Source organism: Propionicimonas sp., from assembly GCF_034927565.1.
In the GTDB taxonomy this organism is placed as follows: Bacteria; Actinomycetota; Actinomycetes; order Propionibacteriales; family Propionibacteriaceae; genus Propionicimonas.
Genome location: NZ_JAYFPT010000012.1, coordinates 1 through 57,671, shown reverse-complemented (window position 1 = coordinate 57,671; position 57,671 = coordinate 1). Strand labels below are relative to the sequence as shown.

Annotated in this window: 48 protein-coding genes (1 of these 48 running past the window's edge); 27 read left to right on the top strand and 21 right to left on the bottom strand. The window is 70.6% G+C overall.

The window, feature by feature from the left end; all coding sequences use genetic code 11:
- Window positions 1–580 carry the 5' end (the start) of a C1 family peptidase gene (locus VB080_RS03720; RefSeq protein ID WP_323417078.1) on the bottom strand. It extends 1,211 nt beyond the left edge of the window, so 580 of the gene's 1,791 nt are visible here — the first part of the coding sequence; the start codon lies at window positions 578–580; the stop codon falls past the left edge of the window.
- 243 nt (window positions 581–823) lie between these two features.
- Here VB080_RS03720 and VB080_RS03715 point away from each other — a divergent pair, with 243 nt between their 5' ends.
- Entirely contained in the window at window positions 824–1,387 is a 564-nt protein-coding gene (locus VB080_RS03715) for a cysteine hydrolase family protein (protein WP_323417077.1), read from the top strand.
- A 2-nt stretch (window positions 1,388–1,389) separates the two neighbouring features.
- Here the strand turns inward: VB080_RS03715 and VB080_RS03710 are convergent, their stop codons facing one another.
- From VB080_RS03710 to pflB, 3 genes are all read right to left on the bottom strand, one after another.
- Window positions 1,390–2,460 (bottom strand): winged helix DNA-binding domain-containing protein, encoded by a 1,071-nt coding sequence (locus VB080_RS03710; RefSeq protein ID WP_323417076.1) that lies wholly within the window; start codon window positions 2,458–2,460, stop codon window positions 1,390–1,392.
- Between the two features lie 264 nt (window positions 2,461–2,724).
- On the bottom strand, window positions 2,725–3,621 hold the full coding sequence (pflA, locus tag VB080_RS03705; RefSeq protein ID WP_416339593.1) for a pyruvate formate-lyase-activating protein: 897 nt from the start codon (window positions 3,619–3,621) through the stop codon (window positions 2,725–2,727).
- Window positions 3,618–5,888 carry a formate C-acetyltransferase gene (gene pflB, locus VB080_RS03700; protein WP_323417075.1) on the bottom strand — a complete coding sequence of 757 codons (2,271 nt, stop codon included), beginning with the start codon at window positions 5,886–5,888 and terminating at the stop codon, window positions 3,618–3,620. Before pflB ends, pflA begins: the two co-directional genes overlap by 4 nt.
- A 434-nt stretch (window positions 5,889–6,322) precedes the next feature.
- Here pflB and VB080_RS03695 point away from each other — a divergent pair, with 434 nt between their 5' ends.
- The 6 genes from VB080_RS03695 to pulA all read left to right on the top strand — a co-directional run bounded on the left by VB080_RS03695 (window position 6,323) and on the right by pulA (window position 13,996).
- Window positions 6,323–7,609: a DUF6716 putative glycosyltransferase gene (locus VB080_RS03695; RefSeq protein ID WP_323417074.1), complete on the top strand. Its 1,287-nt coding sequence runs from the start codon at window positions 6,323–6,325 to the stop codon at window positions 7,607–7,609.
- A complete protein-coding gene (locus tag VB080_RS03690; RefSeq protein WP_323417073.1) occupies window positions 7,606–8,805 on the top strand; it encodes an acylneuraminate cytidylyltransferase in 1,200 nt (399 codons plus the stop codon). The genes VB080_RS03695 and VB080_RS03690 overlap by 4 nt, the downstream gene beginning before the upstream one ends.
- Complete coding sequence (locus tag VB080_RS03685) at window positions 8,802–9,728, top strand: N-acetylneuraminate synthase family protein (RefSeq protein ID WP_323417072.1); 927 nt, start codon at window positions 8,802–8,804, stop codon at window positions 9,726–9,728. Before VB080_RS03690 ends, VB080_RS03685 begins: the two co-directional genes overlap by 4 nt.
- The gene (locus VB080_RS03680) at window positions 9,725–10,750 is read left to right on the top strand and encodes a hypothetical protein (protein WP_323417071.1); all 1,026 of its coding nucleotides are present in this window, start codon (window positions 9,725–9,727) and stop codon (window positions 10,748–10,750) included. Before VB080_RS03685 ends, VB080_RS03680 begins: the two co-directional genes overlap by 4 nt.
- 114 nt (window positions 10,751–10,864) lie before the next feature.
- Window positions 10,865–11,242, top strand: coding sequence for a YbjQ family protein (locus VB080_RS03675; RefSeq protein WP_323417070.1), 378 nt, complete (start codon window positions 10,865–10,867; stop codon window positions 11,240–11,242).
- 42 nt (window positions 11,243–11,284) lie between these two features.
- Window positions 11,285–13,996: a pullulanase-type alpha-1,6-glucosidase gene (pulA, locus tag VB080_RS03670; RefSeq protein ID WP_323417069.1), complete on the top strand. Its 2,712-nt coding sequence runs from the start codon at window positions 11,285–11,287 to the stop codon at window positions 13,994–13,996.
- A gap of 71 nt (window positions 13,997–14,067) precedes the next feature.
- Here pulA and VB080_RS03665 read toward each other — a convergent pair whose 3' ends face one another.
- Window positions 14,068–14,379 carry a hypothetical protein gene (locus tag VB080_RS03665; protein WP_323417068.1) on the bottom strand — a complete coding sequence of 104 codons (312 nt, stop codon included), beginning with the start codon at window positions 14,377–14,379 and terminating at the stop codon, window positions 14,068–14,070.
- Entirely contained in the window at window positions 14,376–15,605 is a 1,230-nt protein-coding gene (locus VB080_RS03660; protein WP_323417067.1) for an inorganic phosphate transporter, read from the bottom strand. The genes VB080_RS03665 and VB080_RS03660 overlap by 4 nt, the downstream gene beginning before the upstream one ends.
- 157 nt (window positions 15,606–15,762) lie before the next feature.
- Between VB080_RS03660 and metG the strand changes: the two genes are divergently transcribed.
- From metG to VB080_RS03645, 3 genes are all read left to right on the top strand, one after another.
- Window positions 15,763–17,547 carry a methionine--tRNA ligase gene (gene metG / locus VB080_RS03655; RefSeq protein ID WP_323417066.1) on the top strand — a complete coding sequence of 595 codons (1,785 nt, stop codon included), beginning with the start codon at window positions 15,763–15,765 and terminating at the stop codon, window positions 17,545–17,547.
- Window positions 17,548–17,920: 373 nt separating this feature from the next.
- Window positions 17,921–18,868, top strand: coding sequence for a type IV toxin-antitoxin system AbiEi family antitoxin domain-containing protein (locus VB080_RS03650; RefSeq protein WP_323417065.1), 948 nt, complete (start codon window positions 17,921–17,923; stop codon window positions 18,866–18,868).
- Window positions 18,869–19,342: 474 nt separating this feature from the next.
- Window positions 19,343–20,707 carry a dicarboxylate/amino acid:cation symporter gene (locus VB080_RS03645; RefSeq protein WP_323417064.1) on the top strand — a complete coding sequence of 455 codons (1,365 nt, stop codon included), beginning with the start codon at window positions 19,343–19,345 and terminating at the stop codon, window positions 20,705–20,707.
- Window positions 20,708–20,953: 246 nt separating this feature from the next.
- Here VB080_RS03645 and VB080_RS03640 read toward each other — a convergent pair whose 3' ends face one another.
- The 3 genes from VB080_RS03640 to VB080_RS03630 are packed head-to-tail and all read right to left on the bottom strand — an operon-like array spanning window position 20,954 to window position 24,209.
- A complete protein-coding gene (locus VB080_RS03640) occupies window positions 20,954–21,760 on the bottom strand; it encodes a uridine kinase (RefSeq protein ID WP_323417063.1) in 807 nt (268 codons plus the stop codon).
- Complete coding sequence (locus VB080_RS03635; RefSeq protein WP_323417062.1) at window positions 21,757–23,409, bottom strand: phospho-sugar mutase; 1,653 nt, start codon at window positions 23,407–23,409, stop codon at window positions 21,757–21,759. The genes VB080_RS03640 and VB080_RS03635 overlap by 4 nt, the downstream gene beginning before the upstream one ends.
- Window positions 23,406–24,209, bottom strand: coding sequence for a purine-nucleoside phosphorylase (locus VB080_RS03630; RefSeq protein WP_323417061.1), 804 nt, complete (start codon window positions 24,207–24,209; stop codon window positions 23,406–23,408). Before VB080_RS03630 ends, VB080_RS03635 begins: the two co-directional genes overlap by 4 nt.
- Before the next feature lie 258 nt (window positions 24,210–24,467).
- Here VB080_RS03630 and VB080_RS03625 point away from each other — a divergent pair, with 258 nt between their 5' ends.
- Window positions 24,468–25,874 carry an NAD(P)H-quinone dehydrogenase gene (locus VB080_RS03625; RefSeq protein WP_323417060.1) on the top strand — a complete coding sequence of 469 codons (1,407 nt, stop codon included), beginning with the start codon at window positions 24,468–24,470 and terminating at the stop codon, window positions 25,872–25,874.
- A 56-nt stretch (window positions 25,875–25,930) separates the two neighbouring features.
- Here VB080_RS03625 and VB080_RS03620 read toward each other — a convergent pair whose 3' ends face one another.
- Entirely contained in the window at window positions 25,931–27,112 is a 1,182-nt protein-coding gene (locus VB080_RS03620) for an ROK family transcriptional regulator (protein WP_323417059.1), read from the bottom strand.
- Window positions 27,113–27,654: 542 nt separating this feature from the next.
- On the opposite strand from VB080_RS03620, the gene xylA reads away from it, so the two are divergent.
- The gene (gene xylA / locus VB080_RS03615) at window positions 27,655–28,842 is read left to right on the top strand and encodes a xylose isomerase (protein ID WP_323417058.1); all 1,188 of its coding nucleotides are present in this window, start codon (window positions 27,655–27,657) and stop codon (window positions 28,840–28,842) included.
- A gap of 19 nt (window positions 28,843–28,861) precedes the next feature.
- Window positions 28,862–30,298 carry a xylulokinase gene (locus tag VB080_RS03610; RefSeq protein ID WP_323417057.1) on the top strand — a complete coding sequence of 479 codons (1,437 nt, stop codon included), beginning with the start codon at window positions 28,862–28,864 and terminating at the stop codon, window positions 30,296–30,298.
- Between the two features lie 56 nt (window positions 30,299–30,354).
- On the opposite strand, the gene VB080_RS03605 is transcribed toward VB080_RS03610, so the two are convergent.
- On the bottom strand, window positions 30,355–32,112 hold the full coding sequence (locus VB080_RS03605; RefSeq protein ID WP_416339595.1) for an acetyl/propionyl/methylcrotonyl-CoA carboxylase subunit alpha: 1,758 nt from the start codon (window positions 32,110–32,112) through the stop codon (window positions 30,355–30,357).
- A gap of 315 nt (window positions 32,113–32,427) precedes the next feature.
- On the opposite strand from VB080_RS03605, the gene VB080_RS03600 reads away from it, so the two are divergent.
- From VB080_RS03600 to araA, 3 genes are all read left to right on the top strand, one after another.
- A complete protein-coding gene (locus VB080_RS03600; RefSeq protein ID WP_323417055.1) occupies window positions 32,428–33,063 on the top strand; it encodes a LysE family translocator in 636 nt (211 codons plus the stop codon).
- Window positions 33,064–33,209: 146 nt separating this feature from the next.
- Window positions 33,210–34,202: a magnesium transporter CorA family protein gene (locus VB080_RS03595; RefSeq protein WP_323417054.1), complete on the top strand. Its 993-nt coding sequence runs from the start codon at window positions 33,210–33,212 to the stop codon at window positions 34,200–34,202.
- 233 nt (window positions 34,203–34,435) lie between these two features.
- Window positions 34,436–35,947, top strand: coding sequence for an L-arabinose isomerase (araA, locus tag VB080_RS03590; protein WP_323417053.1), 1,512 nt, complete (start codon window positions 34,436–34,438; stop codon window positions 35,945–35,947).
- Window positions 35,948–35,960: 13 nt separating this feature from the next.
- On the opposite strand, the gene VB080_RS03585 is transcribed toward araA, so the two are convergent.
- The 6 genes from VB080_RS03585 to VB080_RS03560 form a co-directional block, all read right to left on the bottom strand.
- On the bottom strand, window positions 35,961–36,641 hold the full coding sequence (locus VB080_RS03585; RefSeq protein WP_323417052.1) for an SDR family oxidoreductase: 681 nt from the start codon (window positions 36,639–36,641) through the stop codon (window positions 35,961–35,963).
- Window positions 36,638–37,543: a decaprenyl-phosphate phosphoribosyltransferase gene (locus VB080_RS03580; protein WP_323417051.1), complete on the bottom strand. Its 906-nt coding sequence runs from the start codon at window positions 37,541–37,543 to the stop codon at window positions 36,638–36,640. The genes VB080_RS03585 and VB080_RS03580 overlap by 4 nt, the downstream gene beginning before the upstream one ends.
- A 65-nt stretch (window positions 37,544–37,608) precedes the next feature.
- Window positions 37,609–38,217, bottom strand: a complete 609-nt coding sequence (locus VB080_RS03575; protein ID WP_323417131.1) for a Maf family protein — start codon at window positions 38,215–38,217, stop codon at window positions 37,609–37,611.
- Entirely contained in the window at window positions 38,217–38,882 is a 666-nt protein-coding gene (locus VB080_RS03570; protein ID WP_323417050.1) for a DUF937 domain-containing protein, read from the bottom strand. Before VB080_RS03570 ends, VB080_RS03575 begins: the two co-directional genes overlap by 1 nt.
- Before the next feature lie 14 nt (window positions 38,883–38,896).
- Window positions 38,897–39,091 (bottom strand): acyl-CoA carboxylase subunit epsilon, encoded by a 195-nt coding sequence (locus tag VB080_RS03565; RefSeq protein ID WP_323417130.1) that lies wholly within the window; start codon window positions 39,089–39,091, stop codon window positions 38,897–38,899.
- A gap of 29 nt (window positions 39,092–39,120) precedes the next feature.
- A complete protein-coding gene (locus VB080_RS03560; RefSeq protein ID WP_323417049.1) occupies window positions 39,121–40,695 on the bottom strand; it encodes an acyl-CoA carboxylase subunit beta in 1,575 nt (524 codons plus the stop codon).
- A 45-nt stretch (window positions 40,696–40,740) separates the two neighbouring features.
- Between VB080_RS03560 and VB080_RS03555 the strand changes: the two genes are divergently transcribed.
- From VB080_RS03555 to VB080_RS03545, 3 genes are all read left to right on the top strand, one after another.
- A complete protein-coding gene (locus tag VB080_RS03555; RefSeq protein WP_323417048.1) occupies window positions 40,741–41,511 on the top strand; it encodes a biotin--[acetyl-CoA-carboxylase] ligase in 771 nt (256 codons plus the stop codon).
- Between the two features lie 76 nt (window positions 41,512–41,587).
- Entirely contained in the window at window positions 41,588–42,097 is a 510-nt protein-coding gene (locus VB080_RS03550; protein WP_323417047.1) for a PH domain-containing protein, read from the top strand.
- On the top strand, window positions 42,094–42,507 hold the full coding sequence (locus VB080_RS03545; protein ID WP_323417046.1) for a GtrA family protein: 414 nt from the start codon (window positions 42,094–42,096) through the stop codon (window positions 42,505–42,507). The genes VB080_RS03550 and VB080_RS03545 overlap by 4 nt, the downstream gene beginning before the upstream one ends.
- Window positions 42,508–42,562: 55 nt before the next feature.
- Here the strand turns inward: VB080_RS03545 and VB080_RS03540 are convergent, their stop codons facing one another.
- A complete protein-coding gene (locus VB080_RS03540; protein WP_323417045.1) occupies window positions 42,563–43,279 on the bottom strand; it encodes a peptidase E in 717 nt (238 codons plus the stop codon).
- A gap of 114 nt (window positions 43,280–43,393) precedes the next feature.
- Here VB080_RS03540 and VB080_RS03535 point away from each other — a divergent pair, with 114 nt between their 5' ends.
- The 3 genes from VB080_RS03535 (at window position 43,394) to VB080_RS03525 (ending at window position 46,915) form a co-directional block, all read left to right on the top strand.
- Window positions 43,394–44,665 carry a 5-(carboxyamino)imidazole ribonucleotide synthase gene (locus VB080_RS03535; RefSeq protein ID WP_323417044.1) on the top strand — a complete coding sequence of 424 codons (1,272 nt, stop codon included), beginning with the start codon at window positions 43,394–43,396 and terminating at the stop codon, window positions 44,663–44,665.
- Window positions 44,616–45,179, top strand: a complete 564-nt coding sequence (gene purE, locus VB080_RS03530; protein ID WP_416339594.1) for a 5-(carboxyamino)imidazole ribonucleotide mutase — start codon at window positions 44,616–44,618, stop codon at window positions 45,177–45,179. Before VB080_RS03535 ends, purE begins: the two co-directional genes overlap by 50 nt.
- A gap of 242 nt (window positions 45,180–45,421) precedes the next feature.
- Entirely contained in the window at window positions 45,422–46,915 is a 1,494-nt protein-coding gene (locus tag VB080_RS03525) for an LCP family protein (RefSeq protein WP_323417042.1), read from the top strand.
- Between the two features lie 36 nt (window positions 46,916–46,951).
- On the opposite strand, the gene VB080_RS03520 is transcribed toward VB080_RS03525, so the two are convergent.
- The 3 genes from VB080_RS03520 to VB080_RS03510 form a co-directional block, all read right to left on the bottom strand.
- Complete coding sequence (locus VB080_RS03520) at window positions 46,952–48,793, bottom strand: ABC-F family ATP-binding cassette domain-containing protein (RefSeq protein ID WP_323417041.1); 1,842 nt, start codon at window positions 48,791–48,793, stop codon at window positions 46,952–46,954.
- Window positions 48,794–48,892: 99 nt separating this feature from the next.
- Window positions 48,893–49,774 (bottom strand): serine hydrolase, encoded by an 882-nt coding sequence (locus VB080_RS03515; RefSeq protein ID WP_323417040.1) that lies wholly within the window; start codon window positions 49,772–49,774, stop codon window positions 48,893–48,895.
- Window positions 49,771–50,595: a TIGR03089 family protein gene (locus VB080_RS03510; protein ID WP_323417039.1), complete on the bottom strand. Its 825-nt coding sequence runs from the start codon at window positions 50,593–50,595 to the stop codon at window positions 49,771–49,773. Before VB080_RS03510 ends, VB080_RS03515 begins: the two co-directional genes overlap by 4 nt.
- Window positions 50,596–50,829: 234 nt before the next feature.
- Between VB080_RS03510 and VB080_RS03505 the strand changes: the two genes are divergently transcribed.
- From VB080_RS03505 to VB080_RS03485, 5 genes are all read left to right on the top strand, one after another.
- On the top strand, window positions 50,830–51,906 hold the full coding sequence (locus VB080_RS03505) for a mannose-1-phosphate guanylyltransferase (RefSeq protein WP_323417038.1): 1,077 nt from the start codon (window positions 50,830–50,832) through the stop codon (window positions 51,904–51,906).
- A 56-nt stretch (window positions 51,907–51,962) separates the two neighbouring features.
- The gene (locus tag VB080_RS03500; protein ID WP_323417037.1) at window positions 51,963–52,718 is read left to right on the top strand and encodes a hypothetical protein; all 756 of its coding nucleotides are present in this window, start codon (window positions 51,963–51,965) and stop codon (window positions 52,716–52,718) included.
- 125 nt (window positions 52,719–52,843) lie between these two features.
- The gene (locus tag VB080_RS03495; RefSeq protein WP_323417036.1) at window positions 52,844–53,104 is read left to right on the top strand and encodes a WhiB family transcriptional regulator; all 261 of its coding nucleotides are present in this window, start codon (window positions 52,844–52,846) and stop codon (window positions 53,102–53,104) included.
- A 62-nt stretch (window positions 53,105–53,166) separates the two neighbouring features.
- The gene (locus tag VB080_RS03490; RefSeq protein WP_323417035.1) at window positions 53,167–56,142 is read left to right on the top strand and encodes a hypothetical protein; all 2,976 of its coding nucleotides are present in this window, start codon (window positions 53,167–53,169) and stop codon (window positions 56,140–56,142) included.
- Entirely contained in the window at window positions 56,139–57,521 is a 1,383-nt protein-coding gene (locus tag VB080_RS03485) for a DUF5719 family protein (RefSeq protein ID WP_323417034.1), read from the top strand. The genes VB080_RS03490 and VB080_RS03485 overlap by 4 nt, the downstream gene beginning before the upstream one ends.
- The last annotated feature ends 150 nt before the right edge of the window (window positions 57,522–57,671 follow it).

The following is a 57,671-nucleotide window of genomic DNA, read 5'->3' as shown; positions in this document are numbered from 1 at the left end:
TGCGGGTGAAACCGTCGAATGTCGTCAGCCGCGACTTCCAGTCCGAACCGCGATGGCAGCCCGGGCCGTCGGTGTAGGGGAACGTGGCCTCGTCCGCCACCCCGGACTTCATCGCGGGCAACGCCCACAGCGGCCACCAACCACCCTCCGGACAGGGGCTGGCGCCGTTCCCGGGACCCAGGCAGTTGAAGACATAGGACTCGGAGAGGTTGACCCCGAGGCCGGGTTGCCTGGCCGCGATCCGCACCATCGTCTCCAGCACGGCGACAGCACCGAAGGCCACGCAGGAGCCGCACCCGGCCTGGTCCTTGACGGCGGTCACGTAGTTGCCGCCGGCGACATTGCGCCAGTCGTACACGGGTGGCGCGGCGGTCGCGGCAGCGAGGGAGGGCGCCGCTGCCAGCCGGGCGGTCGCCGCCTGTTCGCGAGCCTGCAGGCCGGCCAGGCCGCCGGGTGGGACGGCACCGAGCCGGGCCCGGGCGTGCAGCGGTGACAGCCCCGTATTGGTGGTCTGTCCCGGACGCCACGCAATCTCGGAGACCAGCGCCGCGTTCCTGAGGGTGGCAAGTTCGAGCGCCATCGAACTCCCCTTTCGCTGAAGTGAGCCTCGTTGCTCAGCTACGACGATCGGCCCGGGAGTGGTTCCGGCGCAAGAGCTGGGGCGGCACCTCAGCCGGGGATCGTTCGCGGACAGGGTGGCAGTTGTTGGTAGCAGGCCTCGCGCCCGATGGCGGGACAGGGCTGGTGGCCGTCGACCACCCGGTGGACCGTCCTGTCGGTGGAGCTGCCTAGGATGGCCGGCAGTCGAGTGAGAGGCTGTCTCGTGACCACGATCCAGAACCGTCCGAATACTGCGTTGCTGGTGATCGATGTCCAGAACGGCGTTGTCAGCGAGGCCTGGCAGCGCGACCAGGTGGTGGCACGCATCGCGGACGTGGTGCGGCGCGCCCGGGAGGCCGATGTCCCGGTCGTGTGGGTGCAGGACCACACCGAGGGCGATGAACGGCCGATCGGCAGCGACGCCTGGCAGATCGTCCCAGAACTCGACCCGCGGGATGTCGAACCCAGGATCGCCAAGACCTACGGCGACTCCTTCGAGCAGACCGACCTGGGCGAGGTACTCGAACGGCTCGGCGTCGGGCACCTGCTAGTCGCCGGAGCGCAGACCGACGCCTGCATCCGGTCCACTCTGCACGGCGCCTTCGTCCGCGGCTATGACACCACGCTGGTCGCCGATGCCCACACCACCGAGGATCTCTCCGCCTGGGGCGCCCCGAGCCCCGATCTGGTGGTCGCCCACACCAACCTGTACTGGAGCTTCCAGACCGCGCCGGGGCGAACGGCGGCAGTGGTCGAGTCCGGGAAGCTCGACTTCGGCGCAGCGTGAACTCAGCCGCTGATGGTCGCCTTCAACAGGTCGACCGCCTCATCGATCGCGGAACGCTGGGCGAGACTGAGACCGGGGTCGAGGACGAGCGTCACCTCGGGCCGTCCCCGCACCATCCGGCGGGTGAATCTGCCGACGTCCCGCAGGTCGCAGAGCACCGGTCCGCCGGCGGTGACGAAGGCCGCGAACGAGTCGCCGTCCGGGTGCCCGGGTGAGCGCGGATAGCCCGTTGTGCGGTAGCTGAGATAGGCCTCGTCGAAAGTCGAGAGCAGCCAGGCGCGGCGCGGACGGGAGCGCTGGGGCTCATCGGGGCAGTACCAGAGTTCGGCGCCGTCCACATCGAGCGAGGTCAGCCGGTCGGCGAGGCCGGCCAACGTGGTGCGGAGTTCTTTCAGGGGCAGTGGCGTCCAGCGTTGTAGGTCGCTCAGCGCGACCGGGCCGTGGCTGGCGACGAATCGTCCCACCAGTTCGGCCAAACCGTGCTGACGGCTGCGCGGCGGCGTGACCGGCAGCACCTCGTCGATCAGCGCGTAGTGGTGCTCGACGGCATCCGCCGGGGCCGAGCAGGTCACCGCCCGCAACTCGGCCACCAGCAACAGGTGGGCGAGTCGCTGCCCGAACAGCGGGTCGCCGGTTTTCAGCAGGCCGGCGTCCGCCAGGGCCTCGCCGAGGCCGGTGCGGGTGGTGAAATGGCGGCCGGCCAGTCGCCGAGTGATCACCTCGAGTGCCCGGGCGATCGTCGGCTCGTCCACCCCGAGCTGCCGGTGCCGTGCCGCCATGCCGGATTCCACCCTGGCCGAGGTGAGCTCCAGCAGCCAGCGCAGGTCCTCCGCAGCGACGTAGTGCCAGGTCGGCCGCAGCACATGGGTGCGGACGAGTTGCCCGGCAGCCAGGGCCGCATCGACCCCGGCGACGCCGCCGGTGCTGCGGTAGGCGAGCATCGCCTTCGCCAGCGGAGCGTCCTGGGCCTGCACGCACAGCAACTCCCGGACCACCTGGGTGGGGGAGTCGGCCGGTGGCCCGGTCAGCCGTTGGGTGGCCAGCCGCCGCGCCAGCACCTGGTCGAGTTCCACCCGCCCGACCCTGCCAGCCGGGAGGGCACCACGCAAGGATCGATCCCGGCCTGCGCCGGGATGACTGCAGCCCGGAGGACTTCCCAGAAGGTGATGCGGGCCGATCCTGGCCTGCGCCGGGACGACTGGGTGGGGACCGCTATCCCGGCCTGCGCCGGGACCTCTGGTAATCAACGGCAGAAACCGGGTGGTTTTGACAACTCGCCGGGATTATCCACGCGAGTCGCCGGAATCACCCGGTTTCTGCGGGAGAACCCGGGGCGCTCAGTAGGTGGTGAGCCCTCGGGAGCCGAAGATTTCCTTGACGGCGGCCACCAGGGCGGCGGACGGAGGCTCGGTATCGGCCAGTTGGTAGTCCAGACCCAGTTCGGCCCACTTGTCCCGGCCCAGCTGGTGAAACGGGAGCACCTCCACCCGGGAGACGCAGGCCAGCGAGGCAGCGTAGTCGGCGATCGGCTCGATGGTGGCGGGGTCGTCGGTGAGACCCGGGACGAGCACGAACCTGATCCAGGTCTGGATGCCCAGGGCGTCCAGCCGGCGTCCGAACTCCAGGGTGGGTGCCAGGCTGCGGCCGGTCACCCGGCGGTAGGTGGTCTCGTCACCGGCTTTGACGTCGAGCAGGACGAGGTCGACGTCGGCCAGCAGGGCGTCGTCGGCATTGCGGCCGAGGAAGCCTGACGTGTCGAGCACGGTGTGGACGCCGAGGTTCTTCGCGCCGCGCAACACCCGCCGGGCGAAGGCCGGCTGCTGCAGCACCTCGCCGCCGGACAGGGTGATGCCGCCGCCGGTGGCGGCGAACACGCCGCGGTAGCGGCTGATCCGGGCGAGCAGGTCGTCGGCCAGCACCGGCAGCCCGCGGTTGGCGGTCATGGTGTCGGGGTTGTGGCAGTACAGGCAGCGCAGCGGACAGCCCGCCAGGAAGGTGGTCATCCGGGTACCCGGGCCGTCCACAGCGGTCACCAGTTCCCAGGAGTGCACCGAGCCGACTTCGCCGGTGCGCTGGCCGAGCAGCAGCTCGGAACGGCTGAGGTGGCTGGCCACCGGGATGCCGCTCAGCGAGACTGCCGAGCCCTGCCCCGGCCGCGCGGCTGGCCTGGGCCGGGGAACCGTCCCCTGGCCCAGGCCAGCTCCGGGGGCAGTGGCGGCCAGCGTTGTGGTCACAGCGACTCGTGGAAGGTCCGCGACAGCACGTCCAGCTGCTGCTCGCGGGTCAGCTTCACGAAGTTCACCGCGTAGCCGGAGACCCGGATGGTCAGCTGCGGGTAGTTCTCCGGGTGCTCCATCGCGTCGAGGAGGGTCTCCCGGTTCAGCACGTTGATGTTGGCGTGGTAGAGGCCTTCGCCGAAGCCGGCGTCCAGAATCCCGACCAGGTTCGAGACCCGCTCGCCGGCGGTGCGGCCCAGTGCCGGGGGCGTGATGGTGTTGGTCAGCGAGATGCCGTCCAGCGCATCGTCGTAGGAGAGCTTCCCGACGCTCATCATCGACGCCACCATGCCGTGGGTGTCGGCGCCGTTCTCCGGGTTGGCGCCCGGTGCGAACGGAGTGCCGGCGGCATGCCCGCAGGGGAACGAGCCGGTGGCCTTGCCGTAGACCACGTTCGAGGTGATGGTCAGCACCGACTGGGTGGGGACGGCGTCGCGGTACAGCTTCAGCGAGCGGATCTTGTCCATCACGGTCGAGACCACCAACTGGGCCAGCTCGTCGGCCCGGTCGTCGTCGTTGCCGTACTTGGGGAAGTCGCCCTCGGTGAGGTAGTCGACCACCAGGCCCGAGTCGTCGCGGACGGGCGTGACGGTGGCGTACCTGATCGCCGCCAGGGAGTCGGCCACGATCGACAGCCCGGCGATGCCGCAGCCCATCGTCCGGACGATCTGGTCGTCGTGCAGGGCCATCTCGATCGCCTCGTAGGCGTACCGGTCGTGGCTGTAGTGGATGATGTTCAGCGCCTCGACGTAGGTCTCTACCGCCCAGGTCAGCATCCGGTCGTACTTCGCCCACACGGTGTCGAAGTCCAGCGGCTCGTCACCGGTGATCGGAGCGTGGTCAGGCACGATCAGCTTGCCGGTCATCTCGTCCCGGCCGCCGTTGATCGCGTACAGCAGGGTCTTGGCGGCGTTCAGCCGCGCACCGAAGAACTGCATCTGCTTGCCGATCGCCATCGGCGAGACGCAGCAGGCGATCGCGGTGTCGTCGCCCCAGTGGCTGCGGATGTCGGCGTCCGACTCGTACTGCAGGGCGGAGGTCTCGATCGAGATCTCGGCGCAGAACTCCTTGTAACCGGCCGGCAGCGCCGGATCCCAGTAGATCGTGATGTTCGGCTCCGGGGCCGGGCCGAGGTTGCGCAGCGTCTGCAGCAGCCGGAAGGAGGTCTTGGTGACCAGGGTGCGTCCGTCGTCGGCAAAGCCGCCGTCGGACCAGGTGGCCCAGTAGGGGTCGCCGGAGAAGATCTGGTCGTAGTCGATGGTGCGCAGGAAGCGGACGATCCGCAGCTTGGTGACCAGCGCGTCGATCACCTCCTGGGCTGCTTCCTCGGTCAGCGACCCGGCGGCGAGGTCGCGCTCGGCGTAGATGTCGAAGAAGCCCGACAGCCGTCCGATGCTCATCGCCGCGCCGTCCTGGCTCTTCACCGAGCCCAGGTAGGCGAAGTAGGTCCACTGCACGGCCTCGACGAAGGTCGCCGCCGGGCGTCCGAGGTCGAAGCCGTAGCTCGCACCCAGATTCTTCAGCTTGCCCAGCGCCTTGATCTGCTCGGCGTGCTCCTCGCGGTAGCGCGCCCAGTTCTCGCTGAACGGCTGATCGACCACCGAATCCAGGTCGGCGCGCTTGGCCTCGATCAGCCGGTCCACGCCGTACAGCGCCACCCGGCGGTAGTCGCCGATGATCCGGCCGCGACCGTAGGCGTCCGGCAGGCCGGTGACCAGATGTGCGCTGCGGGCCGCCCGGATCCTGGGGGTGTAGATGTCGAAGACCGCCTCATTGTGGGTCTTGCGGTGCTTGGTGAAGATCTCTTTGACCTGCGGGTCGGGCTCCAGGCCGGCCTCCCGGATCGCGGTCTCCACCATCCGCCAGCCACCGGCCGGCATCATCGGCCGCTTCAAGGGCACGTCGGTCTGCAGGCCCACGATCACGGTGTCGTCGTCGCAGATGTAACCGGCCGGGAACGCGTCCACGTCGCCGGGGATGTGGGTCTCCACGTCGTAGACCCGCTTGGCGCGCTCGATCGACAGATAGTCGCGCTGCAGGGTCTCCCAGACGGTCAGGGTCTTCGTGGTCGGTCCGGCCAGGAAGGCGGCGTCGCCGGTGTAGGGCGTGAAGTTCGCCAGGATGAAGTCGCGGACGTCAATTCGCTGCTGCCACAGCCCAGGTGTGAAGCCCTCCCACGGATCGTCGCGGTACAGCGGTGCGGGGGTGGTGGCCTGGGCCGTCATGAGACTCCTGAGATCGTGCCGACATCGGGGCGCGCAGCTGACACGGTGTCGATGGAGCCCGAAGTGAGGGGTGTCCCGGGGATCGCGCAATGACCGTGTGACCAGCGCATTCGCAATACTACCTGATGTAGCAGATTTGGTCAGACCATTCTTCGGACGGCGAAATCACGCGGGGCGCGTGCGCGCGTGGCCGCTTCGCTCGTGGTAGCCGGCTGCCATGGTGAGGTGTCGCAATTCTGCAGGTCGATCGCAGCAGGTGGTGACCCTGGCGGCCCAGAGCGCATCGACCTGCAGAATCGCGACACTCTTACCGCGAGGTTCAACGGAACTGCCTGGCCGAACCGGGGAGCGGGTCGCCGAGATGCCCGCCGTTGTTCACCGAACCGTCCACTGGAGTTGCTCCAACGGTGAGGCGGGCTGCTTAGCGTCGAGCCATGAGCCCCACCCGTCCCCGCCGGGTCGCCGTCCTGGCCGACACCGACAGCCGCTGGAAGTGGGGCATGCTCACCGCCGGGCAGTTGGAGCCGACCGAGGCCGTCCTTCCCTGTCTGCTGCAGCGGTCGGATCCGCCCAGCGCGCGGCAGTTCCACGCTGCCGGGGTCGACCCGGACGCGGTGCTGCCGCTGTCGATGGCCGAACTCCCGCACCGGCTGGCCGCCCACCCGCCTGACGTCCTGGTGATCGCCCTGGGCGGCGGCGGGGTGATCGCGACCGTGCACGCGCTGCTTGCCGGCTGGCCCGCGGGCCTGCGGCGCCCGGTTCTGGTCAGCGGCTACTTCGGGGTGGTGTACGAGAAGCTGGTGGAGGGGCTGGCAGGCCGTGCCGGAACGGACGTGGTGCTGGCCAACAGCCCGGCCGACGTCGAGCGGTTCCGGACGGTCTACACCGGCCTCGGTATCGATCCGGCTCCGGTGGTCGAGACCAGCCTGCCCTTCCTGCCTGAGCCGGCGGCGCGGCGCGCCTCGCGCCCCTTCACCCTCACCTTCGCCACCCAGCCCAGCGTCCCGGCCAGCCAGGCCGACCGGTCCTACCTGGTCGACCGGCTGGTCCGGCACGCCCGGCTGCACCCCGAGCGGCGGGTGCTGCTGAAACTGCGCAGCATGCCGGGGGAGCGCGTCACCCACGCCGAGCCGTACCCCTACCCCGCGCTGCTGCGCCGGGTCGCCGGCGACCTCCCGCCGAACCTGCACCTCGACATCAGCGCGATGGACGAGGTGCTGGTCACCACCGACCTGCTGGTCACGGTGTCCTCCACCGCCGCGCTGGAGGCGATGCACGCCGGCGTCCCCACCGTCCTGCTGACCGACTTCGGGGTGCGGGAATCGCTCGGGAACGCGCACTTCGTCGGTTCGGGCTGCCTGGCCTCCTTCGACGAGATCGACGACGGGAGGGCGCCTGTCACCGACGCCGCCTGGGCGCGCCGGCACGGCGTCGGTGGTGCCGGACCGGAGGCCTTCCGGGCCCGGGTCGCCGACCTGCTGGACAATGACCTGCCGCCGCTGCTGCCCTACTACACCCTGCGCCGCAGCCCCGCCTACCTGCCCTGGCTGCTGGCCGACTACGGCCTGGCTCCGGACGGCACCGCCGCCCACCCCGTCCCCGACCAGCCAGGAGAGCCCGTCCGCCTGCTGCGCCGCGCCGTCCGCAGCACGGCCCGCAGCGTCTACCGAACCGGTGCCGAGGTCGTGGCACCCGCGCTACGCAAGTGGGGAGCCCTGTGAACACCGGCCAGGTCCAGCCCGCCCATCGCACTCCCGAGGTGGTCGCCGTGATCCCGGCGCGCGGCGGCTCCAAGGGAGTGCCCGGCAAGAACCTCGCCCTGGTCGGCGGCGTGCCGCTGGTGGTCCGTGCCGTCCGCACCTGCCTGGCGGCCACCCGGCTCACCTCGGTCGTGGTCTCCACCGACGACCAGGCGATCGCCGACGCCGCCCGGCAGGCCGGCGCCCTGGTCGTGACCCGGCCACCCGAACTGTCTGGGGACACCGCCGGGAGCGAGGAGGCGGTACTCCACGCCCTGGAGGTGCTCTACGGCAAGGCTGCCGACCAGGTCGACGTGGTGCTGCTGGTGCAGTGCACCAGCCCCTTCACCACTCCGGCCGAACTCGACGACCTCGCGCAGGCAGTGCTGGACGGTGTCGACACCGCCTTCACCGCCGCCCGCTTCCACGGCTTCCTGTGGCGGCCCGAGCCGGACGGTGCGGTGGCGGTCAACCACCACCACAAGCGGCGGGCGCGGCGCCAGGAGCGGCCGGTCGAGCTGCTGGAGACCGGCGCGGCCTATGCGATGCGCGGGGAAGGCCTCTGGGCCAAGCGGCGACGCTTCTTCGGTGTCATCGCGGCGGTCGAGACCCCCGCCGAGCGGGTCCTGGAAATCGACGAGCCTGGCGACCTGGAGCGGGCCCGGCTGCTCGCTCCGCTGCTCGACACCTCGACCGGGCGCCCCACCCGCGCCGAGGTGGACGCCGTGGTGCTCGACTTCGACGGCACCCAGACCGACGACCGGGTCTGGCTGGATGCCGACGGCAGCGAGCAGGTGGCGGTGCACCGCGGCGACGGTATGGGCGTCGCCGCGCTGCGCCGCGCCGGGATCCCCGTCCTGATCCTCTCCACCGAGACCAATCCGGTGGTCTCGGCCCGGGCAGCCAAGCTCGGCGTTGCCTGCCGGCAGGGCATCGCCGCCAAGGGCGAGGCCCTGAGCGCCTGGTGTGCCGAGCAGGACATCGACCCGGCCCGCGTCCTCTACCTCGGCAACGACGTCAACGACCTGCCCGCCTTCGCCGAGGTGGGCTGGCCGGTGGCGGTCGCCTCCGCCCATCCCCCGGTTCGGGCAGCCGCCCGGGCCGTCACCTCCGTGCCCGGCGGGTACGGCGCCGTCCACGAGATCGCCTCGTGGATCCTCGGAAAGGACCTGTCATGACCGCAGACCTCAACCCCCGGCTGCGTCGGCTCGGAGACCGCCTGGTCGGTCCCGGCCAGCCGGTCTACCTGATCGGCGAGATCGGGATCAACCACAACGGCGACCTCGACAACGCCCTCAAGCTCATCGACAGTGCCGTCGAGGCCGGCCTCGACGCGGTGAAGTTCCAGAAGCGGACGCCCGAGGTATGCACCCCGCGCGACCAGTGGGACATCGAACGCGACACCCCCTGGGGCCGGATGACCTACCTCGACTACCGCCACCGGGTCGAGTTCGGCGAGGCCGAGTACCGGGCGATCGACAGCTATGCCCGCGACAAGGGCATCCACTGGTTCGCCTCGCCGTGGGATGTCGAGAGCGTCGACTTCCTGTCCCAGTTCGACCTACCCGCCCACAAGGTGGCCTCGGCCAGCCTGACCGACGACCAGCTGCTGCGCGCGCTGCGGGCCACCGGACGGACGATCGTGCTGTCCACCGGCATGTCGACCCCCGAGCAGATCCGGCATGCCGTCGAGGTGCTCGGCAGCCGCAACACCGTGTTGCTGCACGCCACCAGCACCTACCCGGCACCGCCGGAGGAACTCAACCTGCGGATGATCGACACCCTGATGGCCGACTACCCCAACGTCCCGATCGGCTACTCCGGCCACGAGACCGGGCTGCAGACCACGGTCGCGGCGGTGGCGCGCGGTGCGGTGATGGTCGAGCGGCACATCACCCTGGACCGGGCGATGTGGGGCTCCGACCAGGCCGCCTCCGTGGAGCCCTCCGGGCTGGTCCGGCTGGTGCGCGACATCCGGGTGATCGAGCAGGCGCTCGGCGACGGTGTGAAGCAGGTCTACCCGGGTGAACTGGCCGCGATGCGCAAGCTGCGCCGGGTAGCCGGCGTCGTGGCCGAGGCCCAGGCCGGAGCGGTCGCGTGACAGCTCTCGCGCTGGTCGAGAGCCCCGTCCAACTGCTGCACGTTCTGGAGTGGTGCCACGCCACCGACTCCGCAGAACGGACGCAGGTGGCCGTCCTCGCACCGCGCGACACCACGAGTCGCCGGCAGTTGGTGGCGATGCTGGGCTACGCCGACGAGGAGGGGATCGAGGTCCGCTGGCACGACCCCCGGCAGGGGACGGGCGCGCTGCTCGCTAGCCTTCCCGTGCTGCGCCGGCAGGTGGCCGCGGCCGACCGGCTGGTGGTCGGCGACCCGTTCTCCGGCCTGGTGCAACTGCTCCTGCCCGGCTACCGCGGCAGCGGCCTGGTCGTGGTGGACGACGGCACCGCGACCATGGAGTTCACCGCGCGGGTGGCCGAGCGGTCGCCGCTGCTGCGCTGGGACGCCCCGGAGAACGGACTGCGGGCACGGCTGCGCCGCCCGTCCGCGACCCGGGCGCGCCGGATCTTCACCCCCTCGCCGAACCGTCCGGTGACGGTGTTCACCGTGATGCCCACCGCGCGGATGCCGGGCCTGGTCGTGCTTCCCAACCGCTACGACTGGACCAGGCGGCGATTCGCCCGGCCGCAGGTGGTCCCCGGCACCGACATCATCGGGACTTCCCTGGTGGAGTCCGGGATGGTGGCCGCCGGCTCCTACCTCGACCAGATCGGCGCGCTGGCCGGCGGGACGCCCGGACGGTACTACGCCCACCGCCGGGAGGCGCCCGGCAAGCTGGCGCTGATCGAGGCGCGCACCGGGCTGCAGGTGGTTCGTCCCCAGGTCCCGCTCGAGCTGGAATTGCGCCGTGGCCCGGTCGCCGAGCGGGTGGTCGGGTTTCCCTCCTCGGTGGGCTACACGCTGCCGGTGGTGCTTGCCTCGGTTGGTACCCAGGTGGAGCTGGTGAAGGTGGAGCCGGCCTGGCTGCAGCCCGGCGTCGGTGCAGGCGCCCGCCGCTTTCTGGACCGGGTCGCCGTCAGCCAGCCGAACCGGGCAGCGCGGACCGCCGCCGTCCGCTCCTGACCGGCGGCGAGGCGTGCTGGCCGGGCCCGGCGGCAATCGGCCTGTGACAACCGGTTTCGATCAGACCGGCCACCGTGGCGATCTCGGTGACCGGCGTCTCCCTAGGATGAGCTCATGCTGATCGTCACCACGAACGACATCCCCGGCTACCGGATCGAGGCAGTGCTCGGGGAGGTGATGGGAATGACCGTGCGCGCCGCCAACATCGGCGCGAACTTCGTCGCCGGCCTGCGCTCGATCGGCGGCGGCGAGGTCACCGAGTACACCAAGCTGGTCTACGAATCGCGGCAGCAGGTGATGGAGCGGCTGTGGACCGAGGCGGCGAACCGCGGCGGCAACGCCATCGTCGGCTTCCGGTTCGACACCGGCGACATCGGCCAGGCCTTCACCGAGATCTGCGGCTACGGCACCGCCGTGGTGGTCCGGGCGATCCCCGAGGGCGAGCCGGGCGCCACCTCGCAGTCGGTCGCCGACGCCGCGCGTCCCCGCTGAACCTCCCCGCAGGTCGGCCAGGTCTGGGGCAGAATCGACGAGGTGTTCGCCGCCGATCTGCCTGAACTCGCCGTGGCCCGTGGTCACTGGCTGCGGCGCGGCCTGATCGCCTGGCCGGCCGATGACCTGCCGGCCGGTGTCGATCCCGCGGAACTCGACTGGGTGCTCCATTGGTCGATGTCGGAGCCGATCGACCCCCGCGAACCCGAACCGGTGCCGTGGGGGACGGCGGTGCTGCGACCGCTCTCGGACGGCTTGCCGGATCAGGTGGCGCGCACCGTCCCGCACCTGCGCGGGCACCTGGCGCTGCACGTCCCCGACTGGGTGCCGGTGGAGGAGGCGCTGTGCGGCCAGCTGGCGGTCAGCGCCCACGAGCCCTCCGGCAGGCTGGTGCTCGCCGGTGCGCTGCAACTGCCCGGGGTGCTGGACGAGGTCTACGCCGCTGCCGCCGACGCCACGCTGGGCGTTGACTGGCGGCGCGACGTCCCCACCCTGCGGGTCTGGGCGCCGACTGCCCAGCGGGTGCGGTTGCTGCTGTGGGGTGCAGACGACAGCCTCGACGAACCGCCCCAGGCGTTGCCGATGACCCGCCGTCCGGACGGGGTGTGGGAGCTGACCGGAGCTGTCTCCTGGCGGGGTGCCCGCTACCGCTTCGAGGTGACGGTCTTCGTCGGAGAGTACGGACGGGTGGTCTCCAACCAGGTCACCGACCCGTACTCGGTGGCCCTCACGGTCAACTCCACCCACTCGGTCCTGGCCGACCTCACCGACCCGGCGTTCGCGCCGGCGCTGTGGGCCGGCACCCCCAGCCCGCCGCTGGCCCACCCGGTCGACCAGGTGATCTACGAACTCCATGTGCGCGACTTCTCGGTCAGCGACGCCACCGTCCCCAAGGAACTCCGGGGCAGCTTCGCCGCATTCGGCGCCGACTCCAACGGCATGGCGCACCTGCGCCGACTGGCGCAGGCTGGGCTGACCTGTGTCCAGCTGCTGCCGGTGTTCGACAATGCCTCGGTGGAGGAGCGTCCCGACCAGCGGGAGCGTCCGGCGAAACGCGAGTTGCGCGCCTTCCCGGCGAACTCGCCGGAGCAGCAGGCCCGGATCACCCAGGCGGCCAGCGCCTACAACTGGGGCTATGACCCCTGGCACTACTTCGCTCCCGAGGGGTCGTACGCCGCCACCCTGGCCAGCGCGGACGGGCCGGGTCGCATCGCCGAGTTCCGCACCATGGTGGGTTCGCTGCACGCCATCGGGCTGCGGGTGGTGCTCGACATGGTGTTCAACCACACCGCCAGCGCCGGGCAGGACAGCCACAGTGTGCTCGACCGGATCGTCCCGGGCTACTACCACCGGCTCACCGGCTGCGGCGAGGTGGAGACCTCCACCTGCTGCCCGAACGTCGCCACCGAGCATCTGATGGCCCAGAAGCTGATGGTGGACGCCTGTGTGTCCTGGGCCCGGCACTACCGGGTGGACGGCTTCCGGTTCGACCTGATGGCCCACCACAGCCGGGACAACCTGCTTGCCGTCCGGGCCGGGTTGGATGCGCTCACGGTGGCGGCCGACGGGGTCGACGGCCGCGCGATCACGCTGTACGGCGAGGGCTGGAATTTCGGCGAGGTGGCCGACAACGCCCGCTTCGTCCAGGCCAGCCAGGGCCAGCTGGGCGGTACCTCGATCGCCACCTTCTCCGACCGGCTGCGGGACGCTGTGCGCGGCAGCGGCTTCGGCGACCCACGGATCCAGGGCTTCGGCACCGGCCTGGTGACGGCCGACAACGGCCACGTGCCGGAGTGGAACCGTACCGGCTCCGGCGAGCGGCTGGCGTCGGACACCGACCTGGTGCAGTTGGGCCTGGCCGGGACGCTGCGCAGCTACCGGTTCCGGGCCAACTCGCTGCGCCGAGACGTGCGCGGGGACGAGTTGGACTACCACGGCCGGCAGGCGGGCTATGCCGACCAGCCCGACGAGGTGATCAGCTATGTCGACGCCCACGACAACGAGACCCTGTTCGACGCGCTCATCCTGAAACTGCCGGTCGACACTCCGATGCGCGACCGGGTGCGGCTGAACACGGTCTGCCTGGCGCTGGCCACCCTCGGCCAGTCGCCGGTGCTGTGGCACGCCGGGACGGACCTGCTGCGGTCGAAGAGCCTGGACCGTAACTCCTACAGCTCCGGCGACTGGTTCAACTTCCTCGACTTCTCGATGACCGACAACGGCTTCGCCGCCGGCCTGCCGCCGGAGCGTGACAACGGCCCGAACTGGGACATCCTGCGCCCACTGCTGGCCAATCCGGCGCTGAAACCGGCACCGGAGGACATCCGGTTCGCCCACGCGATGGCGCTGGACCTGCTACGGCTGCGGGCCTCCACTCCGCTGTTTCGGCTGCGGACTGCCGCCGCGATCGAGGCCGCGGTCAGCTTCCCGGTCTCCGGCACCGGTCAGCAGTTGCCCGGTGTGGCGGTGATGGCGATCGACGGCACCCTGAGCCAGGACGGTTCCCGCCTGAGCCGGAGCGTGACTCCACGAGGAACCGTTCCCCAGCTGGATCAGGGGTTCGAGCGGGTGGTGGTGGTGTTCAACCCGACCCCGGGGACGGTGCGTCAGGCAGTGCCGTTCGGGACCGACGGCATGACGCTGCACCCCGTCCAGGCCGCGGGCATTGACGAGGTGGTCAGGCAGGCGGTGGTGGAACAGGCGGGCTTCGTCGTCCCGGCGCGGACGGTGGCGGTGTTCGTCCAGACCCGTTGAGGTGCGGGAACGCTCCGCCCTTTGGCGCGAGGGCACGATCCGGGCGTCCTTCTGGGCCCGCCGGGAGTTCGCTACGCCTTCGGCGTGAAGACCGGCATCAGGCCGTTGAAGGTGATGGTCATCCCCAGCCCGTGGGCGAGGATGTAGCCCAGGCCGAGCAGGACGACCACGATGACCAGGGCGAAGATCGCCCCGGCGATCCAGCGGCCGACCGGGTGCGGCGGTGGCATGACGCCCTCGTCGTGGGTCTCGGCATCACCGCCGGTACCCCAGGCGAGCGCGCGGATTCCGAAGCCGAACAGGGTTGGCAGGATCGCGCCGAGCACGATGCCGACGACCAGGATGCGCCAGGCGGCGTCGAGGGCGGCCAGGATCTGGTTCACTGTTCGCTCCCCGTCGTCGAGGCCGGGACGGGTTCGGGCGCCGGCTCAGGCTCCCACTCGTCGTTGACGTTGTGGTGGCTGACGTGCGACTTGCGGGAGTGCAGCCACATCCACAGCCAGGCGGCAATCATGATCGCGGCGATCACGAACCCGCCGGCGGCACCGCCGACCAGATGCCCGACCAGCCACATGGCGGCTCCGACCAGGGCCGCGGCGGGCAGGGTGATCAGCCAGGCCAGGCCCATCCGTCCGGCCACACCCCACCGCACCTCGGCACCCTTGCGACCCAGCCCGGAGCCGAGGATGGAGCCGGTGGCCACGTGGGTGGTCGACAGCGGGAAACCGAACTGACTGGAAGTGAGGATGACCGCGGCAGAGGCACTCTCGGCGGCCATGCCCTGCGGTGAGGAGATCTCGACCAGGCCCTTGCCCATGGTGCGGATGATCCGCCAGCCGCCCAGGTAGGTGCCCGAGGCGATCGCGAGCGCACAGGCGAGCTTCACCCACAGCGGTACCTGGTGGGTGTCGGTCCAGTGCCCGGAGGCCAGCAGCCCGAGAGTGATCACGCCCATCGTCTTCTGGGCGTCGTTGGTGCCGTGGGAGAGCGACAGCAGCGACGCCGTCCCGATCTGGCCCCAGCGGAAGCCGGCTTCCTGGTAGTGCCGGTTGACGCCCTCGGTGACCCAGAACACCAGCTTGGTGCCGATGAAGGCCACGACGATGGCGATGGTCGGTGACAGCAGGGCGGGCAGGATCACCTTGCCCACCACACCGTCGAGGTGGTTGCCCTCGCCGACCCACTTGACGCTGTCGAAGCCGAAACCCGCGATGGTGGCACCGATCAGACCGCCGAACAGGGCGTGGGAGGAACTGGACGGCAGCCCCCACAACCAGGTCAGGATGTTCCACAGGATCCCTCCGGCCAGGCCCGCCAGCAGGATCAGCAGCAGCGGAGAGCCGCCGTCCGCGGTCAGTTCCGGGCGCGGGGTTCCGTCCGCGTTCTGGATCCGGATCACGGCATTGGTGACGGTGATCGCGACCTCGACCGACAAGAAGGCGCCCACCAGATTCAGGATCGCGCTGAGGCTGACAGCGGCCTTCGGGGTGAGCGCCTTGGTCGCGATGGACGTCGCCATCGCGTTGGCGGTGTCGTGGAACCCGTTGGTGAAGTCGAAGGCCAGTGCGGTCAGGACGACAAGGGCCAACAGGACGAACTCGGCGGGCACGCCCACCATCGTAGGGCCGAAACGGCGGTGGATGTAAACGTGGAGGAAACGGCCGGGATATGGCATCATTCGCCTCCGTCACCTGCTGTTCACCTGCCCGGCCGAGGCTGGTTCCGGCTGCAACCAGGTCGCTGGCGGGCCGATAAGATCGGTTTCCGTGACTTCTTCCATCCTGACCGCCGTGGCCTGGCCCTACGCCAACGGCCCGCGGCATATCGGCCACGTGTCCGGTTTCGGCGTCCCCTCCGACGTGTTCTCCCGCTATATGCGGATGGCCGGCAACGACGTGCTGATGGTGTCGGGGACGGACGAGCACGGCACCCCGATCTCCGTCCAGGCCGACAGCGAGGGCGTCACCGCCCGCGAACTGGCCGACAAGTACAACCGGGTGATCGTCGAGGACCTGGCCGGGCTGGGGCTGTCCTACGACCTGTTCACCCGGACGACCACCCGCAACCACTACCGGGTGGTGCAGGACATGTTCTTGTCGCTGTACCGCAACGGCTACGTGTTCTCGAAGCCGCAGATGTCGGCGATCTCGCCGTCCACCGGGCGCACCCTGCCCGACCGCTACATCGAGGGCACCTGCCCGCACTGCGGCTACGACGGCGCCCGCGGCGACCAGTGCGACAACTGCGGCAACCAGCTTGACCCGATCGAGTTGAAGAACCCGCGCTCGAAGATCAACGGGGAGACCCCGCAGTTCGTCGAGTCCGAGCAGTTCTTCCTCGACCTGCCTGCGGTGGCCGGATCGCTGGGGACGTGGCTGTCGACCCGGACGGACTGGCGTCCCAACGTGCTGAAGTTCTCGGCGAACCTGCTGGAGGATCTCAAGCCGCGGGCGATCACCCGCGACCTCGACTGGGGCGTCCCGATCCCGCTGGACGGCTGGCGCGACCAGCCGATGAAACGGATCTACGTCTGGTTCGACGCGGTGATCGGCTACCTGTCCGCCTCGGTGGAATGGGCGCGCCGTTCCGGCGATCCGGACGCCTGGCAGAAGTGGTGGACCGACCCCGGCGCGGAGTCGTACTACTTCATGGGCAAGGACAACATCGTCTTCCACTCGGTGATCTGGCCGGCCATGCTGCTGGGCCACAACGGCGCCGGCGACCGCGGCGGCGAGCCAGGGGTTTTCGGCACCCTCAACCTGCCCACCGAGGTGGTCTCGAGTGAATACCTGACCATGAGCGGGGCGAAGTTCTCCACCTCGCGGCGCCAGGTGATCTACGTCGGTGACTTCCTGAAGGAGTTCGGGCCGGACGCGCTGCGCTATTTCATCGCGGTCGCCGGTCCGGAGAACCAGGACACCGACTTCACCTGGGAGGAGTTCGTGCGACGCACGAACTTCGAGTTGGCCAACGAGTGGGGCAACCTGGTGAACCGCTCGGTCTCGATGGCGCACAAGAACGTCGGCGCGATCCCGACGCCGAGCACCCTGACCGACGCTGACGCGGCCCTGCTGGCCTCCTCGAAGGCTGCCTTCGACGAGGTCGGGTCGCTGCTGCGGCGCGCGCGGTTCAAGCAGGCGATCGGCGAGGCGATGCGGATGGCCGGGCTGGCCAACAAGTACATCTCCGCTGCTGAGCCCTGGAAGCTGAAGGACGATGTGGCCCGGCGCGACACCGTGCTGCACACCGCTCTGCAAGTGGTCTCGGACGTGAACACGCTGCTCACCCCGTTCCTGCCGCACGCCGCCCAGAAGGTGCACGAGGCCCTCGGGGGTTCGGGGGTGTGGTCCGCGCAACCCGAGATCCGCACGGTCAGCGAGGAGGGCGGACCCGACTACCCGGTGCTGACCGGCGACTACGCCGGCCAGCAGGCGGTATGGGCCTCCCGTCCGATCGAGCCCGGACGCCCGCTGGCCAAGCCCACCCCACTGTTCACGAAGCTGGACGAGTCCCTGGGCCAGACCGGCCCCGGATGGGCACCGATCGCCTGATCTCAGGCTCGAATCCCACCGCCGCCGTCCCCAAGCTGTGGCTGAGCTTCCGTCCACGGTCTCTTCCCCGCAGCCTGCAGGCCGGATCTGCCGGTCCCGCTGTTCGCCGCGCAAGCTGTGAGTGGGCTTCCGTCCTTGGACGCTGAGTCACAGCGTGGCCGACGTGACCGTGCCGCTGGGTGGCGGCCGACCTGACGACGGGATTGCGCCCGCGCGGGCCTCCCACGCACGCTGTGGCCGAACTCCCGATGTCGGACGGTGAACCGCAGCCGGGTGTGACCATCAAATTCTGGTTGTGGATAACGACGGAGGTTGTCCACAGCCACAGCAATTCGTTGGCACGCCGGGTGGTCATCGAACCAACAATGTCGGCATGTATCACCGACAAGACATCACGATGGAACTGCGTGCACTCATAGCCGCCCAGCGCGGCGTGATCAGATCCGACCAGGCGACAGCGCACGGCCTGGGTACGCGAGCCCAGTCTCGGCTGGTCGGGCAAGGCCACTGGACGCGAATCACCCGGGGGCTGTTCGACGCCGCTCCGCTGGTCGACGGCTTCGAGAAGCAGGCCTGGATCGGCCTGCTGGCCGGAGGCGACGGTGCCGCGATTGGCGGCGAGGCCGCGCTGCTGCTCCACGGGCTGAACCGCCGCGTCGACCAGATCGAAGTCTGGGTACCTCCGATCAACCAGCCAGCGTCCCTCAACGGGGTCGCCATGCGCCGGGACTTCCTCGGACGGACGGCGCGGGCCCGCGGGCTGCTGACCCGGATCCCCCCTGAGGATGCGATCATCGACGTCGGCCAGTACCTGTCGACGGAGAAGTTGGTTGCGCTGCTCGCTGATGCAGCACGTAGCCGCGTGGCCCGACTGGATCAGGTCGAGGCAGCCGTCCGGGATCGGCACCGAGTTCGGGGACGACGACGCTTCGAGGAACTGCTCGGCGATCTGGACGGGATCGAGAGCACGCTGGAGTACGCCTATCGGCGCGACGTCGAGCGTGCCCACGGATTGCCGGTCGGTCGCCGCAACGTGTCGGTCTCGGCGGGGACGCGAACTGATGTGGTCTATGACGAGTACGGGGTTCTGGTCGAGCTGGATGGTCGACTCGGACACCAGGACGCCGGTTCCGCGTTTCGCGACATGAATCGGGACAATCTCCACCTGCTGTCCGGCAGCCCGACCCTTCGCTATGGCAGTGTCGACGTCCGCGGGCGGTTCTGCGAGGTCGCCAGGCAGGTGGGATTCCTGCTGGAGAGCCGCGGTTGGCCCGGCCCGGTCCTGCCCTGTCCGCGTTGCCGGACGGTCATCGCTGTTTGACGGTGCCGTCCACGTCTGCCCGGCGGTGTTCAGGTTGTGGCACGCACTCCGAGGTCGGAATCCCAGTCACAGCGTGGGGCGCCTGAGCCCGGCCAGTGGCGCTTCGCCAGCAGGCTGTGACCCACCACCCGAAGTCGGAAGCCCAGCCACAGCTTGTGGTTGGGGTAGGACGGCTGTGGCGAGGAATTGTCCGCCGCGCGAGGGCGGCGGGGCGGGGTGAAGTGCCTTGCCGGCTGTCCATGGGCTGGACGGGGTTGCGCCCACTGTGAGGTCGGTGTTGAAATACCGGCCATGAACGCGACGCTCGTGGCCCGCCCCTGGGCTGCTCTGTGCCGTCTGTGTTCCGCGGCCTGTCGACTCTGAGACACCGGACCGCTTTTTTCGCCCGCCGTCCACAAGGGCACCTCCCTCGACCAGACCAGGGCCGCTTCAGGCCTGTTTCTGGTCAACCCTCCCCACGGAAGAAACCCACACATGTCTGCATCCCCGCAGGTCAGCGCTGACGAGGCCCTGACCCAGAAGCCGAGATCCACCAATCCGCTGTCGAAATTCAGCGTCCAGATCGTCATCGGCTTGATCGTCGGCGTCGCGCTCGGTTTCACCGCCGCTGCGCTCGGTCAGGTCGATGGCCAGCCCAACTGGCTCACCGCGACGCTCGGCGAGATCGGCAGTGCCTACGTCGGCCTGCTGCGCCTGCTGGTCGTCCCGCTGATCTTCACCGCGGTGATCAGTTCGATCGCCCGCCTCCGCGAGGTGACCAATGCCGCCCGGCTCGCCGTCCAGACCCTGATCTGGTTCGCCATCACCGCGGCGGCGTCAGTGCTGCTCGGGATCCTGATCGGCGTGGTCTCCGGACCGTGGCTCACCGCCGGGGTGTCCGGCGATGCCGCCGACGCGCCGGGCCGGGTCGGCTCCTGGACCGCCTTTCTCACCGGCCTGATCCCGAGCAACTTCCTCGGCCTCCAGGTCGGGCTGCGAGGCTCGGCGGAGACCGGTTTCACCGCCAGCGCCGATTTCAATGTGCTCCAGATCATCGTGCTCGCCATTGCCTTTGGCATCGCGGCGCTCAAGGTGGGTGACAAGGCCGCCGGCTTCATCGGTTTCACCGAGTCCGCGCTGGCCGTCGTCCAGAAGGTGCTGTGGTGGGTGATCCGGCTGGCCCCGATCGGCACTGCAGCGCTGATCGGCAAGGCGATCGCCACCTACGGCTGGGCCTCACTGGCTTCGCTGGGGGTGTTCGTGGTCGCCGTCTACGTCGGCCTGGTGCTGGTCTGGGCGATCGTCTACCCGGCCATCCTGCGGTTCCACGGCCTGTCGATCGCACAGTTCTACAAGAACGTCTGGCCGGTCATCACCCTGGGATTCGTCACCCGCTCGTCGATCGGCGTGCTGCCGGTGACCCAGGAGGTCACCGAGCGCAATCTGGGCGTTCCGCGCTCCTACGCCAGCTTCGCCGTGCCGCTGGGTGCCACCACCAAGATGGACGGCTGCGCCGCGATCTACCCGGCCGTGGCCGCGATCTTCGTCGCGCAGTTCTACGGTGTTCCGTTGAACCTGACGCACTACCTGCTGATCGCCTTCGTGTCGGTGCTCGGCTCCGCAGCCACCGCCGGCACGACGGGCGCGACGGTGATGCTGACCCTCACCTTGTCAACCGTGGGCCTGCCGCTGGAGGGCGTCGGCCTGCTGCTGGCGGTGGACTCCATCCTCGACATGGGACGCACCGCGCTCAACGTCACCGGGCAGGCGCTGGTCCCGACCATCGTCGCCAAGCGCGAGGGCATCCTGGACGAGGACACCTACAACGCCAGGCCGGTCTTCGACGGTGTGAAGATCTGACCGACAACCGTGACGACTGCCCCGGGACGCCTGCGGGAACCGGGGCAGTCGCGTGTCCGGTCAGGCCGGCGACTTCGTCCAGCTGATGGTGTGCCGAAAGGCGATCGGATGGCGCGTGATTGCGTCGGGCAGCACCGCGTCCACCAGGGCGCGCAGTTCGTCGAAACCGAGCCGGGGTTCGGTGACAGGAAAGGGCGGAGTGGAGACCGCCGGCGGACGGAGCCAAGAGGGACTACCGCACGCAGGTCAGGCGGCAGCGATCACGGCCAGCGCGCGCCGCATGGACAGCGGACGGAAGCCCGCTGCCACCGCCTTGCGCTTCAGGCCCGGTTGGGCGCGCCACAGCGCCCAGCCGCGACGCAACAGGACCAGCGGCGGCTTGCGTTTGAGCGCGAGGTCGCGGCGCAGCCGCAGCCAGAAGACCAGCCAGCCGGGACGGTCGAGGTAGATCGCCTCAGCCGCCATGCCCGCCCGCTCCAGGTGGGCGCGTAGTTCGATGGCGAAGATACCTTCGGCGACGATGCACCCCCGTCCGTCCAGCCGGACGGTGTGCTGGCCGGTGGCCCGGCTCTCGCTGATCGAATAGACCGGCACCTCCACCTCGCCGCGGTCGATCAGGGTGCGCAGGGCTTCGACCGCCGCGGCGGCGTTCCAGGCTGCCGGGTCGTCCCAGTCGATGATCCCGTAGGCCGTCATGACATGCCCGGGGTAGTCGGCGTCGTAGTAGAAGTCGTCCAGCCGGAACTGCAGACAGGCAGAGTGCCGGGCCAGCCGGGACTTGCCGCTGCCGGAGGCCCCGGCGACTAGGACGAGCCGGGGCGCAGCGGACCAGGCGGGCCGGCCGCTGGCCCCGACGGGCTCGAGCGGGGGTGCGGTGGTGTTGCCGAGCTGCGCCGGCGGGGAGGTCTCGGGCTTCACCCGCGGGGTGGCGTCGAACTCGGGCGTCGGCGGGGTGGTGTCGCACTCGAGCGGGGGTGCGGTGGCGTCGCCGGGCTCGACCACCGGGGACGCACCCACCACGATCGGCGGGGACGCCGCCCGGTCGTCGCTCACAGGCCCAGGGCGGAGGCCATCTCGGCGCGCAGCCCGTCCATCACCGCCTGCGCCTGCTGCCGGGCCCGGGCCAGGTCCGGACGGGCCGGCAGCCTGACCTGCAGGTAGCACTTCAGCTTCGGCTCAGTGCCGGACGGACGAGCCACCGCGCGGACCGATTCGCCCTCGAAGAGCATGCCGTCGGTGGGCGGCAGCGCCTCCGAGCCGAGGGCGAGATCGACCACCCGCACCGGCTCGCCGGCCAGGGTCTGCGGCGGGGCGGTGCGCACCCGCGCCATGGCGTCGGAGATCAGGCTGAGATCGCTCACCCGGAACGACAGCTGGCTGGTCAGGTGGACGCCGTAGCGGGCGGCGATCTCGTCCAGCCGGTCGGCGATCGTGTGGCCCTCGGCGTTCAGCGCGGCGGTCAGCGCCAGCACCCGCAGCAGGGTGGTGATGCCGTCCTTGTCGGCCACGGCGGCCGAGTCGGTGCAGTAGCCGATCGCCTCCTCGTAGCCGAAGGCGAGGTCGGGCACCCGTCCGATCCACTTGAAGCCGGTCAGCGTGGTGGCGAACGGGTGGCCGTTCGCGGCCGCCATGGTGCCCAGCAGGGTGGACGACACCACCGAGCAGGCATAGGTCCCGGCCGCTCCACGGCGCATCGCGTCGTCGGCGAGCAGGGCGCCCAACTCGTCGCCGGTGAGCATCCGCCAGTCGCCGCCCACCACGGCCGCGACCGCGCAGCGATCGGCGTCCGGGTCGTTGGCGATCGCCACGTCGGCGCCGGTCTGGCGGGCCAGCGCCAGCGCCAGGTCGATCGCCCCCGGCTCCTCCGGGTTGGGGAACGGCACGGTGGGGAAGTCGGGATCGGGCTCGGCCTGGGCCGCCACCCGGTGCGGGGCGGGGAAGCCGGTGGCAGCCACCACCCGGTCGACCACGCTGGTGCCCACCCCGTGCATGGCGGTGTACACCCAGGTCAGCTCGCGGGCCGCCGCGGCGGGCACCAGCGAGGCGGCCCGGGTGACGTAGGCGTCCACCAGGTCCTCACCCAGCCAGGAGTACTGGTCGTCGTGCAGCAGGTCGGAGACCGGACCGGCGGACACCTCGGCGATCTGGGTGGCGATCTCGGCATCGGCCGGCGGCACGATCTGCGAACCGTCGCCCAGGTAGACCTTGTAGCCGTTGTCCTGCGGCGGGTTGTGCGAGGCGGTGACCACCACCCCGGCGACACAGCCGTAGTGCCGGATGCCGAAGGCCACCACCGGGGTCGGCAGCGGACGGCGGCACAGCAGCGGCCGCAGCCCGGCGGCGGCGAGGATCTCGGCGGTGTCGGTGGCGAACACATCGGAGTTGTGCCGGGCGTCGTAGCCGATGATCACCGGCTGGCCGGCGTGGCCGCGGGCGAGCAGGTAGCCAGCCAGGCCGGCGGCCGCGCGGGAGACCACCACCCGGTTCATCCGGGCGGGCCCCGGGCCCAGCTTGCCGCGCAGCCCGGCGGTGCCGAACTGCAGCGGGCCGGAGAAGGCGTCGGCGAGTTCGGCCAGGGCAGCGGCGTCGCCTGCGTCCGCGGCGGTGATCAGCCCGGCCAGTTCGGCGGTGGTGGCCGGGTCGGGATCGTCGGCGCGCCAGGTCTCGGCGGCATCCCGCAGCGCGGGGTCGAGGGCGTTCACAGCTTCTCCAGAAGTCCGGCCAGCAGTGACCGCAACCGCGGGACGGCGGCCCGTCCGGCCTCGATCACCTCGGCGTGGTTGAGTGGCGTCGGCGAGATGCCGGCACCCAGGTTGGTGACCAGCGAGATGCCCAGCACCTCCAGGCCGGCTTCGCGGGCGGCGATGGTCTCCAGGGTGGTGGACATACCCACCAGGTCCCCGCCGAGCAGCCTGGCCATCCGCACCTCGGCCGGAGTCTCGTACTGCGGGCCGTGGAACTGGACGTAGACCCCATCGGCCAGCGACGGGTCGACCTCGCGGGCCAGTGCCCGCAGCCGCGGCGAATAGGCCTGCGTCAGGTCGATGAAGGTCGCTCCGACCAGGGGCGTCGCCCCGGTGAGGTTGAGGTGGTCGCGGATCAGCACGGGCTGGCCGGGGGCGTAGTCGGGGTTCAGCCCGCCGCAGCCGTTGGTGAGCACGACGGTGGTCGCGCCGGCGGCGGCCGCGGTCCGCACGCCGTGCACGACCGGGGCGACGCCGCGCCCCTCGTAGTAGTGGGTGCGGCCGGTGAACAGCGCGGCCAGCTTGCCGGCCGGGGTGCGGAGCAGCCGCAGTTCGCCGCCGTGACCGGCAACCACCGGCTTGGAGAAGCCCGGCAGGTCGGCCAGCGGCACGGCGCCGAGTGGTTCGCCGATTCCCTCGGTGGCGCTCGACCACCCCGAGCCGAGCACCAGCGCGAGGTCGATGCGCTCGATACCGAAGGTGGAAAGCAGGGCGGTGGCCGCGGACTGTGCGGCCTGGGCAGGAGACTGCTCACTCATGGGAGCGACTCTATTGCGTCGGCGGCAGTCGCAGCACCCGGGGTGACGGCCGCCCCATTCCGCGCCTGACTCGGGTTGGGGACGGTTCCTCTTCGAGTCCCCACTCGTCGCGGCACCGCGCACGGCTGGCAGGCCGACCTGCTCCGACAGCAGGGCTGTGTCGGATCACCGTCCCCTCGCCCCTTGCGGGGCCCGGCGCGCCGGGAGGAGGACGGGTCACCCTCCCCAATCCACGCCCGGGACGCAAGAATGCTGGGCGTGACGAACGTGGTGATCATCGGCGGTGGGCCCGGCGGCTACGAGGCCGCCTTGGTCGGACGGCAGCTGGGCGGCGAGGTGACCTTGGTCGAGCGCCGCGGGCTGGGCGGCTCGGCGGTGCTCACCGATGTGGTGCCGTCCAAGACGCTGATCGCTGCCGCCGAGGTGATGAGCAGGCTGCGCAGTGCCGAAGAGGTCGGACTGCGGCTGGGAGACGGCGGTGCCCGGCTGGCCGACACCGTCCGGGTCGACCTGGGCGCGGTGCACCGCCGGATCCGCGACCTGGCTCGGGCGCAGTCCGACGACATCCGCGGCCGGCTGGAGGCCGAGGGCGTCCGGGTGATCGACGGGACCGGGGCTCTGGCTGGCACCGGCGAGGTGGTGGCCTCCACCGTGGACGGCGAGCAGAGGCTGCCGGCCGATGTGATCCTGGTGGCCACCGGAGCCCACCCGCGGGAACTGCCCGCTGCCCGTCCGGACGGAGAACGGATCTTCACCTGGACTCAGATCTACGACCTCGACACCGTCCCCGACCATCTGATCGTGGTGGGCTCGGGGGTGACCGGCGCCGAGTTCGCCAGCGCCTACCAGGCCCTCGGCGTGCCGGTCACGCTGGTCTCCTCCCGCGAGCAGGTGCTGCCCGGCCAGGACGACGACGCCGCGGCCGTCGTGCAGGAGGTCTTTCAGGCCAGCGGCATGACGGTGCTGAACCGGGCGCGGGCGGTCAGCGCGGCCCGGCGGGGCGACGAGGTGGTGGTCAGGCTTGTAGATGGCCGGGAGGTGGTCGGCTCGCACTGTCTGATGGCGGTCGGGGCGATCCCCAACACGGCCGGCATCGGGCTGGAGGAAGCCGGGGTGGCGCTCACCGCCGGCGGCTACCTCAGCGTCGACCGGGTGTCGCGCACCTCGGCCCGTGGGGTGTACGCGGCCGGGGACTGCACCGGGGTGTTCCCGCTGGCGTCGGTGGCGGCCATGCAGGGCCGGATTGCGATGTGGCACGCGCTGGGCGACTCGGTGGCGCCGCTGGATCTGCTGACCGTCTCGTCCACCGTCTTCACCGCGCCGGAGATCGCCACCGTCGGGGTCAGCCAGCACCAGGTCGATGCCGGCGAGGTGCGGGCGCTGGCGGTGCGGCTACCGCTGCGTTCGAACGCGCGGGCCAAGATGCAGGCGGTCGAGGACGGCTTCGTGAAGGTCTTCTGCCTGCCGACGACCGGCATCGTCGTCGGCGGGGTGGTGGTTGCGCCTTCGGCCAGCGAGCTCATCCATCCGCTCTCGGTCGCGGTGCGCAACAAGCTGACCGTCGACCAGCTCACCGCCTCGTTCACCGTCTACCCGTCGCTGTCCGGGTCGGTGGCCGAGGCCGCTCGCCGGTTGCACGGACACTCAACCGCGCAGTTGCACTGAACGCACCCCTGTCGGCAGCCTCGATCAGAGCGGAGACACGACCGACGGGTGTTCGGTTATGACTCGTTGGTTCCCGGACGGACGAACGCGGCCGGATCCTCCAGCAGTGGCGCGAAGGCCAGTTGGGCGGCGCCGATCATGAGCAGGTTCGAGCCCAGTTCGGCGGCGGCGAGCTGCACGCCGTCCGCGGACGGCGGCAGAGCTGCCTCGGTGACCGCGGCGTGCAGGCGTTCGGGGTCGTAGGCCAGCAGGGCCGCCAGGAAGCCGCCCAGCACGACCACCTGGGGGTTGAGCAGGTTGATCGCCGCCGCCAGCGCGGTTCCGAGATGGCCGAGTTGCCGCTCCACCACCACGCGTACCCGGGGCGAGCGGTCGGCCAGTAGGGCTGCCTCCAGAGTGTCGGGGTCGGCCCGATCCAGACCGAGCACCTCCAGCAGTTCGGCGCGGGTAACCAGGGCTTCCAGAGTGCCGGAGATACCGGCGGAGTCGGTGAGCGGGGAGTCCGAGACCCGGACGTGGCCGAGTTCGCCGCCGTAGCCCGCCGCACCGCCGAGTAGCCGTCCGTTGGCGACCAGCCCGCCGCCAATGCCGGAGGCGCCGCCGTTGAGGTAGATCAGGTGGCTCCGGCTGCGCCCGGCACCGAAGTCGTACTCGGCCAGCGCACCCAGGCCGGCGTCGTTCGCCGCCCACACCGGCAGGCCGGTGGCCTGCGACAGCGGCTCGCTGAAGGCTTCCTCGTGCCAGTTCAGGTGCGGGGCGTTGCGCACGACGCCGTCGGCGGTGCGTACCTGGCCGGGCACCGCGACGCCGATCCCCGCCATCAGGTGGCCCTGCAGCTCCAGTTGCATGCCCTCGATCACCGCGGCGGTGATGCTGATCGCCTCGGCTGCCGTCGGGCTGCGGTCGTACTCGTGCCGGATGACCCGCTTGACGGTGCCGTCCAGGCCGACCAGTCCGATGCTGAGTACATCGATTTCGGGATTGACCGCGATCGCCGCCACGTCGGAGCGCAATTCCACGACGGGGGAGGGGCGGCCGACCAGGCCGCTGGCGTCCGGCTCACGCTCGACCACCAGGCCGAGGTCGGCGAGGTCGGCGACCAGGCTGGCGATCGTCGACCGGTTGCGTCCGGTCCGCTTGCTCAGCGTGGCCCGGGAACTCGGTCCACCGCGGTAGAGGAGCTGGAGGATCGTGGCGAGGTTGGCTTGGCGGATACTCTCCGTGGTGCCACCGACCATGGGTCGCGTCCTCTCTGCGGGCGTCGGGCGTTACTGTAACCGGGTTTCCACCGGTCTGGAGGGGCAGGGTCATCCGACCACATTTGTACCGCGTTACAACATAATCAGGTTGGGATGGGGCGGCAAGGACCGGTCTTGGTGGTGCCGGGGTGGCAGGTCAATCGACCACCGCTCGCTGAGCCACATCGAGTCTCTACCGCTCGGTTCGGCGGCATTGTCCTTGGTGACCTGAACTGCCGCTTCCCTGGGTGTGGCGGGGGTGGTTCTGTCGAACCTGCCCAGGCCGCCGTCGCTCGGTTTGGCGGCGCCGTCCTCGTCGACACTGGACTCCCGCGTCCGGTGATAGGGGCCGACCGGCGGCCTGCGATGTGGAACCCGGTCGAGCCCGCCTCCCGATGGGTGGCCCACGTGGCCGGGGGCGGATGTCTTCGGCGCCGGTGGCTGCTCATCACAGTCCAGGATGCCGATGGACACCACTCGTTGGCTGATATAAGTTTACGGAGACAACATTCCGCTCGCCGCCGAGACAGATTGGACCTCCCGTGACTGCCACACCCACTCCTGCCGACAAGTTCACCTTCGGGCTGTGGACGGTCGGCTACGCCGGCAACGACCCCTTCGGCCCTGCCACCCGCGCCCCGCTGGACGTCGTCCACGTGGTCGAGAAGCTGGCCGAACTCGGCGCCTACGGCCTCACCTTCCACGACGACGACCTGTTCGCCTTCGGATCCACCCAGGCCGAGCGCCGCACCCAGATCGACCGGCTGAAGGGCGCCATGGCGGCGACCGGCATCACGGTGCCGATGATCACCACCAACCTGTTCAGCCATCCGGTCTTCAAGGACGGCGGGTTCACCTCCAACGACCGCACGGTGCGGCGATTCGCGCTGCGTAAGGTGCTGCGCAACCTCGACCTGGCCGCCGAACTGGGCGCCACCACCTTCGTGATGTGGGGTGGCCGCGAGGGCGCCGAGTACGACGCCGCCAAGGACATCAGGGCCGCCCTGGAGCGCTACCGCGAGGCGGTCAACGTCCTGGCCGGCTACGTGCTCGACAAGGGCTACGACATCCGGTTCGCGATCGAGCCGAAGCCGAACGAGCCCCGCGGCGACATCCTGCTGCCCACCGTCGGCCACGCCCTGGCCTTCATCGCGACTCTGGACCATCCGGAGATGGTCGGGCTCAACCCCGAGGTGGGTCACGAACAGATGGCCGGGTTGAACTTCGCCGCTGGGATCGCCCAGGCGCTGGACGCCGGCAAGCTGTTCCACATCGACCTCAACGGCCAGCGCGGCATCAAGTACGACCAGGACCTGGTCTTCGGCCACGGCGATCTGTACAACGCCTTCGCGCTGGTGGATCTGCTGGAGAACGGCGGCCCGGACGGTGGCCAGGCCTACACCGGTCCCCGGCACTTCGACTACAAGCCGTCCCGCACCGAGGATGCCGACGGCGTCTGGGTTTCGGCGGCCGCCAATATGAAGAACTACCTGCTGCTCAAACAGCGGGCGGCGGCCTTCCGGACCGATCCCGAGGTGCAGGCCGCGCTGGCCGAGGCCAAGGTGGACGAGTTGTCGGTGCCCACCGTGGGCGAGGCTGGCTACGCCGAGTTGCTGGCCGACCCGTCCGCCTTCGAGGAGTTCGACGCCGAGGCCTGGTTCAACGGCCGCGGCTTCGGCTTCGTCCGGCTGCAGCAACTGGTCACCGAGCACCTGCTCGGCGCCCGCTGAGTTCCGGAAGGAGTAGGGGATGGCCCGGGTGATCGGGGTCGACTCGTCGACCCAGAGTTGCAAGGTGGTGGTGCGGGACGCCGAGACCGGCGCCCTGCTGGCGACCGGCCGGGCCTCTCACCCCGACGGCACCGCCGTCGACCCGGCGCACTGGTGGACGGCGCTGCAAGCGGCGCTGGCCGAAGCCGGCGGGCTGGGCGACGTCGCCGCGGTGGCGATCGGCGGGCAGCAGCACGGCATGGTCGTACTCGACGCCGAGGGGCGGGTGATCCGGGACGCGCTGCTGTGGAACGACACCCGTTCGGCCCAGGCCGCCCGTGACTTGATCGCGGAGGTCGGTGCGGACGAGCTTGTTGCCCGCACCGGCCTGCTCCCGGTGGCCTCGTTCACCGCCACCAAGCTGCGCTGGCTGCGGGATGCCGAGCCGCAGAACGCCGCCCGGGTGGCCGCTGTCGCCCTGCCGCACGACTGGTTGACCTGGCGGCTGCGCGGCTACGGGCCGGCCGGCGAATCCGCGCTCGGACCGGTGCTCTCCGCGTTGGTCACCGACCGCTCGGACGCCTCCGGCACCAGCTACTGGTCGCCGGGCACGGGCGACTACGACCACGATCTGGTGGCGGTGGCGTTGGGCCACGATGTGATCCTGCCGCGGGTGCTCGGGCCGTCCGAGGCAGTGACCGGACCCGGCTTCCTGGTTGGCCCCGGAGCCGGTGACAACGCGGCGTCCGGGCTGGGTCTGGACGCCCGTCCGGGCGATGTCGTGGTCTCGATCGGCACCTCGGGGACGGTCTTCGCCGCCACCGATGCGCCGGTGGCGGACCCGTCCGGGATTGTGGCGGGTTTCGCCGACGCCACCGGCGGCTTCCTGCCGCTGGTCTGCACGCTCAATGCCGCCCGGGTGCTCGTCTCGATGGCCGACGTCCTCGGGGTCGACTTCGACGAGCTGGGACGCCTCGCGCTGGCCGCCGAACCCGGGGCGGGCGGAGCGGTGCTCGTCCCCTACTTCGAGGGCGAGCGGACGCCCAACCTGCCCGACGCCACCGCCTCGCTGACCGGGCTCACCCTGGCCAACACCACCCGGGAGAACCTCGCCCGGGCGGCGATCGAGGGCATGCTGTGTGGCCTGGCCGCCGGCCTGGACGCCATTCAGGCACTCGGTGTCGAGGCCCGGCGGGTGCTGCTCACCGGCGGCGCCGCGGCCAATCCCGCCGTCCAGGCGATCGCCGCCCAGGTCTTCGATGTCCCGGTCGTGGTCCCCGAACCGGGGGAGTACGTGGCTGATGGTGCCGCTCGTCAGGCTGCCTGGGTGCTCACTGGGTCGCGTCCCACTTGGCCGGTGGATCTACTTGCGGCGCTCGAACCCGACCCCCGTCCGATCATCCGACAGCAGTACCGGGCTGCTGTGGCGGGCTTCGTGGAGCAGGTCCGCAGAATCCGGTTCCGTAGCGGTGGTTGAGGGGGATATTCCCTCGGGTGGGCCGGCAGGAACCGGATTGTGCACCAAGGCCGGTCTCAGGCCGGATCGACGATCTCGCAGAGCACCTGGCCGCTGGCGACGGTGGCGCCCACCTGGGCAGCCAGGGCGATGATCCGGCCGGAGCGGTGGGCGGTGATCGGCTGTTCCATCTTCATCGCCTCCAGCACCACCACCAACTCGCCCTCACCGACCTCGTCGCCCTCGACCACCGCGACCTTGGCAATCGTCCCCTGCATGGGAGCGGTGAGTTGGTTGCTGGAGGGCGGCCGGGCGTGGGCGTCGCCGGTGCTGCGCCGAGTGGGTCGTTTCGGCCCGGTGCTGCGGACGGCTGGGGCGCTCAGCGCGCTGGGCAGCCGCACTTCGACCCGGCGGCCGTCGACCTCGACCACGTAGGTGGCCTTCTCATCCGGTTCCGATGTGCCCAGCGTCCCCAGGTACGGCTCGATCGGGACGGCGAACTCGGTCTCGATCCAGCGGGTATGGACGCCGAACCGGCCCTCGGGCGCCACGAACGCCGGGTCGGTCAGCACCACCCGGTGAAAGGGCAGCACCGAGGGCATGCCTTCCAGGACGGTCTCGCCCAGCGCCCGCCGGGCGCGCTCGATCGCCTGGCCGCGGTCGGCGCCGGTGACGATGATCTTGGCGACCAGCGAGTCGAAGGCTCCGGGCACCGCCATGCCCGTCAGGTAGCCGGCGTCCACTCGCACCCCGGGGCCGGTGGGCGGCTGCCAGGCGGTCAACGTGCCGGGCGCCGGCATGAAAGCCCGGCCCGGATCCTCGGCATTGATCCGGAACTCGATCGCATGCCCGCGAACCGGCGGATCGTCATAGCCGAGCGGCTCACCGTCGGCGATCCGGAACATCTCCCGCACCAGGTCGATACCGGTCACCTCCTCCGACACCGGGTGCTCCACCTGCAGCCGGGTGTTGACCTCCAGGAAGGAGATGGTGCCGTCCTGGCCGACCAGGAACTCGCAGGTCCCGGCGCCCACGTAGCCGGCCTCACGCAGGATCGCCTTCGACGCGCTGGTCAACTGCTCCACCTGCGGCGCGGTCAGGAAGGGCGCCGGCGCCTCCTCGACCAGCTTCTGGTGCCGTCGCTGCAGCGAGCAGTCCCGGGTGGAGACCACCACGACGTTGCCCTGGGTATCGGCCAGGCACTGGGTCTCGACATGCCGCGGACGGTCGAGGTAGCGCTCCACGAAGCACTCCCCGCGCCCGAACGCGGTCACCGCCTCACGGGTGGCCGACTCGAACAACTCGGGGATCTCGGCCAGGCTGCGAGCAACCTTCAGGCCTCGCCCGCCGCCGCCGTAGGCGGCCTTGATGGCGATCGGCAGCCCGTGGGTCTCGGCGAAGGCGACCACCTCGGCCGCGCCGCCGACCGGGTCGGCAGTGCCAGGGACGAGCGGGGCGCCCACCTGCTGCGCCAGGTGCCGGGCCCGGACCTTGTCGCCGAGCGCCTCGATGGCTGCCGGCGGCGGACCGATCCAGGTCAGCCCGGCGTCGATCACCGCGTGCGCGAAACCGGCGTTCTCGGCGAGAAACCCGTAGCCGGGATGGACGGCGTCCGCTCCCGACCGGGCGGCGACTGCCAGCAATTTGTCGACCGCGAGGTAGGTGTCGGCCGGGGTCAGCCCGTTCAGCGCGAACGCCTCGTCGGCCAGCCGGACGAACAGCCCGTCCGCATCGGGATCGGCGTAGACCGCGACCGAGGCCAGCCCCGCGTCCCGGGCAGCCCGGATCACCCGGACCGCGATCTCCCCTCGGTTGGCGACCAACACCTTGGCGATCGACATGGAATCCTCCTGGACGGGCGCGCCGATGCTCGGAGTCTAGAACGTGTCTCCCCATCCCGGAGTGGTCTGTGGCGCGTCGCTGGACGGGCGCCGGCTGTGGTGTCAGCGGTGGACGATGCACCGGCATCGCCTCCTTCCTCCAGTTGCGATGCGCGCCGCCGAGCGTCGCTCACGACGGCCAGGGCCAGGCAGGCATGCTCCAAGCCGTGGGGTGCCTGGCCGGGCAGCCGCTGGTCCTCGGTGGCCGGGAGCGTCCAGGGCAGCGAGCCTGATCGCTCGGCCTGTCCGAACGCCCGTAGCATGGCCGCCGTGACACTGTGGCAAGCGGTTCTGGGGTTCGCGGTAATGGCCGCGGTGGTCACCGTCACGCCCGGTCTCGACACGGTGCTCGTGCTGCGTCAGGCGCTGCGCGATCGACGGCAGGTGGCCTTCGCCACCGCGCTGGGGATCACCGTCGGGGCGCTGCTGTGGGGGTTCGCCGCCGCTGCCGGGCTGGCGGCGCTGTTCGTCGCCAGCGAGGTGGCGTTCAACGTTCTGCGGGTGGCCGGGGTCGGCTACCTGGTGTGGGTGGCCTGGGGCTATCTGCGCGCGGCGGTCCGTGGGGAACGAGCCGCTGTCCAGGTCGAGGCGCCGGCGGTGCGGATGGGCGTACTCGAGGCCTTCGGACGGGGCCTGCTCACCGACCTGCTCAACCCGAAGATGGCAGTCTTCTATCTCACTGTGCTGCCGCTGTTCCTGCCGGCCGGGCTCAACCCGGTGGCGGTGGGAACGTCCCTGGCCGGGATCCACGCCGTGGAAGCCATGATCTGGTTCACCGTGGTGATCCTCGGCGCGCACAGCGTCCGCAGGTTTCTCGACAGCCGTCGCGGCGCCCGGGTGGTCGACGGCGTTGCCGGCACCGCAATGGCCGGCTTCGCCCTCGTCCTGGCCGTCGACAACCACTGACTCGGCCGTCAGGCCCTGGATCGCCCAGGTGCCTCCTCCAACCCGGAGGATTCCAGCCACCCCCCTGTCCGGGGCGTTTGCCGGGGCGAGCCCCGGATTTTGGCGGGCAGGTGTCGGTGGCCCGGTGCCAGTGGGATGCTGGCGGAGTGAGTCGCACCAGCAGCCGCGCCTGGCGGGACGGTCGGCTGGTCGCCGACGGCTACCCGCTGTCCGACCTCGACACCTGGCGGGCCGACCCGTCGGTGCTGATCTGGGTCGACCTGCTCGCCCCGGACCGGGCCGAACTCGACCAGCTCGCCGCAGAGCTGGGCCTCGACCCCCTCGCGGTGGAGGATGCGATCGAGCCGGGGGAGCGCCCGAAGGCGACCCGGCACGCCGGCCACACCTTCATCACCTGCTACGCCACCCGGCTGTTGGTCGGGACGGACGCAGAGCTTGCTCTCCAGCTCGACCGGGTCTCGGCCTTCGTGCTGCCCGGGGCGTTGATCACCGTGCGGATGACCGACGGCTTCGACCTCGCGCCGGTGCTGGAGCGCTGGGAAGAGGAGATCACCGCGGGCACCGGCTCGGGTGGTCTGGCCTACAGCCTGCTCGACTACCTGGTTGACGACTACTTCGACGCCCTGCAGGAACTGGAGGACCGCATCCAGCAGCTGGACGACACTCTGTTCGCTCCTTCCCCGCGCACCGACGAGCTGCAGCAGCAGGTGCACCGGCTGCGGAACGCCCTGGCCGGGTTGCGCCGGATCGTCCTGCCGATGCGTGAGGTGGTCACCTCCCTGGGACGGTTCGAAGTGCAGGTCGGCCGGGAGGTGGAGCGCACCTTGGAGGGCTACTACGCCGATCTCTACGACCATGTGATCCGGGCCACCGAGTGGACGGAGTACCTGCGCGACCTGCTCGGCAGCGTGTTCGAGACCACCCTGGCTCAGCGTGAGGAGAGGCTCAACGAGATCATGAAGAAGCTGGCCGCCTGGGCGGCGATCGTCGCCGTCCCCACGGCTGTCACCGGCTGGTTCGGCCAGAACCTGCCCTACCCCGGTTACGGCACACCCAGCGGCCTGGTGATGAGCATCATCCTGATCGTGGTCCTCGGGGCCGGCCTGTTCGTGATCTTCCGCAAATCCGACTGGATCTGAGGCTCTCAGGCCGAAGAGGTCTGCCGTCCCGTGACCGTCTGGCGGGCGTGGCCGTGCTGCGGCTGCCATGGGCCGTACCTGCGATGTGGCGGGGAGGCTCGTCAAATGTGAGCGTTCACACTAGGCTGGTTCACGGACTCGGCATCCTCAGTTGGATGGACCCATGAGGGCGCCGACCAGCGACGGGCAGCCAACGCTCGTCGTCACGAGATCGATTTTGGCAAGGAAGCACGATGTCGCAGACAGCATTGACCACCTCGCTCGATGGCTACGAGGTCTGGTTCGTCACAGGTAGTCAGTCGCTCTACGGCGAGGAGACGTTGCGGCAGGTGGCCGAGCAGTCGCAGGCCGTGGCTGCGGGGTTGGCCGGTCTACCGGTGCGGGTGGTGTGGAAGCCGGTGCTGATCGACACCGAGGGGATCCGCCGGTTCGCGCTGGAGGCGAATGCGGACGACCGGGTGATCGGCGTGATCGCGTGGATGCACACCTTCTCGCCGGCGAAGATGTGGATCACCGGCCTGGACGGGTTGCGCAAGCCGTTGCTGCACCTGCACACCCAGGCCAATGTCGAGCTGCCGTGGTCGACGATCGACATGGACTTCATGAATCTCAACCAGGCCGCGCACGGCGATCGGGAGTTCGGCTACATCCAGACCCGGCTCGGGGTGGCGCGCAAGACCGTGGTGGGCCACGTGTCCAACCCCGAGGTGGGCCGGCAGATCGCGGACTGGCAGCGGGCGGCGGCCGGCTGGCAGGCGGCACGGACGCTGAAGGTGGCCCGGTTCGGCGACAACATGCGCTACGTGGCGGTGACCGAGGGGGACAAGACCGAGGCCGAGCTCAACCTGGGCGTGCAGGTGAATACCTGGGGCGTGACTGAGTTGGTCGAGCGGGTCGAGGCCGCCACCGCTGCCGAGATCGACGCGCTGATCCAGGAGTACCTGGCCTGCTACGACGTGGTGCCCGAACTGCTGCCCGGCGGCGAGCGGCACCAGTCACTGCGCGACGGCGCGGCGATCGAACTGGGGCTGCGGAGCTTCCTGACCGAGGGCGGGTTCGCCGCGTTCACCGACACCTTCGAGGATCTCGGCGGGTTGAAGCAGCTTCCCGGCCTGGCGGTGCAGCGGCTGATGGCCGAGGGCTACGGCTTCGGCGCCGAGGGGGACTGGAAGACCGCGGTGCTGGTGCGGATCGCGAACGTGATGGGCTCCGGCCTGCCGGGCGGGGCGTCGCTGATGGAGGACTACACCTACAACCTGGTACCCGGCCAGGAGGTCATCCTGGGCGCCCACATGCTGGAGGTGTCGCCTGCCCTGACGTCGCAGAAGCCGCGGCTGGAGATCCACCCGCTGGGCATCGGCGGCAAACAGGATCCGGTGCGGCTGGTGTTCACCGCCGACCCGGGCCCGGCGCTGGTGGTGGCGATGTCGGACATGCGGGACCGGTTCCGGCTGGTCGCCAACGTGGTGGAGAACGTCACCCCACCCGACCTGCCGAAGTTGCCGGTCGGACGGGCGGTGTGGAAGCCGGCCCCCGACCTGGCCACCTCGGCGACCTGCTGGCTGTCGGCCGGCGCCGCCCACCACACGGTGATGACCACTGCTGTCGGGATCGACGTCGTCCGTGACTTCGCCGCCATCGCCGGTATCGAACTGCTCGAGATCGACCAGGCCACCACCGTGGCCGGCTTCCAGCGGGAACTGCGCTGGAACCAGGTCTACTACCGCCTCGCCCGCGGCCTGTGAGGCCGGCGCCGGGTCAGGAGTGGTTGATCCGCAGCATCTCGACGCTGGCGGACGGGGGCAGGTCGACCGCCAGCCGTACTGTCCGGGCGACGTCGTCGGCGGCCAGATAGTCCTCCGGGGTGAACTCCCTGCCCTCGGCGGTGCGCAGCTCGAGCTGCATGTCGGTGGCCACCCGTCCGGGGTGCAGCGAGGTGACCCGCACGGCGCCGCGTTCGTCCTCGCGCAGCGACTGGGCCAGCCCGGTGAGCGCGAACTTGCTGGCGGCATAGACCGAGAAGCCGCGGTTTCCGGTGAGTCCGGCGCCGGAGTTGAGGAAGACCACCAGGCCGTGCGCGGCCCGCAGCGCCGGCAGCAGCAGCCGGGTGAGCGTGGCCGGCGCGATCACGTTCAGCTCCAGGACGGCCCGCCACTGGTCGGTGGTGGCGGTCTCGAACGGGCCCCAGTGGGAGAGCATCCCGGCCGAGTGCACCAGCACGTCCAGCCGGTCGATCCCGGCCACGGCAGCAGCCACCGCGGCCTCGTCGGTCAGATCGGCGACGAAGGGCTCGGCGGACGGCAGCGAATCCGCCACCTCGCGGGCGGCCCCGGCTGTCCGGGCACCGACCAGGAGGTGGTGGGTGCTGCCGAGTTCGCGTGCGATCGCCCGTCCGATGCCGCGCGAAGCGCCGGTCACCAGTGCCACCGGCCGGCTCATGCGAACACCGCCAGCCCGACCAGTGCCACCCAGACCACCGCCAGCACCTGCAGGACACGGTCGCTCATCACGATCTCCTCCGGTTCGCCCGCCCTCCCCTGGTCGATTCGCATCGCATAGCGCAGCAGGGCGAGGGTGAACGGGGCGATCGAGATCGCCGTCCACGGCACGCTCCACAGCTGCGGGCCGCGGCCCTCGTCGAAGGCCCACAGGCTGTACGACATGATCACCACGCCGAGCGCCACCGACCACACCAGCCGGAGGTAGGAATCGCTGTAGCGCTCCAGCGAGAGCCGGGTGCCCGCCTCGGCCCCCAGTTGGTGCAGCTCGGAGTAGCGCTTGCCCGCCACCATGAACAGCGAGCCGAAGGAGGCCACCAGCAGGAACCACTGGCTCAGCGGAATGCCGGACGCGACGCCGCCGGCGATCGCGCGCAACAGAAAACCGGCCGCCACCATCGCCAGGTCGATGATCGGCTGGTGCTTGAAGAACAGCGAGTACGCCACCTGCAGCACGACGTAGATCGCCAGCGTCACACCCAGCTGGGGGCTGGTCCACGTCCCCAGTGCCAGGCCCGCGGCCAGACAGACGGCCGCCAGCAGGTAGCCGATCCGGGGGGAGAGCTCCCCAGCGGCAATCGGTCGTAGCCGTTTGGTGGGATGCTGCCGGTCGGCTGCCACGTCCCGAATGTCGTTGAAGACGTAGATTGCAGCGCTGACCAGGCAGAATGCGATCATCGCCCAGAGGGTGGCCAGTGCCACGGCAGGTTCGAACAGACGTCCGGCGGCCAGGGGCGCGGCGACCACCAGGACATTCTTCACCCACTGTTTGGGACGCAGTGCCCGCAGCCAGGCGGGCAGCCGGGACTGCCGGGCTGCGGGGGTCGGGGGAGTGCTCGTCATGATGAGCCAAGGCTAACCGGGCGGGTCGGACGCCCGCACCTCGGTCCGACCAGGTCAGCGCTTCCTCAGGCCTGCCAGAGGCTGTGCCAGGGGACGCCGAGCTCGCCGAACAGCTCGCGCAGCAGTGGCAGTGAGATCCCCACCACGGTGTGCGGGTCGCCCTCGATGGAGCGGACGTAGGCGCCACCGAGGGAGTCGATGGTGAACGCGCCGGCCACCTCGACGGGCTCGCCGGTCGCCACATAGGCATCGATCTCGGCGTCGTCCAGGTCGGCGAAGTGGACGATGGTGCGGGCGACCGCCGTCCGGGACTGCCGGCGGCCGGCCAGCTGCGCGATCACATGGTGGCCGGTCAGCAGCACGCCGGAGCGGCCACGCATCCGACGCCAGCGCTCCCGGGCCTGAGCCGCGTCGGCCGGCTTGCCGTGCGCTTCACCCTCGAACTCCAGCAGCGAATCGCAGCCGACGATCAGCAGCTCGGCGTCGAGATCGAGCCCGGCGGCCACAGCCTCCGCCTTGGCGCTGGCCAGCCGGGCCACCAGGGTGGTGGTGTCGGGTGCGGTGATCGCGTCCTCGTCGACCCCGGAGACCACCACCAGCGGAGCCAGCCCGGCTGCCTTCAATGTGGCGAGCCGGGCCGGTGACCGCGAGGCCAGGACGAGCTGCGGGGCGATCAGAGCCCACCCAGGATCTGGCCGAGCAGACCGCCGAGGAGGTCGCCACCGGACTGCTGCTGGCCCTGCTGCTTCGTGGTGGTGGTCGGGATCTGCCACTGCCCGGGGGTGGTGCCGCCGCTCGGCGCGGCCTGCGTCCCGCCGAGGGCGCCGCCGAGCACCTGCCCGAGGATGTCCCCCAGACCGCCGCCGCTGGCCGGTGCGGCTTGCTGCTGGTCGCCACCGCCGAAGAGGCCCCCGAGCAGCCCGCCCAGCAGCCCGCCGTCGGACTGCTGATTGCCGCCGCTGTTGCCGCCGAGCACCTGCTTGGCCAGCCAGCTCATCACCAGCGGAGCCAGGTAGGGCAGCAGCTTGGCCAGCAGGCCGCCGCTCTGGCCGGCGAGGGCCTGCACCCGCTGGGGGTCGTCGGCGAACATGTGCTTGAGGATCTGGCGGCCGTCGGAGGTGTCGACGTCGTCCAGGCTGGCCGGCGTCTCGGCGTGGTTGGAAAGAGCTCCGAACAGGCTCTCGGCACCTGAGGAGTCGGCGACATTGGCCTGCAGGCTGGCCAGCAGGGTCGGGATGGCGGCCTCGACGGCCTGCCTGGTGGTCTCGGGGTCGGCACCGACCCGGCTGGCAAGATCGGACATGTCGATGCCGGAGAGGATCTCGTCGGTAGCGCTCATGCGGGGCGTCCTTTCTACTTCCTGAAGCTGCTGCGCCAGGCCTCGTGGCCCGGAACCAGCGGGTTTCTCACGGTGTGCCAGTAACTGCGCCACCCGCCGGCCAGCGTACTGCTCGTAGGTTGGTGAGGGGCAGGCCTGGTCCGCCGCAGGGCGATGATCACGGCGGTGAGCGCGGCGAGCTCGGCGTCGGTCGGCGAGCCCCCGGACACCTCGAACAGCGGTTGTCCGCCCCCGTCGTTCACAGCGGGATGTTCCCGTGCTTCTTGGGCGGCAACTGCTGGCGCTTGGTGCGCAGCAGCCGCAGCACCTTGATCACCTGCGCACGGGTCTCGTGCGGGTAGATCACCTTGTCCACATAGCCGCGCTCAGCAGCGATGTAGGGGTTGGCGAGTTCGTCGTCGTACTCCTCGATCAGCCGGGCGCGCTCCCCGTCCGGGTCGTCGGCCTCGGCCAGGTCGCGGCGGTAGAGGATGTTCACCGCCCCCTCCGCACCCATCACCGCGATCTGGGCGGTCGGCCAGGCCAGGTTCACGTCCGCCCCCAGTGGTTTGGAGCCCATCACGCAGTAGGCGCCACCGTAGGCCTTGCGGGTGATCACGGTCAGCAGCGGGACGGTGGCCTCGGCGTAGGCGTAGATCAGCTTCGCACCGCGGCGGATGATCCCGTCCCACTCCTGGTCGGTACCGGGCAGGAAGCCGGGGACGTCGACGAAGGTGAGGATCGGGATGTTGAAGGCGTCGCAGGTGCGGACGAAGCGCGCAGCCTTCTCCGACGCCTTGATGTCCAGGCAACCGGCGTAGACCAGCGGCTGGTTGGCGATCACCCCGATCGAATGGCCCTCCACCCGGCCGAACCCGCAGATGATGTTCGGGGCGTAGAGCTGGTGCACCTCGAGGAACTCGTCGTCGTCCAGCACCCGGGTGATCACCTCGTGCATGTCGTAGGGCTGGTTGGGAGAGTCGGGGATGATCGTGTCCAGCACCCGATCGTGGTCGGTGAAGGTCAGGTCGGCCTCGGTCTCGTCGTAGACCGGCGGGTCTTCCAGGTTGTTCTGCGGCAGGTAGCTGATCAGCTGGCGGACGTACTCGATCGCATCGGTCTCGTCGGCTGCCAGGTAGTGGGAGGTGCCTGAGCGGGTGGAGTGGGTGCGCCCGCCGCCGAGTTCCTCCATGGTGACGTCCTCGCCGGTCACCGTCTTGATCACCGCGGGGCCGGTGATGAACATCTGTGAGGTCTGGTCGACCATCACCACGAAGTCGGTCAGCGCGGGGGAGTAGACGTGCCCGCCGGCTGCGGCCCCCATGATCAGCGAGATCTGGGGCACCACGCCGGAGGCCAGGGTGTTGCGGCGGAAGATCTGGGAGTACAGGTCGAGGGAGACCACGCCCTCCTGAATGCGCGCCCCGCCGCCCTCGTTGATCCCGATGATCGGGACCCCGGTGGAGATTGCGAAGTCGAGGATCTTGACGATCTTCTCGCCGTAGACCTCGCCCAGCGCCCCGCCGAACAGGGTGACGTCCTGGCTGAACACGCACACCGGACGGCCGTGGATCGCACCCACCCCGGTGATCACACCGTCGGTGTAGGGCCGCTTCTCGGCCATCCCGAAGGCCGTCGAGCGGTGCCGGGAGAAGCGGTCGAACTCGGCGAAGCTGTCTTCGTCCAGCAACGCGAGGATGCGCTCGCGGGCGGTCAGTTTGCCCTGGGCGTGCACCTTCTCGACAGCCTCGGCCGAACTGGGATTGAGCGCCTCGTCACGGCGGCGGGTGAGATCGGCCAGCTTGCCGGCGGTGGTGTGGATGTCGACCTCCATGAGCGCACCCTAGGCCCTTGGGGACCGGGCCGGTAGGGTGCGGCCGTGGATCCACTGGTTGATGCGACCTGGCTTGCCCGACAGCTCGGGGACGGCCTGTGGCGCCGGGTCGAGACGACCGCGACGATCGGTTCCACCAACGCCGAGTTGGCCACTCGTGCACGGGCGGGCGCGCCGTCCGGGTGTGTTCTGGTGGCCGATCACCAGAGCCGGGGACGGGGCCGGTTCAGCCGGGTCTGGGAAGCGCCGCCAGGCAGGTCGGTGGCGCTGTCGGTGCTGCTGCGCCCGCCCGCTGCTGCGCCGCGGCGCTGGTTGTGGCTGCCGCCGGTCGCGGGGCTGGCGGTCGCCGACGGATTGCGTGCTGCGGCAGGGGTGGACGCCCGGCTGAAGTGGCCCAACGACGTCCTGATCGACGGCCGAAAGGTGTGCGGCATCCTGGCCGAGCGGGTCGAGGGCACGCCGCCGGCGGCGGTCATCGGGATGGGCATCAACACCCTGCTCGCCGAGAACGAACTTCCCGTCCCGACCGCCACCTCGCTCGCTCTGGCCGGAGCCACGGCCACCACGGCAGAGGTGGTCCGCGACGTGTTGGGGGCGTTGGCGGGCTGGTATCGCCGCTGGGCTGACGGGGACGACCTGCGCGAGGCCTACACCGCCCACTGCGACACCGTGGGACGCCGCGTCAGGGTGGTGGTCTCCGAGACCGAGGCCGTTGAGGGCGAGGCCGTCGGCGTGGATGTCGACGGCCAGTTGCTGGTGCGGGCCGGGGGTGTGCTGCGCAGCTTCGCCGCCGGGGACGTCTGGCACCTGCGGTAGCCCCACCTCGTCGGCCGGGCAGTACCCGGTGACCGGCAGCAGCACTGCGGTGGACCGGTGTGGGAGCATGGAGGGCATGGGACTGCCCGAGAAGCTCCTCGGTACCGACGAGCATGTCGTGCTGCATTTGCGTACTCACGGCAAGGCGCTGGTGCTGCCGGCGCTGATCCTCGTCCTGGGTGCGGTCGTGGTGGGTGTCGCGCTGGCGGTGGCGCCGTCGTCCTGGCAACCCTGGGCGGGCGGGGTGATCGGTGTCCTGGCGGCCCTGGTCTTCGTCAGCTGGGTGCTGCTGCCCTTCCTGCGCTGGCTGACCACCACCTACACCTTCACCGACCGGCGGGTGATCACGCGCCAGGGGATCATCAACAAATCCGGCCACGACCTGCCGCTGACCAGGATCAACAACGTCGCCTACGAGCGCAGCCTGCTCGACCGGATCCTCGGCTGCGGCACCCTGGTGCTGACCACTGCTGCGGAGAAGCCGGTCACCCTCCACGACATCCCCGACGTCGAACGGGTGCACGTCGCGATGACCGAACTGCTGTTCTCCTCCGAGGCCCCGGACGCTCCGGAGCACAACGAATGACCGGTGCGGTCACCAGCCGGGTGCCGCTGCGGCGGCAGTTGACCCGGTTCGTGATCTCTGGCGGGATCTCCGCGGTGGTCGACTTCGGCCTGCTCCTGGCGTTGATGGCCGCCGGGTTGTCGCACACCCCCGCCAAGGCGCTCTCCTTCATCGCCGGCACCACCACCGCCTACCTGATCAACCGGCGCTGGACCTTCGGCGCGGCGCCCAGCCGGCAGCGGTTCGCTGCCGTCGTCGTGTTGTACGGCACCACCTTCGGGCTGCAGGTGGGGCTGTTCGCGCTGCTGTTCCCCTGGCTGGAATCCACCTCTGGCAGCACCCTGGTGGCCCAGGCCGTCGGCTTCGTGGTCGCGCAGGGGGCTGCCACGACGGTGAACTTCGTGGTGCAGCGCAGCGTGATCTTCCGCTGACCGGGCTTCAGCTCATCCGGCTCCCGCCGACCCGGCTTCGGCGGCTGGCGCGTTCCTACAGGACGGTCATCTCCCGGGGCTCGACCAGGACGCCGCTGGCGGTCGGGAGATCGCTGGGCAGCACCCGGTAGACCCGTTGCCGGGGGGACTCGGCGACGAAAGCGGCCGGCACCCCGTCGACGTAGTGGACGGCGGCGCCGTCGTCGGCGGCCCAGCCACCCGGCAGGTCGCCGGCGGCCACCGCATCGGTGTAGGCGGGAGCACGGCCCGGCTCACCGTCGAAGTGGGGGCAGAAGCTGCCGGGTACCAGCCCCAGACCGCCCCGCCAGGCGCGGAAGTCGCCGAAGGAGTCGGTGATGCAGCCCTCGTACCAGCAGTTGCCGCCGGCCGACACTCCGGCGAGTACCACGTCGCCGCGGGCTGCCCGCTCGCGCACCGCCCCGGAGACACCGTGGGCGTCCCACAACGCCATCAGGTTCACGGTGTGGCCGCCGCCGACGAGCAGCACGTCCACCTCGGCCAGCCGGGCGACCGAGGCCGCCGAGCCGCCCTGCCAGAGACTGAGCACCATGGTGCGCACCCCGAGGGTGCCGTAGGCCAGCAGGAAGCGGTTGACATAGTGCGGGTCGTCGGCCGAGGCAGTGGGTGCGAAGCACACCAGCGGCGCCTGTTTGCCCGACAGCTCCAGCAGGTAGCGGTCGAGATTGGTCGGTGCGCCCGTGGGCGACATCGAGAACCCGCCGCCGCCCATCGCGAGGATGTGCGTGGTCATGTCTCCATCTTCGCGCATCGCGAGGCCCGGCGGGGGCCGATGGCCGACGGGCACTCGCCGCCGGCGATCCGGTCAGCGGCGAAGCGGCTGGCCGGCACACGTTACGCTGACGCCGTGACTCCCACCATCGGCATCATCGGCGGCGGTCAGCTCGCCCGGATGATGCACGCTGCCGGGATTGGACTGGGGCTGCAGATCCGGCTGTTGGCCGAGGGGCCCGAGGTCTCCGCGGCCCAGGTGGTCCACGATGTCACCGTCGGCGACTACACCGACCTGGCGACCGTGCTGGCCTTCGCGCGGGGCTGCGACGTGATCACCTTCGACCACGAGCACGTTCCGGCCCCCATCCTGCGCGCGCTCCTCGAGGGAGGGACGGCCGTCCGTCCCGGGCCGGACGCGTTGCTGCACGCCCAGGACAAGGCGGTGATGCGCGACCGGCTGACCGCGATGGGCATCCCGTGCCCCGCCTACCAGGTGGTCGGCAGCGCGACGGAGTTGATCGCCTTCGCCGACCGGACCGGCTGGCCGGTGATCGCCAAGACGTCCCGCGGCGGCTACGACGGCAAGGGGGTCTGGAAGCTGGACGATCCGGGCCAGGCAGGGCTTCCGTTCCAGAATCTCGGGCCTGATGTGGTGATCGTCGCGGAGGAGTTCGTCGACTTCGTCCGGGAACTGTCGGTGCTGGTGGCCCGCCGCCCGGGTGGAGAGACGGTCGCCTACCCGGTCAGCGAGACGGTCCAGACCGCGGGGGTCTGCACCGACACGACCACGCCGGCACCCGGCATGCCGGCTGGCGAGGTGGCAGCCTGGCAGCGGTTCGCGCTGCGGATCGCTGCCGAGTTGGACGTGGTGGGCATCCTCGCCGTGGAGCTGATGGAGGCCCGGGACGGCCGGGTGGTGGTCAACGAGTTGGCGATGCGCCCGCACAACACCGGGCACTGGAGTATCGACGGTGCCCGGACTTCCCAGTTCGAGAACCACCTGCGGGCGGTCGCCGACCTGCCGCTCGGTTCACCCGAGCCCAGAGTGGCCTGGTCTGTCATGGCCAATATCCTGGGTGGGGCTCGGGAGGATCTGGCTGGCGGGCTGGCCGAGGTGCTGGCCGCCGACGCGGCGCTGCGCGTGCAGTTGTACGGGAAATCGTGGGCACCGGGACGCAAGCTCGGCCACGTCACCGCGCTGGGCGACGACCTGGCGCAGACCCGGGCTCGGGCCCGCGCCGCAGCCGAGGTGTTCATGGGCGTGGCGGGCCCTGGTTCCCAGACCGGCCATGCTCGCGAGGACGGGAGTCCCCTGGCTGGTGCCGGTGGGGCGGAAGATGCCCGCCGACGCGGGGATGGCCAGAACCGACGAGACGACGAGAGCGAAGGGACCACGGATGACTGAACCGCTGGTGGGCATTGTGATGGGCTCCGACTCGGACTGGCCGGTCATGGAGGCCGCCGCGGCGGCGCTGGCCGAGTTCGATGTGCCCTACGAGGCGGACGTGGTCAGCGCCCACCGGATGCCCGAGGAGATGATCGGCTACGGCCGGGCGGCCGCCGAGCGTGGGCTGAGGGCGATCATCGCCGGTGCCGGCGGTGCCGCGCACCTGCCCGGCATGCTCGCGGCGGTGACCCCGCTGCCGGTGATCGGCGTCCCGGTGCCGCTGAAGCAGCTGGACGGGCTGGACTCGCTGCTCTCGATCGTCCAGATGCCCGCCGGGGTGCCGGTGGCCACGGTGGCGATCGGGAATGCCCGCAACGCCGGGCTGCTCGCGGTCCGCATCCTGGCGGCCTCCGATCCCGTCCTGCGGCAGCGGATGGCAGCCTTCCAGGCAGAGTTACGGGCGGTCGCTGCTGCCAAGGGTGAGCGGGTCCGCGCCGCCACCGGCCATCCGGAGAGCTCCTCGGCCGGTTAGGCACCTTCTGACGCCGACCTGGGCGCCAGGCTGTGGCCTCCGGTCCGATGTCGGGGCCTCGATCACAGCTTGTGGCGGTGCTGGTGCCCGGCCAGCGGAGCTGTGAGTCAGTGTCCGAGGACGGAAGTTCAGTCACAGTACAGGCGGCGCGTGGCTGCGTCTCGGCGCGTCACCCGGGCCGGATTGGCGCGGGTGGTCATACTGGGGAGCGTCCGACCACCTTCCCCGGAGAGACAGACCTGATGGCGACAACTTCGAGCACTGCCACCCTGCCCGGGCCGCAGGCGCGCAGCCAGGGGATCGCGCTTCGCCGTGGCGTCGTGCTGGTGCTGATGACGCTGGTGATCCCGGGCTCGGCACAGCTGGTGGCCGGTAACAGACGGCTCGGCAGGATCGCTCTGCGGATCTGGCTGGCCCTGATCGCGCTGCTGCTGGTGGCCCTGGTCGTCCTGCTGGTGAACCGCAACTTCCTGATCGGCCTGTACGCCAATCCGATCACATTGCGGGTGCTGCAGGTGGCGGTCCTGGTCCTGGGCATCGGCTGGGCGCTGCTGATGCTGGACGCCTGGCTGATCGCGAACCCGCGCGGAATGGCACCGCGCGGCCGGGTGCTCTCCGGGGTGCTCGCCTTCCTGTTGGCTGCCTGTACCGGCACGGTCGCGTGGGCGGGGTCGGGCATGTTCGGGGCGCAGGCGTCGCTGATCGCCAATGTCTTTGTCGGTGGCGGCCAGGCCGAAGCCGAGCACGGCCGGTACAACATCCTGCTGATGGGCGGTGACGCCGGGGCCGACCGCTGGGGGATGCGTCCGGACACCATGATCGTGGCCAGCATCGACGCCGAGACCGGCCGCACCGTGCTGTTCAGCCTGCCGCGCAACCTGCAGTGGGCGCCCTTCCCGAAGGACAACCCGCTGCACAAGCTCTACCCGGACGGCTACTGGTGCAAGTTCAAGAACCCGTCCGACGCCTGCCTGCTGAACGGCATCTACACGCTGGCGGTCACCCACAAGGATCTCTTCCCGGGCGTGAAGTACCCCGGCGCCGAGGCCACCGCCGACGCGGTGGGGGAGACCCTCGGCCTCGACATCAACTACTGGGCGATGATCGACCTGAAGGGCTTCGAGAAGCTGATCGACGCCGTCGGCGGCATCCGGCTCGACATCAACAAACGGATTCCGATTGGCTCAAAGAGCGGCCCGAAGGGCGTCTACGGCTACATCGAGCCCGGCAAGAACGTCCTGCTGGACGGTTTCCACGCGCTCTGGTTCGCCCGGTCACGGGAGGGCTCGAGCGACTACGAGCGCATGTCCCGGCAGAAGTGCGTGATCAACGCGATGGTGAAGCAACTTAACCCGAGCACCGTGCTGACCAAGTTCAACGACCTCGCCGCAGCCAGCGAGAAGGTGATCGCCAGCAACATCCCCAGTGAGCAGCTGGGCACCGCGCTCGATCTGGCACTGAAGGGACGCTCGCTGCCGATGTCGTCGGTGAACTTCACCCCGCCGCTGATCAAGCCGGTGAAGCCCGATTTCCCGAAGATCCGCGAGATCGTCGCCGACAAGATCGCTGCCTCGGAGGCCAAGGACAACCCCGAGAAGGCCTCGCCGGCGCCGTCGGAGTCCGCCAGTCCGAGCAGCAGTTCCAGCGCGTCCAGTTCTCCCAAGCCGAAGCCCAGCAAGTCCAGCAGCTCGACTCAGGCCGACGACCTGGAGACGGTCTGCAAGGTCAGCTCGTAGCGGCGGCGACGGCAGCACCGGTCGCCGCCGGGCTACCTACCGGCTGCTGCGGACCCGGGGCTCGTCCCAGACCGGCTCGTCGTGTTCGGTGACCCGGCCGTCGGTGCCGAAGACCAGGAAGCGGTCGAACCAGCGGGCGAACCAGCGGTCGTGGGTGACGGCGATCACCGTCCCCTCGAAGCCGGCGATGGCCTCTTCCAGGGCTTCGGCGGAATGCAGGTCGAGGTTGTCGGTCGGCTCGTCCAGGAGCAGCAGGGTGGCGCCGGAGAGTTCCAGCAGCAGGATCTGCAGTCTCGCCTGCTGGCCACCCGACAGGGTGTCGTAGGTCTGCTCGGCGGCGTACACCAGGCCGTAGCGGTCCAGCGCGCGGGAGGCTTCCTCCCGTCCCATCCCGGGACGGTGGGCATCGCCGCGGTGCAGGATCTCCAGCAGGGTTCGTCCGGCCAGCTGCGGGTGCTGGTGGGTCTGGGCGAACCAGCCCGGACGGACTCGGCTGCCCAGCTTGGCGAGCCCGGTGTGGACCACCGGCTCGGCCGCGACATCACCGACCGGCTCGTGCTCAGCGTCCGGACGGGAGCCGCCGGCGGCCAGCAACCGCAGGAAGTGCGACTTGCCGGAGCCGTTCGAGCCGAGCACGGCCACCCGTTCGCCGAACCAGACGGTGAGGTCGAAGGGCGCCATCAGGACGTCCGTGGTCGGCAGGCTGGGATGACGGTGGACGGCATCGCGGTGGGGCGCACCGGCAGAGCCCAGCGCGCTGGGGTCTGCTGGTGCGAGCGGGTCGCCAGCCGGGTTGTGAGGTCCCGGATCCCCGGGAGCTGAGCCGGGATGATCTGGGGGGATTCTCAGTTCGAGTTGCTCGCACACCACGGCGCGACGGGCAGTCTGGCCACCGCGCAGTCGCATCCGCACCTGGTGCTGGGTGACCACCAGCTCGGGCGGACCAGCCTGTTCGAACTTCGCCAGCCGGGTCTGGGCGGCCTGGTAGCGGGAGGCGAGGTCGGCGTTGTACGCAGCCTTCTGCTTGTACATCAGCACCAGTGCCTTGAGCTTGGCGTGCTCCTCGTCCCAGCGCCGGCGCAGTTCTTCCAGCCGGGCGTTGCGTGCCTCGCGGGCCTCGCCCCAGCTGCGGTAGGTGCCGGGGTGGGTCCAGGCGGTGGCGCCGGCCGGACCGGGCTCCAGGGTGACGATCGCGGTCGGGACGCTGCTCAGCAACTCCCGGTCATGGCTGATCAGCAGCACCGTCTTGCCGGATTCGACCAGGCGCCGCTCCAGCCAGAGCTTGGCCGGCACGTCGAGGTAGTTGTCCGGCTCGTCGAGGGCCAGCACCTCCTCGGGGCCGGCCAGCAGAGCCTCCAGCACCAGCCGCTTCTGCTCGCCGCCGCTGAGGGTGTTCACTTCCCGGTACTGCGCCCGCCGGAACGGCACCCCGAGGGCGGACGTGGTCACGGTGTCCCACACCGTCGACTCGTACTCGTAGCCGTCGGCGTCGCCGAAATCGGCCAGCGCCTGGGCATAGGCCAGCTGCGTGGCTTCGTCGTCGATCTCCATCATCGCCAGTTCCGCTGCATCGAGCGCACGCACCGCCGTCCGGACCCGCTCCGGCGCCACGGACGCCAGCAGGTCCCGGACGGTCCGGGTGTCCCGCAGCTTGCCGATGAACTGGCTCATCACGGCCAGCCTGCCCGAGGCAGAGACCGAGCCCTGTTCGGCGGGCAACTCGCCGGAGATGATCCGCAGCAGCGTGGTCTTCCCGGTCCCGTTCGGGCCGATCAGCGCCACCCGGGCGCCGTCTCCCACCCGGAAGGAGATGTCGTTGAGCAGCGGACGTCCGTCCGGCAGGGTGTAGCTGACGCCGTTGATGTCGAGGTGCGGCATCAGCGGCGCCCGTCCGGTGTCGAGACGCGCCGGGACTGCTGGCGGGGCATCAGTGGCGTCCGTCCGCGGGGTGGCTGGCGTTGGTGCTCGAGTCGGGCATCACTCCGGCTCGATCGGGCCACTGCCCAGGATGTCGAACACCCACCGGCCGAGCGCGTCCAGGGTCTCCCGACCGGTGTCGAAGTCGGCGGTGCGGGTCATCATCGCGATCCGGTAGCTGCGGCCGTCGCCGTCCACCTGGCCCATCGAGTTCACCGCCCACAGCCCATCGCTGGACTGGAACTGAACCCAGCCGTTCTTCAGGTGCACCTTCACCGTCGCCGAGCGCGGTGCGCCGACGCCCCAGGCGTGCTCGTCGATCACCTGGCCCATCAGGTCCCAGACGAAACCACGCTCGGCGTCGGTGATCGCCGGCGAGCCCTCAGCCAGCCGCTGCACCAGCAACGCCTGGTCGGACGGGGTGGTCCAGGTCCAGCTCCAGGACTCCAGGTGAGCCTCGTCGGCGTGAGTGTTCGGCAGCTGGAGCTCCCTGGCCAGCTCGGTGTAGGCCGCCCCCTGGCCGCCGAAGGCGTACAGCGCGTCGGCCGGGTCGTTCTCGGAGTGGGTGATCGCCGCGGTGGCCTGCTCGACCTGCTCGGCAGTGAGCGTGGTGCCGTCGGCGCGTGCCGCACGTTCGGCCATCAGCACGATCATCGGCTTGGCCATGGACGCGCTCTGGCTGGCGTAGTCCGGCTGGTAGCCGTAGACCGCCCCATTGCGGAGGTCGTGAATCGCCACGCCGAGCTTGTCCGAGCCATTGGCGATGACCTTGATCGCCTCGTCCAGCTGGGAGCGGATCGAGCCGGTCGGGGAGGCAGTGGGAGTGGGGACGGAGGGACCGCTGCAGCCGGCCAGCAGGGCAGCGCCGCCGACCGCCAGCGCGGAGCCGCGGACCAGCAACTGGCGACGTGAGAGTGCGGTTGTCAGGAGCTGTCGGGTCATGATGTCCTTCCTCGTCCGACACCGGGGTAGCTGCGGCCGTTCGGCCCGTCCGGCTCACCGGCCTCGTGGTCCACGCGTTCGGTGGTGATGATACGGGCCAGCCCGGCATCGTCGACCGGCCCGTCGACAACCACCGCCGAACCCCCGCCCAGCACGGGACGGATCAGCGCCTCCTGCAGCATCAGCCCGGGCCGGACCTGCACCCGCAGCAGCACCCGGCCCGGTTCCGGCGGCAGCGCCAGCCACTCGGCATGGCTGATCTGACGCCGGTCGTCCAGCCAGGCGGTGTCGTCGGGCTGCACCGGCTCGGCCCAGTGCGCGTCGGGTTCGGCCAGCGCCTCGGTGGAGTAGTCCAGCACACCGGCGGGCAACTCGCGCAGCCCCAGACCGAGGGGGTGCAGGGAGCACGCAACGGTCATGCCGGGCAGCAGCGGCTGCGGGTCCTCCGGCCCGATCACTGCCAGGCCGGCTTCATCCGGCAGGGGTGGTTCGACCGCCTGGTAGACCAGTCCGCGCTGCCAGGCCGCCAGCGGCCAGACCAGGCTCATCCAGTGGCCGGGATGGGCCAGCGAGACCGGCCCGGCCACCCGTCCCTCGACGCCGAGGGTCTCGATCAGGTTGGCGGTCTTGTCCACCCAGTTGGCGAAGGAGGTGGCGCTGAACTCGACCCGCTCGCCCCGGTCCGGGCGGTACCAGGTGAGCAGTGGACGGCTGCCGTCGCGGCGGACGCGCGCCGCCAGCACGTCGATGATCGAACCGGCAGCAGGCACGTCCCCATCGTAGGGGTCGCTGCGCAGGTCTCCGCCGGTTGGGGTCGCCACACACCTCCCCCTCGGCCGGGGTCGCCGTACCTGTCCGTACCTGTCCCGCTCACGGGGGTCGCCACTCATCTCCTGGCCGGCGGGCCGCCGCCGCTGTCCCCGCCGTCGGCGCCGACCTGCGTGTCCTGGTCGGCTGACTGCCAGGGATTGCCGAAGCGGCCGCGCCGGTAGGCCAGCCGAGAAAGGGCTGCCAGGAGCCGCATGGAGTCAGGGGGATGCCCTACCCTCGACAGCGTGCGCTACGTCGTCATCATGGCCGGGGGGTCCGGCACCCGGCTGTGGCCGTTGTCGCGTCAAGGGACCCCCAAGCAGTTGTTGCCCCTGGTTGAGGGCCGCAGCCTGTTGCGGCTGGCCTTCGAACGGTCGCTCGCGTCGGTCCCCGCCGAGCAGGTGATGGTGGTGACCGGAGCCGCCTACGCCGACCAGGTCGTCGCCCAACTGCCCGAGTTGCCCGCGGGCAACATCCTCGGCGAGCCGGTCGGACGGGACTCGCTGAACGCCGTCGCCTGGGCAGCCGCGGTTCTGGCCCGGCGGGATCCGGACGCGGTGATCGCCCAGGTCACCGCCGACCACGTGATTGAGCCGCTGGCGCAGTTCGTCACCACCCTGGGACAGGCATTCGCCGTCGCCGAGACGGATCCGGGCGCGCTGGTGACCCTCGGCGTGGTCCCGACCTCACCGCACACCGGCTACGGCTACCTTCATCGCGGTGGCCCGCTGCCCGGCCACCCGCATGCCTGCCTGGTCACAGAGTTCGCGGAGAAACCTGCACGAGAGGTGGCCGAGGCCTACCTGGCCTCCGGCGACTACTGGTGGAACTCCGGCATGTTCGTCTGGCGTGCTGCCACCGTCCTGGAACAGGTGCGGCTGCTGCTGCCCACCAACTACGAGGGAGTCACCGCCCTGGCAGCCGAACCCGAGCGGCTGCAGGAGATCTTCCCGAGCCTGATCAAGACCTCGGTCGACTACGGGATCATGGAGCCGGTGTCACATGGCCAGGGCTCGGCGCACGTCGTGGCAGTCGGTCTGGCGGTGCACTGGAGGGACGTCGGTGGCTACGCCAGCCTCGCCGAGGTGTTGCCACAGGACGCTGAGGGCAACGCGCACTCGGGCACAGTGGTCACGCTGGACGCTTGCGGCAATGTGGTGGTGAACGCCGACCCGTCCGGGCTGGTCGGGCTGATCGGGGTGTGTGACCTGGTGGTGGTCCGCACCGCCACCGCCACCCTGGTCGTCCCGCTTGACCAGGCCGAACGGGTCAAGGAGTTGGTCGCCGCTGTCATCACCCGGGCAGGCTCCCAGTTCGCCTGACGTGGCAACGGCACTGGTCTGGCGGCTGCGGGCTAGGGTGAGCGCGAGGAGGCATGGTGGAGAATCTCGGGCGGATTCGCGAGCCGCTGGCGTGGGCGATGGTTGGGCTCACCGCAGTGGCTCTGGTGTTCCACGTGGCCCAGTTCGCCGTGTTCGTGGCTGGAGACGGTGCGTACCTGGTGATCGATCAGGACCTCTCCGCCACCTTCTTTGCGGGCTGGACGCTCGGACTGCAGTCGATCAGCGGCGCGCTGTTCGTCGGCCTGGCACTGGCGGTCGCGGGATGCCAGGTTGCCCCGGTGCTGCCGCGGGCGCGCCTGGTCGCCAGGGTGGCGGCCTGGTTGGCGACCCTCACGGTGGGAGTGGGCTGGGGCGTCTCGGCGTACGCGCTGGCCGCCTGGGAGGGGGCCGGGGAATCATCGGTGATGCTCCGGATCTGGTCGGGCATTGGTGACTGGATCAACCTGGGTGTGGAGTCCGGGATCGCGGTGGTGGCAGTGATCGCGCTGTGGGCGTTGAGCCGGCGTCCATGCGTGGACGAGGCCGAGTCGCAGGACGCCGGCGAGACCGCCGACCAGCAGCCGTCCGACGTTGCCGGCGATGCGCCGGGCGAGGACGAGCAACCGGCAGTCTGGAAGCCCACCGAGGCGAGCGGTGCGGTGTGGCGGACGGCGGGCGAGGCGGCAGCCGGCGCTCCGGGCAGGCAGGCGCTGGAGTCAGCCCAGGCTGTGGACGGCTTTGAATGGGCGCCGCGGCCTGCCCGGAACGAGGCAGAATCGAACAACGACTGGCAGCCGCCCACGACCCCGTGAGCTGCCGGGCCCGGCGGCGCAGGTTGGGCATGTTAGCTGATCGGGCTTGACTTCCCGGGAATGACAGGCGTGTAATTCCTTTCAAGTAGTTTTCGTCTGTGCCGCACGGTGATCGGGGAGGGTAGATGCACGAGTTGTTTCTGATCGTCAACGAAGACGATGAGGGTGCGCTCGGTTGGCAGGAGCGTGCGCTCTGCGCCCAGACCGATCCGGAGGCGTTCTTCCCCGAGAAGGGCGGTTCCACCCGAGAGGCCAAGAAGGTCTGCCAGTCCTGCGAGGTACGCAGCGAATGCCTGGAGTACGCGCTGGGCAACGACGAGCGATTCGGCATCTGGGGTGGTCTGAGCGAGCGGGAGCGCCGCCGCCTGAAGAAGCGCGCCATCTAGAGCGGGCAGTGCTTGCGGGGAGCCGTTAGTCTGAGGGCTGATCCCCGACCTGAGAGACCCCCTTGACCGACACCGCCGAACTTGATGAGGACCCGTGGGCCTGGCTGTATGCCCAGGACGGTGACGACGGTCCGGCCTGGGCCGATGTGGTGGTCACCGCGGTTGTTGAGCCGGTTCCGGGCGGCAACGTCGAACGCTGTCGCCGGGAGGTCGAGGCCGGTGATGTGGTGCCCGACCAGATCGTCGTGGACGACCCCGATCCCGGTAGCGCTGCCGACTGGCTCTGGCTGCTCACCGCCGACTGCGAGCCGTCGCCCGGTGCGCTGAAGCACCTGTTGGTCGCCCTGGACCGCAACCCCGACCTGGACGTGGTGGGTCCACTGCTGGTGGAGCCCCGCCGCCACGGCCCGGGCATCGTGATCGCCCAGTACGGCCAGACCATCTCCAGCAACGGACGGCTGCGCAGCCTGGTGCCCTCCGGCGAGCTCTACCAGGGCCAGCTGGAACGCGCCGATGCGCTCGGCGTCGACGCCGCCGGCATGCTGGTGCGCGGGGACGTCTGGCGCGAACTCGGCGGTTTCAACCGCGACCTGCCGCATGCCTTCCGGGGCATCGACTTCGGCTGGCGAGCGACCCTCGCCGGGCATCGGGTGGCCGTCGAGCCCGCCGCCCAGGTGGTGGTCCATGCCGAGCCGCTCGATCTGGGGGACGCCCGGGCCGCCGGTCTGGCAGTGGTCGGCGCGCACCTCACCCCGGGCCGCCGACTGCTCGGCCGGCTGCGGCTGGCGGTGATGAGCCTGCTGGCCTCGCTGGCCTTCCTGCTCGGCAAGGACGGCGCCCGCGCGGCCGGTGAGATCACCGGGCTGGGCCGCTGGATCGGCCGCCGCCGGCTGCGCAGGTCGGTGGCGCTGACGGCCAGGCAGGTGTCGTCCACCCCGCAGACCCGCGCTCGGGCGCGGTCGCTGCGGCCAGCTCGGGGCGCGGGACTGCGTCGTGGCCTCGAGGGTGCCGCCGAACGGATCTCGGAGTGGCTGGCGAGCTTCTCCGGCCCGACTGATGCGCCCAGCCTTGATGAGCTGACCGGTGACGAGTTCGCCGGCGTCCGCCGTGACCAGCCACGGATCTCGCCCCTGGTGGTGGGGCTGGTGCTCACCGTGCTGCTGGCCGCCGGTGCCGGACGTGCGCTCTTCCGCGCCGGTTCGTTGCAAGGCCCCTGGCTGCTCCCGGCGCCGGCCAGCTGGCTGACCCTGGTGCAGGAGTACGTCGCGCCGATCGCCGGACAGCCGGCACTCCACACCCCGGGCTGGACGGGGCTGATGGGCCTGGCTTCGTTCGTCACCGGCGGGCAGCCGGAGTGGCTGGTCTCGATCCTGGTGATGGGCTGCGTCCCACTGGCCTGGCTGGCAGCCTTCCGGCTGCTCAACCAGACGGTCGCCAGCCATGTCCTGGCCGGGATTGCCGCCTTCGGTTACGCGCTGGCGCCCGTCCTGGCTGGCGGGCTGAATGTCGGCTCGACTGGGCTGGTGGTGTTTGCCGTCCTGCTGCCGGTGTACGTCTACCGGGTGCGGTTCTGGCTGTCGCAGGAGGAGACCACCTGGCGGGCGGCCGCGGGCCTGGGCGTCTGGGGGCTGCTGCTGACCGCTGTGTTCCCGCCGAGTTGGGTGCTGCTGGTGATCGGCCTGGTGGTGGTGACCCTCGGACGCCCGGTGCGTACCTGGCTGCAACTCGTCCTGGCGGTGGCCGCCCCGCTGTTGTTGCTGGTCGGGCCCTGGCGGGAGACCCTGCTGGCCTATCCGGGACGGCTGCTCACCGGCATCGAACCGGTCATGGCCGGCCTGGCCCCACCGACTGCCTGGGAGGTGCTGCTGGGACGGACCGCGGGCGGCACGCCGCCGCTGTGGCTGTCGCTGGTCGTGGTCGGCGGATTGTGGGTGGTTGGCCTGGTTGGGGCCCTGCGCCGCCGGGGCAGGGCGGCCGCCGCTTTCGCCGTGGCGGGGTTCGCCTCGGCTGCCGCCGTCCTGGTCACTCGCCTGGTGGTGCAGGTGCCGCCGGGGGAGTGGGCGCGGCCGTCCGGCATGGAACTGTTCGTGGTGGCAGCGGGTGCCCTGATCCTCGCCGCCGCCTGGGGGCTGGACGATCTCAGCTCCGACCTACGTGGCGCCAACCTCGGACTGCGGCACGTCGGCACCCTGGCGTTGACCGTGGTGATCGCCGGGGTGCTCGTGCTGGCCGGCGGCTGGTGGGTGCTGGCCGGTGAGACCGGCCTGCACCGCTCTGGCGTCGGCTCGATCCCACCCTTCGTCCGCAACGAGCAGACCTCGCCGACACCGGGCCGCACCCTCGCGCTGGAACTGCGGGACGCCGAGGTCAGCTGGTCGCTGCTGCAGGACGACCTGCCGCGGCTGGGGGACGTCGAGCGTGGGCTGGTCGCTTCCGGCGACCCGGAGGCGACCAGGCTGGCTGCCTCCGTGGTCACCCGGCTGACCTCGGGTAGCGGGGACGACCAGTTGCTGCCAGACCTGATGACCCTCGGGGTCTCCTACATCTGGCTGACCGGCGGGGATGCCGGCCACCGGCTGGCGATCAGCAACACCCCCGGGCTCGGGGTGGGCACCGGCGACCGGGACACGGTCTGGCCGGTAGAGGGCTCGGGCCGGGCAGTGGTGGTGACCGCCGACGGCCGGGTGGTCACCGGCAACGGCCAGGAACTGCCCGCCGGGACGGAGTTGCGACTCGCCGAGCCGGCCGACTCACGCTGGCAGGCGACGGCCGGCGGACGCGAGCTGGCCCCGGTACCGACCGCTGGCTTCGGCCAGAGCTTCGACACCACCGGAGCCTCGGGGGTGCTGGAGTTCGGGCTGCGGCAGGGCCCCGACTGGTGGGCCTGGGCCCAGCTCGCCGGCCTGGCCCTGCTGATCCTGCTGGCCGCACCGGGGCTGCGGCGCGCGGGGGAACCCGCCGGTCCGCGCCGGGTCGAGGAACAACGGGCGAACCAGCCCGAGTCGGCACCTCGTCGGGCGCTGGGAGGTGAGCGATGAACCGCTGGCTGGTGCCCGGCATCACCGTCGCTGTGGTCGGCGCGGTGGTCGCGGCGGCGCTGACAGTGCTCCCTGCCCAGCAGCCGCCGGTGACGACCCCGGCGGTCGACGATGCCAGGCTGTCGCTGGTCTGCCCGGTCAGCTCCAGCGCCACCGCCACCGGCCGGCTGGCTGCGGTCGCCACCGGCGCCGGGTTGCGCACCGCGACGCTGGCCGAACCGGCCGATGCCACCGACGCCGAGGGGGTCGCGGTGATCAAGGATCCGTCCGAGCCGCAGATCGTGTCCGGGCTGCGCAGCGCCAGTTTTGGGGCAGTGAGCCTGGTGCGGGCGGCTGACGGGCCAGAACGCGGCCTGTCCGCCGCCGCCTGTGCCTCGCCGGTCACCGAGCAGTGGTTCACCGCCGTCGGGCTCAACGACGCCGCCCAGGCCGCCGTCGAGCTCACCAACATCGACAAGGTGGATGCGATCGTCGATGTCGCCGTCTGGGGCGACGAGGGCCGGGTCAACGCGCCCGGTTCGCGGGGCATCGTGGTGGCTGCCGGGTCGACCCGGACGCTGCCGCTGAGCGTGATTGCCACGTCCGCGAATCCGGTCACCCTGCAGGTGGTCAGCGAGCAGGGACGGGTGGCCGCCACGCTGCGTCAGCGCTTGTGGGACGGCAGCACCCCAGCTGGCTCGGACTGGATCCCGCCGGCGGCCAAGCCCTCGCCGGAGGTGGTGATCTCCGGTATCCCCGACGATGCCGGCAGCCGACAGCTCGTGATCGGCAATCCCGGGGAGCGCACCACATCGGTGGCGATCGAGCTGCTCACCGGGGACGGGCCCGGCCAGTTGCCGGGCCTGGAGAGCGTGGAGGTGCCGGCCGGCACGACCCGGGCCTTCGACCTCACCGAGGTGCTCGGCGGGGACGCCGCCGGGCTGCGGCTGACCGCCGACTTCCCGGTGACCGCCGGCGTCGCACTGACCGGGCCCGGCGGAAAGAAGCAGCGCGACCCGGCCTGGACATCGGCCCAGCAACCGCTCGGCCCCGACGGGGTCTGGCCGCTGCCCGAGGCGAAGCAGGCAACCACTGTTCTGCAGCTGGCCAACCCCTCGGGGGGCGACAGCACCGCGACGGTGGTGTTCAGCGACCAGACCGGCACTGCCGGCCAGCCGGTCACTGTGCAGGTGCCGGCCGGTAGCATCACCCGGACACCGGTACCGGCCGCGGCGACGGCCGTCGTCAGGGTGCAGGCTCCCGCCGGCAGCCCGCTGCGGGCGTCACTGCTGATGCGGGACGACGTGCAACAGCTGCGCGGGCTGGCGGTGATCCCGCTGACCGGGCCGGAGGCCTCTCTGACGGTGCCGACGGTGCGCTTCGACCCGCACGCGGGCTGAGCGGGCTGACTAGTCCTGGTCGTCCCGGAAGCCGGACGGGTCGAGCTCGGCGGCATCGATGCCGGTGATCGCCGACAGCTGCTCGACCACCGTGCGCTGCACCAGCGAGGCCAGTTCACGGCGATCGTTGGAGCGGTGCTCGATCGGGCG

Bases quoted from the DNA above. Each gene is read 5' to 3' on its own strand.
- pflB (WP_323417075.1), bottom strand. From the start codon at position 5,888: ATGACGGCCCAGGCCACCACCCCCGCACCGCTGTACCGCGACGATCCG.
- VB080_RS03695 (WP_323417074.1), top strand. From the start codon at position 6,323: ATGAGCCCCACCCGTCCCCGCCGGGTCGCCGTCCTGGCCGACACCGAC.
- VB080_RS03685 (WP_323417072.1), top strand. From the start codon at position 8,802: ATGACCGCAGACCTCAACCCCCGGCTGCGTCGGCTCGGAGACCGCCTG.
- VB080_RS03675 (WP_323417070.1), top strand. From the start codon at position 10,865: ATGCTGATCGTCACCACGAACGACATCCCCGGCTACCGGATCGAGGCA.
- VB080_RS03650 (WP_323417065.1), top strand. From the start codon at position 17,921: ATGTATCACCGACAAGACATCACGATGGAACTGCGTGCACTCATAGCC.
- VB080_RS03645 (WP_323417064.1), top strand. From the start codon at position 19,343: ATGTCTGCATCCCCGCAGGTCAGCGCTGACGAGGCCCTGACCCAGAAG.
- VB080_RS03630 (WP_323417061.1), bottom strand. From the start codon at position 24,209: ATGAGTGAGCAGTCTCCTGCCCAGGCCGCACAGTCCGCGGCCACCGCC.
- VB080_RS03620 (WP_323417059.1), bottom strand. From the start codon at position 27,112: ATGGTCGGTGGCACCACGGAGAGTATCCGCCAAGCCAACCTCGCCACG.
- VB080_RS03610 (WP_323417057.1), top strand. From the start codon at position 28,862: ATGGCCCGGGTGATCGGGGTCGACTCGTCGACCCAGAGTTGCAAGGTG.
- araA (WP_323417053.1), top strand. From the start codon at position 34,436: ATGTCGCAGACAGCATTGACCACCTCGCTCGATGGCTACGAGGTCTGG.
- VB080_RS03585 (WP_323417052.1), bottom strand. From the start codon at position 36,641: ATGAGCCGGCCGGTGGCACTGGTGACCGGCGCTTCGCGCGGCATCGGA.
- VB080_RS03580 (WP_323417051.1), bottom strand. From the start codon at position 37,543: ATGACGAGCACTCCCCCGACCCCCGCAGCCCGGCAGTCCCGGCTGCCC.
- VB080_RS03570 (WP_323417050.1), bottom strand. From the start codon at position 38,882: ATGAGCGCTACCGACGAGATCCTCTCCGGCATCGACATGTCCGATCTT.
- VB080_RS03560 (WP_323417049.1), bottom strand. From the start codon at position 40,695: ATGGAGGTCGACATCCACACCACCGCCGGCAAGCTGGCCGATCTCACC.
- VB080_RS03550 (WP_323417047.1), top strand. From the start codon at position 41,588: ATGGGACTGCCCGAGAAGCTCCTCGGTACCGACGAGCATGTCGTGCTG.
- VB080_RS03545 (WP_323417046.1), top strand. From the start codon at position 42,094: ATGACCGGTGCGGTCACCAGCCGGGTGCCGCTGCGGCGGCAGTTGACC.
- VB080_RS03540 (WP_323417045.1), bottom strand. From the start codon at position 43,279: ATGACCACGCACATCCTCGCGATGGGCGGCGGCGGGTTCTCGATGTCG.
- purE (WP_416339594.1), top strand. From the start codon at position 44,616: ATGGCCAGAACCGACGAGACGACGAGAGCGAAGGGACCACGGATGACT.
- VB080_RS03525 (WP_323417042.1), top strand. From the start codon at position 45,422: ATGGCGACAACTTCGAGCACTGCCACCCTGCCCGGGCCGCAGGCGCGC.
- VB080_RS03520 (WP_323417041.1), bottom strand. From the start codon at position 48,793: ATGCCGCACCTCGACATCAACGGCGTCAGCTACACCCTGCCGGACGGA.
- VB080_RS03515 (WP_323417040.1), bottom strand. From the start codon at position 49,774: ATGACCCGACAGCTCCTGACAACCGCACTCTCACGTCGCCAGTTGCTG.
- VB080_RS03495 (WP_323417036.1), top strand. From the start codon at position 52,844: ATGCACGAGTTGTTTCTGATCGTCAACGAAGACGATGAGGGTGCGCTC.
- VB080_RS03485 (WP_323417034.1), top strand. From the start codon at position 56,139: ATGAACCGCTGGCTGGTGCCCGGCATCACCGTCGCTGTGGTCGGCGCG.